The sequence below is a fragment of the Flagellimonas olearia genome (assembly GCF_009184425.1).
Taxonomy (GTDB): domain Bacteria; phylum Bacteroidota; class Bacteroidia; order Flavobacteriales; family Flavobacteriaceae; genus Flagellimonas; species Flagellimonas olearia.
Map to the genome: position 1 here is coordinate 461,372 of NZ_WELG01000001.1, position 57,671 is coordinate 519,042.

58 protein-coding genes (2 of these 58 running past the window's edge) are annotated in these 57,671 nt (G+C 42.8%); 24 read left to right on the forward strand and 34 right to left on the reverse strand.

The features are described from left to right. From F8C76_RS01825 to F8C76_RS01865, 10 genes are all read right to left on the reverse strand, one after another. Nucleotides 1-270 carry the 5' portion of an SRPBCC family protein gene (locus tag F8C76_RS01825; protein ID WP_152130203.1) on the reverse strand. 159 nt of this gene lie to the left of the window's left edge, so 270 of the gene's 429 nt are visible here — the first part of the coding sequence; its start codon is at nucleotides 268-270; its stop codon lies beyond the left edge, outside the window. A 55-nt stretch (nucleotides 271-325) separates the two neighbouring features. After that, a complete protein-coding gene (locus F8C76_RS01830; RefSeq protein ID WP_152130204.1) occupies nucleotides 326-646 on the reverse strand; it encodes an ArsR/SmtB family transcription factor in 321 nt (106 codons plus the stop codon). Further along, nucleotides 639-1,061: an SRPBCC family protein gene (locus F8C76_RS01835; RefSeq protein WP_152130205.1), complete on the reverse strand. Its 423-nt coding sequence runs from the start codon at nucleotides 1,059-1,061 to the stop codon at nucleotides 639-641. Before F8C76_RS01835 ends, F8C76_RS01830 begins: the two co-directional genes overlap by 8 nt. Nucleotides 1,062-1,063: 2 nt before the next feature. Further along, nucleotides 1,064-1,627, reverse strand: coding sequence for a DUF5655 domain-containing protein (locus tag F8C76_RS01840; RefSeq protein WP_152130206.1), 564 nt, complete (start codon nucleotides 1,625-1,627; stop codon nucleotides 1,064-1,066). Between the two features lie 639 nt (nucleotides 1,628-2,266). Then, complete coding sequence (locus F8C76_RS01845; protein WP_152130207.1) at nucleotides 2,267-2,518, reverse strand: hypothetical protein; 252 nt, start codon at nucleotides 2,516-2,518, stop codon at nucleotides 2,267-2,269. 52 nt (nucleotides 2,519-2,570) lie between these two features. Next, complete coding sequence (locus F8C76_RS01850) at nucleotides 2,571-2,996, reverse strand: VOC family protein (RefSeq protein WP_152130208.1); 426 nt, start codon at nucleotides 2,994-2,996, stop codon at nucleotides 2,571-2,573. Nucleotides 2,997-3,031: 35 nt separating this feature from the next. Then, the gene (locus F8C76_RS18640; protein ID WP_170283943.1) at nucleotides 3,032-3,169 is read right to left on the reverse strand and encodes a hypothetical protein; all 138 of its coding nucleotides are present in this window, start codon (nucleotides 3,167-3,169) and stop codon (nucleotides 3,032-3,034) included. Nucleotides 3,170-3,339: 170 nt separating this feature from the next. After that, the gene (locus F8C76_RS01855) at nucleotides 3,340-3,750 is read right to left on the reverse strand and encodes a VOC family protein (protein WP_152130209.1); all 411 of its coding nucleotides are present in this window, start codon (nucleotides 3,748-3,750) and stop codon (nucleotides 3,340-3,342) included. A 45-nt stretch (nucleotides 3,751-3,795) separates the two neighbouring features. After that, the gene (locus F8C76_RS01860; protein ID WP_152130210.1) at nucleotides 3,796-4,212 is read right to left on the reverse strand and encodes a VOC family protein; all 417 of its coding nucleotides are present in this window, start codon (nucleotides 4,210-4,212) and stop codon (nucleotides 3,796-3,798) included. Then, nucleotides 4,209-4,712: a DinB family protein gene (locus F8C76_RS01865; protein ID WP_152130211.1), complete on the reverse strand. Its 504-nt coding sequence runs from the start codon at nucleotides 4,710-4,712 to the stop codon at nucleotides 4,209-4,211. The genes F8C76_RS01860 and F8C76_RS01865 overlap by 4 nt, the downstream gene beginning before the upstream one ends. 148 nt (nucleotides 4,713-4,860) lie before the next feature. Here F8C76_RS01865 and F8C76_RS01870 point away from each other — a divergent pair, with 148 nt between their 5' ends. Both F8C76_RS01870 and F8C76_RS01875 read left to right on the forward strand, forming a co-directional pair. After that, nucleotides 4,861-6,051: a GlxA family transcriptional regulator gene (locus F8C76_RS01870; protein ID WP_249042335.1), complete on the forward strand. Its 1,191-nt coding sequence runs from the start codon at nucleotides 4,861-4,863 to the stop codon at nucleotides 6,049-6,051. Between the two features lie 464 nt (nucleotides 6,052-6,515). After that, nucleotides 6,516-6,902, forward strand: coding sequence for a DUF6223 family protein (locus F8C76_RS01875; protein WP_152130212.1), 387 nt, complete (start codon nucleotides 6,516-6,518; stop codon nucleotides 6,900-6,902). A 67-nt stretch (nucleotides 6,903-6,969) separates the two neighbouring features. On the opposite strand, the gene F8C76_RS01880 is transcribed toward F8C76_RS01875, so the two are convergent. The 12 genes from F8C76_RS01880 to F8C76_RS01930 all read right to left on the reverse strand — a co-directional run bounded on the left by F8C76_RS01880 (nucleotide 6,970) and on the right by F8C76_RS01930 (nucleotide 15,999). Further along, nucleotides 6,970-7,467 carry a hypothetical protein gene (locus tag F8C76_RS01880; RefSeq protein WP_152130213.1) on the reverse strand — a complete coding sequence of 166 codons (498 nt, stop codon included), beginning with the start codon at nucleotides 7,465-7,467 and terminating at the stop codon, nucleotides 6,970-6,972. Between the two features lie 102 nt (nucleotides 7,468-7,569). Beyond that, nucleotides 7,570-7,941, reverse strand: a complete 372-nt coding sequence (locus tag F8C76_RS18830; RefSeq protein WP_152130214.1) for a hypothetical protein — start codon at nucleotides 7,939-7,941, stop codon at nucleotides 7,570-7,572. A gap of 328 nt (nucleotides 7,942-8,269) precedes the next feature. Further along, the gene (locus tag F8C76_RS01890; RefSeq protein ID WP_152130215.1) at nucleotides 8,270-9,094 is read right to left on the reverse strand and encodes an AraC family transcriptional regulator; all 825 of its coding nucleotides are present in this window, start codon (nucleotides 9,092-9,094) and stop codon (nucleotides 8,270-8,272) included. Between the two features lie 68 nt (nucleotides 9,095-9,162). After that, nucleotides 9,163-9,585 carry a cupin domain-containing protein gene (locus tag F8C76_RS01895; RefSeq protein ID WP_152130216.1) on the reverse strand — a complete coding sequence of 141 codons (423 nt, stop codon included), beginning with the start codon at nucleotides 9,583-9,585 and terminating at the stop codon, nucleotides 9,163-9,165. Between the two features lie 9 nt (nucleotides 9,586-9,594). Continuing rightward, nucleotides 9,595-10,038: a DUF3237 family protein gene (locus F8C76_RS01900; RefSeq protein WP_152130217.1), complete on the reverse strand. Its 444-nt coding sequence runs from the start codon at nucleotides 10,036-10,038 to the stop codon at nucleotides 9,595-9,597. Nucleotides 10,039-10,122: 84 nt separating this feature from the next. Continuing rightward, entirely contained in the window at nucleotides 10,123-11,520 is a 1,398-nt protein-coding gene (locus F8C76_RS01905; RefSeq protein WP_152130218.1) for a pyridoxal phosphate-dependent decarboxylase family protein, read from the reverse strand. 27 nt (nucleotides 11,521-11,547) lie between these two features. Then, nucleotides 11,548-12,420, reverse strand: a complete 873-nt coding sequence (locus F8C76_RS01910; RefSeq protein ID WP_152130219.1) for a PhzF family phenazine biosynthesis protein — start codon at nucleotides 12,418-12,420, stop codon at nucleotides 11,548-11,550. Between the two features lie 8 nt (nucleotides 12,421-12,428). Continuing rightward, complete coding sequence (locus F8C76_RS01915) at nucleotides 12,429-13,556, reverse strand: acyltransferase family protein (protein WP_152130220.1); 1,128 nt, start codon at nucleotides 13,554-13,556, stop codon at nucleotides 12,429-12,431. Between the two features lie 6 nt (nucleotides 13,557-13,562). Then, entirely contained in the window at nucleotides 13,563-13,937 is a 375-nt protein-coding gene (locus F8C76_RS01920; protein WP_170283944.1) for a Dabb family protein, read from the reverse strand. A 174-nt stretch (nucleotides 13,938-14,111) separates the two neighbouring features. Then, the gene (locus F8C76_RS01925) at nucleotides 14,112-14,744 is read right to left on the reverse strand and encodes a LysE family translocator (RefSeq protein WP_152130222.1); all 633 of its coding nucleotides are present in this window, start codon (nucleotides 14,742-14,744) and stop codon (nucleotides 14,112-14,114) included. 16 nt (nucleotides 14,745-14,760) lie between these two features. After that, the gene (locus F8C76_RS18645) at nucleotides 14,761-14,925 is read right to left on the reverse strand and encodes a hypothetical protein (RefSeq protein WP_170283945.1); all 165 of its coding nucleotides are present in this window, start codon (nucleotides 14,923-14,925) and stop codon (nucleotides 14,761-14,763) included. 18 nt (nucleotides 14,926-14,943) lie between these two features. Further along, a complete protein-coding gene (locus tag F8C76_RS01930) occupies nucleotides 14,944-15,999 on the reverse strand; it encodes a class I SAM-dependent methyltransferase (protein ID WP_211372101.1) in 1,056 nt (351 codons plus the stop codon). A 686-nt stretch (nucleotides 16,000-16,685) separates the two neighbouring features. Here F8C76_RS01930 and F8C76_RS01935 point away from each other — a divergent pair. From F8C76_RS01935 to F8C76_RS01955, 6 genes are all read left to right on the forward strand, one after another. Then, entirely contained in the window at nucleotides 16,686-17,039 is a 354-nt protein-coding gene (locus F8C76_RS01935) for a single-stranded DNA-binding protein (protein ID WP_152130224.1), read from the forward strand. A gap of 65 nt (nucleotides 17,040-17,104) precedes the next feature. Further along, nucleotides 17,105-17,554, forward strand: coding sequence for a JAB domain-containing protein (locus F8C76_RS01940; RefSeq protein WP_152130225.1), 450 nt, complete (start codon nucleotides 17,105-17,107; stop codon nucleotides 17,552-17,554). A 61-nt stretch (nucleotides 17,555-17,615) separates the two neighbouring features. Further along, nucleotides 17,616-17,771, forward strand: a complete 156-nt coding sequence (locus F8C76_RS18650) for a hypothetical protein (RefSeq protein WP_170283946.1) — start codon at nucleotides 17,616-17,618, stop codon at nucleotides 17,769-17,771. A 486-nt stretch (nucleotides 17,772-18,257) separates the two neighbouring features. Beyond that, the gene (locus tag F8C76_RS01945) at nucleotides 18,258-18,845 is read left to right on the forward strand and encodes a BfmA/BtgA family mobilization protein (RefSeq protein WP_152130226.1); all 588 of its coding nucleotides are present in this window, start codon (nucleotides 18,258-18,260) and stop codon (nucleotides 18,843-18,845) included. Nucleotides 18,846-18,847: 2 nt separating this feature from the next. Then, complete coding sequence (gene mobB / locus F8C76_RS01950; protein ID WP_152130227.1) at nucleotides 18,848-19,867, forward strand: MobB family relaxase; 1,020 nt, start codon at nucleotides 18,848-18,850, stop codon at nucleotides 19,865-19,867. A gap of 11 nt (nucleotides 19,868-19,878) precedes the next feature. Continuing rightward, complete coding sequence (locus F8C76_RS01955) at nucleotides 19,879-21,465, forward strand: type IV secretory system conjugative DNA transfer family protein (RefSeq protein ID WP_211372102.1); 1,587 nt, start codon at nucleotides 19,879-19,881, stop codon at nucleotides 21,463-21,465. A 20-nt stretch (nucleotides 21,466-21,485) separates the two neighbouring features. Here F8C76_RS01955 and F8C76_RS01960 read toward each other — a convergent pair whose 3' ends face one another. Then, a complete protein-coding gene (locus tag F8C76_RS01960) occupies nucleotides 21,486-22,052 on the reverse strand; it encodes an AAA family ATPase (RefSeq protein WP_152130228.1) in 567 nt (188 codons plus the stop codon). A 560-nt stretch (nucleotides 22,053-22,612) separates the two neighbouring features. Here F8C76_RS01960 and F8C76_RS01965 point away from each other — a divergent pair. Continuing rightward, complete coding sequence (locus tag F8C76_RS01965; RefSeq protein WP_211372103.1) at nucleotides 22,613-25,078, forward strand: hypothetical protein; 2,466 nt, start codon at nucleotides 22,613-22,615, stop codon at nucleotides 25,076-25,078. 8 nt (nucleotides 25,079-25,086) lie between these two features. Next, complete coding sequence (locus tag F8C76_RS01970) at nucleotides 25,087-28,014, forward strand: tetratricopeptide repeat protein (RefSeq protein WP_152130229.1); 2,928 nt, start codon at nucleotides 25,087-25,089, stop codon at nucleotides 28,012-28,014. 85 nt (nucleotides 28,015-28,099) lie between these two features. Here F8C76_RS01970 and F8C76_RS01975 read toward each other — a convergent pair whose 3' ends face one another. The 6 genes from F8C76_RS01975 to F8C76_RS02000 all read right to left on the reverse strand — a co-directional run bounded on the left by F8C76_RS01975 (nucleotide 28,100) and on the right by F8C76_RS02000 (nucleotide 37,340). After that, complete coding sequence (locus tag F8C76_RS01975; protein WP_152130230.1) at nucleotides 28,100-29,263, reverse strand: hypothetical protein; 1,164 nt, start codon at nucleotides 29,261-29,263, stop codon at nucleotides 28,100-28,102. A gap of 1 nt (nucleotide 29,264) precedes the next feature. Continuing rightward, nucleotides 29,265-31,562, reverse strand: a complete 2,298-nt coding sequence (locus F8C76_RS01980; RefSeq protein WP_152130231.1) for an ATP-binding protein — start codon at nucleotides 31,560-31,562, stop codon at nucleotides 29,265-29,267. 39 nt (nucleotides 31,563-31,601) lie between these two features. Then, the gene (locus F8C76_RS01985; RefSeq protein WP_152130232.1) at nucleotides 31,602-32,741 is read right to left on the reverse strand and encodes a phosphoadenosine phosphosulfate reductase domain-containing protein; all 1,140 of its coding nucleotides are present in this window, start codon (nucleotides 32,739-32,741) and stop codon (nucleotides 31,602-31,604) included. After that, nucleotides 32,734-35,916: a hypothetical protein gene (locus F8C76_RS01990; RefSeq protein WP_152130233.1), complete on the reverse strand. Its 3,183-nt coding sequence runs from the start codon at nucleotides 35,914-35,916 to the stop codon at nucleotides 32,734-32,736. The genes F8C76_RS01985 and F8C76_RS01990 overlap by 8 nt, the downstream gene beginning before the upstream one ends. After that, nucleotides 35,906-36,742, reverse strand: a complete 837-nt coding sequence (locus tag F8C76_RS01995) for a DUF4007 family protein (protein WP_152130234.1) — start codon at nucleotides 36,740-36,742, stop codon at nucleotides 35,906-35,908. Before F8C76_RS01995 ends, F8C76_RS01990 begins: the two co-directional genes overlap by 11 nt. A gap of 289 nt (nucleotides 36,743-37,031) precedes the next feature. Continuing rightward, a complete protein-coding gene (locus tag F8C76_RS02000; RefSeq protein WP_152130235.1) occupies nucleotides 37,032-37,340 on the reverse strand; it encodes a helix-turn-helix domain-containing protein in 309 nt (102 codons plus the stop codon). 783 nt (nucleotides 37,341-38,123) lie between these two features. On the opposite strand from F8C76_RS02000, the gene F8C76_RS02005 reads away from it, so the two are divergent. Genes F8C76_RS02005 through F8C76_RS02015 form a run of 3 tightly spaced genes read left to right on the forward strand, consistent with a single transcriptional unit; the run spans nucleotide 38,124 to nucleotide 44,826 of the window. Then, on the forward strand, nucleotides 38,124-41,150 hold the full coding sequence (locus F8C76_RS02005; protein ID WP_152130236.1) for a SusC/RagA family TonB-linked outer membrane protein: 3,027 nt from the start codon (nucleotides 38,124-38,126) through the stop codon (nucleotides 41,148-41,150). Nucleotides 41,151-41,156: 6 nt separating this feature from the next. Next, a complete protein-coding gene (locus F8C76_RS02010; protein WP_152130237.1) occupies nucleotides 41,157-42,548 on the forward strand; it encodes a RagB/SusD family nutrient uptake outer membrane protein in 1,392 nt (463 codons plus the stop codon). 28 nt (nucleotides 42,549-42,576) lie between these two features. Continuing rightward, complete coding sequence (locus F8C76_RS02015) at nucleotides 42,577-44,826, forward strand: zinc-dependent metalloprotease (protein WP_211372104.1); 2,250 nt, start codon at nucleotides 42,577-42,579, stop codon at nucleotides 44,824-44,826. Nucleotides 44,827-44,866: 40 nt separating this feature from the next. Here F8C76_RS02015 and F8C76_RS02020 read toward each other — a convergent pair whose 3' ends face one another. The 5 genes from F8C76_RS02020 to F8C76_RS02040 all read right to left on the reverse strand — a co-directional run bounded on the left by F8C76_RS02020 (nucleotide 44,867) and on the right by F8C76_RS02040 (nucleotide 48,210). Further along, nucleotides 44,867-45,142: a DUF6520 family protein gene (locus F8C76_RS02020; protein ID WP_152130239.1), complete on the reverse strand. Its 276-nt coding sequence runs from the start codon at nucleotides 45,140-45,142 to the stop codon at nucleotides 44,867-44,869. A gap of 59 nt (nucleotides 45,143-45,201) precedes the next feature. Continuing rightward, a complete protein-coding gene (locus tag F8C76_RS02025; RefSeq protein WP_152130240.1) occupies nucleotides 45,202-46,305 on the reverse strand; it encodes a hypothetical protein in 1,104 nt (367 codons plus the stop codon). Continuing rightward, on the reverse strand, nucleotides 46,302-46,748 hold the full coding sequence (locus F8C76_RS02030) for a MauE/DoxX family redox-associated membrane protein (protein ID WP_152130241.1): 447 nt from the start codon (nucleotides 46,746-46,748) through the stop codon (nucleotides 46,302-46,304). The genes F8C76_RS02025 and F8C76_RS02030 overlap by 4 nt, the downstream gene beginning before the upstream one ends. 96 nt (nucleotides 46,749-46,844) lie before the next feature. Then, entirely contained in the window at nucleotides 46,845-47,771 is a 927-nt protein-coding gene (locus F8C76_RS02035; RefSeq protein ID WP_152130242.1) for a helix-turn-helix transcriptional regulator, read from the reverse strand. Between the two features lie 67 nt (nucleotides 47,772-47,838). Then, nucleotides 47,839-48,210 carry a DUF7793 family protein gene (locus F8C76_RS02040; RefSeq protein ID WP_152130243.1) on the reverse strand — a complete coding sequence of 124 codons (372 nt, stop codon included), beginning with the start codon at nucleotides 48,208-48,210 and terminating at the stop codon, nucleotides 47,839-47,841. Between the two features lie 198 nt (nucleotides 48,211-48,408). Here F8C76_RS02040 and F8C76_RS02045 point away from each other — a divergent pair, with 198 nt between their 5' ends. The 11 genes from F8C76_RS02045 to F8C76_RS02095 form a co-directional block, all read left to right on the forward strand. Continuing rightward, nucleotides 48,409-50,814 carry an aminotransferase class I/II-fold pyridoxal phosphate-dependent enzyme gene (locus F8C76_RS02045; RefSeq protein WP_152130244.1) on the forward strand — a complete coding sequence of 802 codons (2,406 nt, stop codon included), beginning with the start codon at nucleotides 48,409-48,411 and terminating at the stop codon, nucleotides 50,812-50,814. Nucleotides 50,815-50,826: 12 nt separating this feature from the next. Continuing rightward, a complete protein-coding gene (locus F8C76_RS02050; protein ID WP_152130245.1) occupies nucleotides 50,827-51,666 on the forward strand; it encodes an RteC domain-containing protein in 840 nt (279 codons plus the stop codon). Nucleotides 51,667-51,944: 278 nt separating this feature from the next. Next, nucleotides 51,945-52,223 (forward strand): helix-turn-helix domain-containing protein, encoded by a 279-nt coding sequence (locus F8C76_RS02055; RefSeq protein WP_152130246.1) that lies wholly within the window; start codon nucleotides 51,945-51,947, stop codon nucleotides 52,221-52,223. A 2-nt stretch (nucleotides 52,224-52,225) separates the two neighbouring features. After that, entirely contained in the window at nucleotides 52,226-52,765 is a 540-nt protein-coding gene (locus F8C76_RS02060) for a hypothetical protein (RefSeq protein ID WP_152130247.1), read from the forward strand. After that, on the forward strand, nucleotides 52,762-53,424 hold the full coding sequence (locus F8C76_RS02065) for a P-loop NTPase family protein (protein WP_152130248.1): 663 nt from the start codon (nucleotides 52,762-52,764) through the stop codon (nucleotides 53,422-53,424). Before F8C76_RS02060 ends, F8C76_RS02065 begins: the two co-directional genes overlap by 4 nt. 235 nt (nucleotides 53,425-53,659) lie before the next feature. Continuing rightward, nucleotides 53,660-53,980 (forward strand): helix-turn-helix domain-containing protein, encoded by a 321-nt coding sequence (locus F8C76_RS02070; protein ID WP_249042336.1) that lies wholly within the window; start codon nucleotides 53,660-53,662, stop codon nucleotides 53,978-53,980. Next, nucleotides 53,974-55,275 (forward strand): type II toxin-antitoxin system HipA family toxin, encoded by a 1,302-nt coding sequence (locus F8C76_RS02075; RefSeq protein WP_152130250.1) that lies wholly within the window; start codon nucleotides 53,974-53,976, stop codon nucleotides 55,273-55,275. Before F8C76_RS02070 ends, F8C76_RS02075 begins: the two co-directional genes overlap by 7 nt. A gap of 22 nt (nucleotides 55,276-55,297) precedes the next feature. Beyond that, complete coding sequence (locus F8C76_RS02080) at nucleotides 55,298-55,507, forward strand: hypothetical protein (protein WP_152130251.1); 210 nt, start codon at nucleotides 55,298-55,300, stop codon at nucleotides 55,505-55,507. 278 nt (nucleotides 55,508-55,785) lie between these two features. Then, entirely contained in the window at nucleotides 55,786-56,073 is a 288-nt protein-coding gene (locus F8C76_RS02085; RefSeq protein WP_152130252.1) for a hypothetical protein, read from the forward strand. Next, nucleotides 56,073-56,357: a hypothetical protein gene (locus F8C76_RS02090; RefSeq protein WP_152130253.1), complete on the forward strand. Its 285-nt coding sequence runs from the start codon at nucleotides 56,073-56,075 to the stop codon at nucleotides 56,355-56,357. Before F8C76_RS02085 ends, F8C76_RS02090 begins: the two co-directional genes overlap by 1 nt. Continuing rightward, on the forward strand, nucleotides 56,344-57,671 hold the 5' portion of the coding sequence (locus F8C76_RS02095; protein ID WP_152130254.1) for a TraG family conjugative transposon ATPase. Its footprint extends 1,081 nt past the window's final position; the window shows 1,328 of its 2,409 coding nt (coding positions 1-1,328); its start codon is at nucleotides 56,344-56,346; its stop codon lies off the right edge, out of view. The genes F8C76_RS02090 and F8C76_RS02095 overlap by 14 nt, the downstream gene beginning before the upstream one ends.

The window sequence follows — 57,671 nt, forward strand, 5'->3', positions numbered from 1 at the left end:
TTCGGACAGTTCAAAAGAGATATGCGTGCCCACCCATTCCTTGTCGGAAGCGATGCACTCCCATACGATTCTCTCGTCTTCCTTCAATTCGATTATCTTCATCTTGGTCATATAACCGTCATCAAAATCAAACTCATTGACAAAACCAAGTTCCGGCCTTACTCTTAGTTTTCTGGTCCAGACTTCTCCTAAGCCCTTTTCTGAGCTCAGGGCTTTGTATAGGCTTGAAATGGGCGCTTTTATGTAATTGATCTGTTCGATACTTTCCATATTCTGTTGTTTTATTTTTGAATTGTACTTGGGGATTGTCTTCCTTTTGGATATTTCAATGGTCTTCACCTTTGGCCAAATAATCATTGAGTCCATCAAGTTTGGAGTTCCAAAAGCCTTCTAATCTGATGATATAATCATTTACTTCGGCCAAAGCTTCCAACCGGGCATGGCAGTACCGTTCCCTACCATCCTCTTTTCCTGATTGTAAGGTTACCAAATTGTTGTCAACCAGTATTTTTATGTGTTTGGAAACCGCTGTTCTCGACATTTGAAATTTTTTCGATATCATGCAAATGTTTTCCGATCGTTGTGCAAGCATCAATAGGATTTCCCTTCTTGTGGGGTCCGCAATGGCTTTGAATACATCACTCATTTTCAAGGTATTTTTGAAGTTGTACGGTAAGGATCTTTTCTTTCCATCCAATGGATAATATTTTTCGTGTCAAGAAAGTGTTCATTAGACCTTTAAATCCACTGTGCTCAAATTCCAAGCGGGTCTTTTTACCGTCCAGATCGGTCAACCGAAACGTCACCACCGAGTCGGAAAGGGAACCTCCGCTCCAACTGAACGATAACAGTTCCTTTTCCTTTAGCTCAAGAACCTTACAATCAACGATTCCATTGAACCCCGGATATGATTTTGTCCTAAAGGTGAATCTGTGTCCAACTTCTGGGAGAAAGTCACAAGGCATCAACCATTCACTGAGCGCCTGTTGATCGGTCAAGGCATTCCACATTTTCTCCACTGGAAAATCGTATATCTTTGTAAACTGTATTGATTTGGGCATGGTTAATTGTTGTTATAAGAGATTGTGATCAGGTCCATGAGCATTGCGTTGAGATCATTCTTCCCTTTAATGGTTGTTTTCGCATTGATCCGCTCGCTGCCGCCCAGTTTTGAAGTGGGTTCAAGTAAGCCATTACCAGTATGGTTTTCTGGAAGGTTGAGTCCCAAGATGATTTTGTCCCCTTTGGTTTTGGTCAGGACCGCAAATTGCCTATTCCGGTAAAACGGAATATAGATCAAACACGGACGTAACGTTATGTCATCACCAATTTCAAATACTTTTGACCTTACATGATCAAACAATGTTCTGGTTCTTTCCGAATCAAAGAATTGGTCAATGAGTTTATCCGGATCTTTATAAATGTCCTTTCCACTGTGGTGCTCAAAGATTTTCAGGGCCTGAAAATGTCCTAACCGGTTGTCGCTTTTTAGAAAGTCCATGATTTCTTTTTTGTCCGTAAGTTCATGGATAAGGATGAGTTGAACCCACTCCTCTAGGGATTTCCCTGTCTTCTCTTTTAGATTTTTGATGATGGCCTCTCCCATCTGTTTCGGTCCTAGTGTCACAATTACTTTAATTTTAAATATGAAACCATTTGGTTTCTCAAAAATATGAAACTTTTTGGTTACATAAAAATAAATCAAATAAAAGATGGATTACCTTGGTTATTGCATGTGTGTACAGTGGATTGATGTGTACTTTCCGTGTAGCAGTGGCTGTTTATTATTGTGAGGGATTTCATAATGACGGAAGTTTCTTTTAAACTCCTCAGGTGTAATTGCGTTATCAAGAAAACCTCGTAAAGTATCCATTGGTCTGAAACATATGGATAAGGACCAACAAATGGGAGACCTTAAAATGATCTGGATCACTGAATTCCAGTGCCAAGCAGCGGTGATATTTTCTTTACCACTGTTCCAATTTTATTTTAGTGGCAAATTCTCTCCTTTCTATGAGTGGTTATGGTACACAAGTGTTTTCTACAATGTATGGATTGTTTCTACCGGTCTCCCTATCCACTTGGAGTCATTGCACCAAAGTAATTTCCCGTTGACAAGGAACTGTGGTTTGGACACGGTCGGAAGCGGACCAGAAATGGTGATACCGTGTTTGAAAAGATTTGGTATGATAGGTTCATTTTCATTTGATTTTGAAACAAGTCTATCCAAGACCCGATGTTCATTGTAGATATTGAATTTGGGAAGTTATGTTCCTGGTTTGTTTTCTTTTTGGGGAACCTCATCGACCAATGCCTGTATGTCCACATTGCATTCTTCTACCAATCGTATGATGGGCATGGGATCCAAGCTATTGCTCATGGTTGCCACTCTCAGGATATTATCGCAATCCTCCAAATCGAAATTTATTTCACAACAGGGGAACTCCCTTTGGAGCTTTTCCAAAAGGAATTCCGCTATTTCAATTGTGGCTACAGAGGTTCGAAATACCTCCACCATTCTTGATTTTTGTCCGTTCAAACCGTTGTGCATACTGGAACTTAAAAAAGCATTATTGGGCCTGTGGATTATAGTTGATCATCCAGAAAATCCCGAATCGATCCACGAAACTCCCGAAATAATCTCCCCAAAATTGATCGGCCATTGGCATTTCTATATCCCCGTTTTCGGATAATCCATGGAACAAACGATCGGCTTCTTCCTTGCTGTCGGGATGTAGGGAAATATAGTGGCTGTTCCCATTTTTCAAAGAATGTCCCATGGAGGGCACTATATCGGAAGCCATTAAAATGGTGTCCTTTGAAATGGGCAAGGAAATATGCATCGTGCGGTTTTTTTCCTCAACAGAGAGTTTATGGGCATCTGGTGCATCCCCCATTTTTATATTGGCGATAAAATCGCCCCCAAATACACTTTTGTAAAAGTTGAACGCTTCCTCGGCGTTTCCATCAAAATTTAAATAGGTGTTTACTTTCATTTTTTTGTTTTTTTATGATTGTTTTCTACGAACTCTTATGCATTTTCCAAGGCTTGGTTCCAAGTGTTCACAAGGTAGTTGTGGTACTCTCCAATAGCATCCATTTTAACAGGCAATCCCAAATGTCCAATGGACATGGACTTACCATGGACCTTGCGTTGTTTGTGTATCATCTCGTTTCTATTGGGAGATCAATAAGAGGATCTTGCTTCCTCCTGAGAACCCTTTGCAAAAACTGAGGTCATTCTCGATAAATTTCGTTGCCCCATAAGATGTGTCAAACATAATCGGTCGGGGCATCCATGGCTATGCTGAATTTTTGTTGCATCCTATCCATAGGACCTTATCGGGGCATTTTCCCCTGGTCCATATAAAGCATGCTCCATCGGTGACCGTCCAAATCCTCAAAGCCAAAAGCATACATCCATCCATCGGATTCACCTGGGTCGGAAAAAATCTTACCCCCGGCACTTTTGACGGTTTTTGCCATTTCATCCACTTCCAACTTGCTTTGGGCATCAATGTTGATCAATACCTCCGTTCCTTTTTGTGTATCATGGATGTCATTTCTTGTAAATTGTTTGAATGTGTCCTCGGGAAACAGCATCAATACAAAATCGTTTTCCCCAATGAGGAAGCTTCCCAAGTGTTCGGCCTTTTCATGCATTGGATTTTCATGAAATCCGATGGCATTGAAGAATTCCTTGGATTTGCTGAGATTCTTTACGGGTAAATTCAACCAAATAGTTTTCATGATTATGGTTTTTAGGGTTTTAGTTGTGCTCTTATTTTTATGGATCTATCTGTTCAAATTACAGAACAGGTTGAACAAATGGCCATCGGGGTCTGCAAAAACGCTGACATAATAACCATTGTCATCATAGAATTTTTTTCGATTTTTTCGCGGGTCAAACCTGATGGTCCCCCCTGCTTTTTTAATGGTATCCATCCACTGGTGCATTTCTTCCTTGCTTTCAGCTGATAGGGTGAACATGATCTCATTGCCCTGTTGTAGATCGGCCACCTCACCCTCCAAACTTGTTTTCAGTCTTTGCTTTTCAAAGAAATGGATGACGAATTTTTCCTTGCCGAACAAAAAACTTACCAAATCGGTTGAGGGATTCCCATTTGGTTCGAACCCTAGGGCCAGATAGAATTCTTGGGTTCTTTTAACATCTTCAACACCCAGGTTTGCCCAAATTTTTCCAAGAGTCATTGGGATATGTTTTTGATGATTTGCTCCAATTGATGGATATGGCGTTGGGTATGCACAGTATTGAACCCAATCCACTCAAGGCGGGTAAATGGGCCATATTCCGGAATGGCAAAATCCAGACAGGTTTTTGATAGATCCATTCTTTTGCCATGTTCATTGACCCATTGGATCTTTTCTTTCAAACTGCCAAGTAGACGGCTCTTATCAATGGGGTCATTTGTGGGGACAATGGCTTTTGGTGAATCCATTTTGATGTCAAAATTTAAGAATAATGCACGGATTTCGGGCAGTTTCTGATCCGGTGGACGGTGGGTATCCTCTACCTGTCCCATCAAAACATGGGAAATATCGTATGATCTGTCCAAATGGTCACCAACCTGTCCAGCGGTCCAACCGGTTTTGAAGGGTCTCCTATTGATCTGTTCGTTTGTCAATGAAGAGAACAATTCCATAAGCTTTGCAGTCACCGTGTCATAGTCTCTTAAAATAACCTTTTCCATAATATAAGGGTTTATGTATGTTGTAGTACATTGCCACACCCAAAGGGCTTGGTAGCCGTCATATTGGGCGGTTGAAACTTTTTGTTTTTATTGTGGCTTCACGGGCACACAAGGTTCATCATTAGGCTTGCATTTCAACATTCCAAGGATGTCAGTTATAGTGTCCATCCCATCTTTAAAACCTTCGATGGATTCGGATATGGATGGAACAACCTGTTTGTTCGATTTCTTTAGTTTTAAGCCTCAAGACGATACCAAAGATAAACCTACCTATGGGGACACGGAGTGTGTCATTACGTCAATATTACGGGTTGATTGCGACAGTGCATTCTTGTACCTTTGGGTGTATATCCACCAATTGATTTTTCAGAAAATGAAGCATATTTCAATACTTGTTCCCGATGGTGATTCCAGTCTGAGCAACTTGGAAGCGACCTTTAAAATGTTCAATATGACCAATAAAGCATTGGAAAGGGCTGGTAAACTCCCTTTGTTCTCCACCCATCTTGTGGGAACCCATAAGAAAGCGAGATCAAGCAATGGGTTGTTCAGTATCATACCCAATACTACCATAGAGGAGATAGACAAAACGGATTTGATCATTATTCCGGCAATTCATGGGGATTATAAGGAAGTGGTCGCAAAGAACGGTGCGTTCATTCCTTGGATCAGGGAACAATATAACAAGGGTGCCGAGGTGGCGAGTCTGTGTATCGGTGCATTCATATTGGCCGGGACAGGTCTGCTCGATGGAAAGGAGTGTGCTACACACTGGTTGGCGGCAAGGGAGTTTAGGGAGATGTACCCCAAGGTAAACTTGATCGATGATAGGATCATTACCGATGAGAACGGCTTGTATACCAGCGGGGGTGCCTACTCCTCTTTGAACCTAAACCTGTATTTGGTTGAAAAGTTTGCAGGACGGGAAATGGCAATTCTCTCTTCAAAGATTTTCGAAATAGATATCAGTCGTATCAGTCAATCGCCTTTTATCATTTTCAAGGGACAAAAATCACATAGTGATGAAGAGATTTTGAAGGCCCAGGAATATATTGAGCAAAATTATCAGGATAGGATTACCATAGATGGGCTTTCCCAAAAAATGGCCCTGAGCCGGCGAACCTTTGAAAGACGTTTCAAAAAGGCCACCTCAAATACCGTTATTGAATACCTACAGCGCGTTAAGGTGGAGGCGGCCAAGAAAGAATTGGAGAAAGGAAGAAAAACCGTCAATGAAATTATGTACGATGTGGGTTACAATGATCCCAAGGCATTTAGGGTCACATTCAAGAAAATAACCTGTATGACACCAGTGGAGTATTTAAATAAGTACAACTAGGAGTTTGTCCAAGGAAATGGTTGGGCCACATATCCATTTTATTGCAACGCTTGACCTGTCAGTGCAAGCTGTTCAACTCCTGATCTTCCCGGACTATGCCGATACATGATGTTGCTTCCTTACTTAAAGATATTGTCGGACTGGATCCGGGTATGGGACCAAACATTCCGGATTATTGAATTCCAGTGGAAACCATTGTGTTTGTAGTGACATGTCTACGTAATGTCAATAATTAAAATATATCTGGTTGTGGGGAACAACCATCAAAAAGTATGTCATGACCATCTTGGAAAACAACCTTTTATACCTTGATACCAGATTGATGGACGGGTGGAAGTGGGATAGTGTCAATTGTAGTCTTTGTTCTCCGTGGTATCGTAGGTATAATAACTATCTTTATAAGAAAAGATGACCCTATGAATTATTTTTTTAGGATACTGTTTACTTACTTAGCCTTTACTGTGATGTTCTTGGCGATAGGAAGTTTTGTTTTCCAATCATCACAAGCCGAATTAGGTGTGGCGGGCCTTGGAAGGGCAATCACCGTCACAGGTGACGGTGATATCAAGGGAATTGCACTCCAACGTACCCTTGTCATGACAGAAGCAGCAATGGGACTTACCAGTGTTGTCATAGGCTTAAGGGCAAAGACGAGATCGGAAAAATCTTTGGCTCGCATAGCTATGGGTATAGGATTGATCACCATGGTGTTTGCCGCAGTACACCTGATAATGACTTGGGGTGTGGTATTCGGTTCAGGCAATGACCGGATGGGATCACTAATCGCTATCGTCTTGGCACTGGTGGGATGTACCCTCAGTTGGTTGGTTCTTCGTTCACATTCCAACTGACCCCTTGTTTTGATTTTTCATGGGAAAGGTCCCAGTATTGGGACCTTTCCTTTTGCTAAGACAGGTTTTAGGTTGGATAGAACCTTCTAGCTTCCTTAATGGTCAATTCCCACATCTCGATTAGTGGGAGTTCTCCAGAGGGTTGGTAATGCTGCTCCGAATCATAGAAAGGTAAACTACAAGTAGAAGGTTCGCTTCCATGCAGATTGAAGACCAGTTCAAGTCTTTGGAGGACTTCCTCTGTACCTTTTTTTGTTTTCACTCGCCGTTTGACTTTGTGAATCATACAACTTTGAATCAAGTTGATCGGAATACATTCCGTAATGGTCTTGCCCTTTTTCTGTTCTTTATAGAAAAAGAGATGGTTTTTGGCACTTGAAAGTCCAATGGCAAAATCCACTCCGAAATCATGGATCCCGACATCACTATGATGTGATTTCGCTATGGTGTTCAATCCGTCCAACAATACTTTTTCTTCCTTCTTTCTGATTCTTACCGTTGCTATGAACGGCACGGCGCATAGAGCTATGATAACCGCTCCTATGGCCATTATTTCTAATTCCATGGTTCTATTTTAAATAAATTGATAAATCCCGGCGTATACTAGCCGGATGGCTAAATGAAGTGCAAAGACGCATAGACGTCTAGGCAAAGTGGAAAAGAAGCTTCAAAAGAAAAAATGGAAGGGATATAGCAGGTCCGCCTTATGTTGTTCGATCCAACTATGGACATGATCTGTAAGCGGGTAAAGTTTAGGGGTTTTTGATTGAAGAGAATTTTCAACCAGCCAAGGAAAGGAAAGGTGGTGATGGGGGTAAGGATCTGTCGGTGTCAATCTGGACTCCAGCGTCCCTTCATCGTATTGGTTGGGAACCAAGTGTATGGAGCCATCGGTTCGACCATCCAATTGAAACCAAGTGGACCCTTTTCCTGTCTGTACCTCTGTTGGCAGTTGGGGGGACCAATAGCCCAGAGCCATGATCCATATGTAAAGGGCCAATAAGCGAATGAGGCTGGTCGTGTTTCTAATGTTTCGCAATCAATCTTTTATGAAAATGAGAGATAAAAGTACACTTTTCGGATAGTATGATGCCAAAATTAAGGGAATCAATTACCAAAAGCAGATTTGAATCTTCCTTTCAGAAGGGACAGTATAGGGTGCTTTTTTGGGTTGACAAATCTTTGCGGAAGGATAGTGGGACATTGTTCGGAGGGTTCGATAAGGGTCACTCCACACTTGCTCAGTTCTGTAATCAATACCATTTTTGGTTGGCTTTGTGTTGTAATTTGCGCTTCAGCACATGAAGATGCCGCTACTCTATATGGTTTCTAATGGAATTTGGCCCCAAAGTTAAATCGTTCTTGGTTTATTCCAGATGCACTGGGAGACTCAGGAAGTTTTCCCGTTGTTTCAAAAAGCTCCTGGGGTTGGTGCCTGCCAATAGTCTGAATTCACGTATAAAATGGGATTGGTCGGCAAACCCGGCATCATAGGAAAGCTCCGTAAGATTGATTGCTTCGGATCCTTGCATATATTGCTGGATGGCATTGAGGCGTGAAAGCCGCATGTATTCCTTGGCCGTGATCCCAAATCTTCTTTTGAATTCCCTTTGGAGTTGTCTCGGGCTGATGGGTACCTTTTGGATCAATTCCTCCAAGGTCAACATACCGTGGTGTTTCCTGATGGTCTCAGAGGCCAAACGGACATAATCGAAACCTTGGGAATTTCCAGACATGTTCTTCAAAAGAAAATCTTCGGTCAACCGGATTTTTTGTTGGATGCTCTTGGCTTCCCGTAACCAGGAACAATAATCTTTGAAGGCAATCCCAAGGACATCGGAACTGTCCTCAAAGGTTGCGGTGAACAGGGCAGGGGGTACCCCAAAAATAGTATAGATACCCTCAGGATTGAATCGGATTCCGAAAATCTGTACCAAATCGTGGAACTTGACCTCATACGGTTTGGTCTGTAGACCTATCAGCGTAAATTCAGGGGATTTGCCCCAAGTTTCACTTTTCACAAGTTCACAGTGGTCATGGGTCAGGTGGATGATCAGCTCGATACACCCATTGGGCACCACCGATTGTACAAAATTGTCTTCAGAATACAGGTTGAAATCACCTGTATAGTAAGCCTGTACAAAAGGGCTTAAGGCAAAAGATGGCCTGTATTCTGAAAACCTGACATTCATCGCTTGGAATCTCTTTTGGGCTGTTTTTTTAATGGACCGCTGCTAAATTAATTATAAACATCTAATTATCAGCTAAAAAGAAGGGAGGTGTCCACGATATTGGACTCTGTCGGCAACATGGCCTTGTCAAAGGTGGCCACAATATTGTTGGCTCCCCCAAAGACTCCCAAGACCTTGGCCGTGGTCGTCCCTGTATTTTTGAGGTCATGGGGCACCATTTCCGGGACAAGGACCAATCCACCCCTTTTGGCCGTTTTGGTCTCCGACCCTACGGTAGCTTCGACCGTTCCTTTCAAAACGATCAATAGTTCCTCGGAACTATCGGTATGCCTGCCCAAATTGTCTCCAGGCTCCAACTCGAAATATACGGTCGCCAATTGCTTGGATCCGTGTGCTCCGATCAGGGGAAAGGTGGCCTTACAGTGTTGTTTTTTATCATCCTTTCCGATGAATTCATTGAGTTCGATTTCGTTTACATTTACTGTTGTCATGATTCTTTTTTATAGTGAATAGCCTTTTACAAGAGCCTTGCCGGTATTGAAATCCACGGTTCCCAACCCCAATACCTGGGCCCGGTTCAACCAAGAGTACCGTTCATCATTGGTGTGGAATTCCATGTTCAGCTTCAAGTTGCCATGGTCATTGATTCCCGTTTCGGTAACTTGGATCTGTGCCCCATCATCGGTCAAGATCTTGGCATGTAGGTCGAGGAAGAACCGGCCATCTGCCCGCACCTCCAAATAATCGACCCCACTGATCTTTCCATTGATCTTTTCCCCGATGAGGTCCCCTTCAAAATAGATATCGAAACGGGCCCCTTCTGTGGGGATAGGCTCCCCATTGACCAGGTCCTGCATACTGAAACCGTATTCCACAAAATCGGAAAGCACTACCTGTTCCTCGAACAATAGGGCCAAATCTGTTTTTTCCAAGGTATTTTCCATTATTGATTGTTTTTAAATTACAGATCAAATCTAGGGCCGTGGTGTTCCGTACAATTGTAAAAAAACGACTTTGGAACGCATATTCTATTCCTTTAGGGCATCTGTTGCATTGGCAATGATCTGGTATAGTTCATTGATTTCCTTTTGACCGGTACGCCAATTGGAAACTGCTACCCGAATGGCAAAACGCTCCTTGTATACCGTAGGGGTCAAAAAGACCTTGTTGGTTGCATTGATTTTTTCCAATAAGACCTTAGTGTCGATTCCAGAATCGATTTTTGCGGCAAAACAGACGATGTTCAGTCTTACTTTCCCAAGAAGATCCAACTGTCCATGGCCCTTGATCCCATCTCCAAGTTCCTTGGCCAAACGGCAGTTCCGACCAACAATCTCGGCATAACCTTCCTTCCCGTATGCCAGCAGTGTAAACCAAGCTGGAAGGGACCTCCAACGCCTACTGTTCTCAGGGACATAGTTCATGAAATCCTGGGTGGTCCCATCGCCTTCCAGATAAGGGACATTTCCATTTTGGAAGACCTGTCTCTGTAATCCTGGGTGTTTGGTGAACTGGAAGGCCGCATCATAGGGAACGTTGAGCCATTTATGGGCATCGATGGCGATGGAATCAGCAGATTCCCAACCACCGACAAGGTGTTGGTGTGCTTCATTTACTGCTGCAAAACCTCCGAAAGCCCCATCGATATGCAACCAGAAATTGTACTTTTCCTTAAGGGCACCCAAGGCATGGAAATCATCAAAATCCCCGGTATTGACCGTGCCTGCACTGGCCACTACGATACAAGGTCCCTTTGGGTGGACGGATAGGCGTTTTTCCAGATCGGCAACGTCCATGGCCTCCCGTTCGGGAAGACGCTGGACCAGTTCCAGATTGTCCCTACCCATGCCCAAAATGGAAAGGGATTTGTAGGTACTGGAATGGGGGGTCGCTGCAAATACCTTCAAGGTCCCTGAACTGGTGTCCAATCCATTTTTGGACCCATCCTGGCCCATTTGTTGGTTGGCCCATTGTCTTGCCCCGGCCAAGTTTACCATGTTCGATGTGGTACCCCCTGTGACAAAACTCCCAAAAAAGTCCGATGGCAAACCAAAAAGTTCCCGATAGAGGGCAATGGTGTCCGACTCGTGCTTGGCCGTGATAGGGGTCACGGAACTCACCTGGTCATATACAGAGGTCAACCAATCCCCAAGCAAGGCCGCCGGGGTGGACCCACCCGTTACGTAGCCATAAAAGTTTGGGCCTGCTGTGGCGGAAATGTAGGGTGCATAATGGGATTTGAACAGGTCAAGGGCTTTTTGGGCCCCAATCCCTTCGCCAATGTCCCATGCCTTCTTGGGCATGTTGGATACTCCAATGTTCGGGGCGGCTTCGCCCAGATGATGCAAGTAGGATTTGGAAACGGCGATGGCCCCTTCCAAGATTTCGTCGATCTGCTCCAGATCTTTTTTTAATAGGGTTTTCATGTTGCGTTGTTTGATTTTTTTTTTGAATTAAGGTTTTGAAAACCATTCCAATTGTTTTGAGGTATAGGCGGTTCCCCCGGCAAAAAGGTTTTTAATGGCACCATTCCCCAATGTTAAATGTACATGGATCTGACTGGGTGAGGGTTCCTTCATGAATTCCCCTTGCTTGATCACAAAATTATCCTTTGATTGGACTTGGCTATACAGGTAACAGGCCAATGGACCTGCTGCCATGCCCGTGGCCGCCTCTTCAGGGATTCCGTAATAAGGTGCGAACATTCTAGATCGGGCATCCGCATTCCCGTCATGGGGCAGGACAAAGGGATAGAGACCGATCAGACCAAGGTGTTTGGAGAGCTCAATGATGGCATTGGAATCGGGGGTAAGGTTGGCCAATTGGTCAACCGACTTTAAGGGCACCACTACAAAGGCATTACCGGTATCCACCTTCATGGGTACCAGGCCATCGGCCAATTCATGTCGAGTGATCCCCAAGGCTTCGAATACCTTGTCCTCTAGGGTCCCCAACCGGGTGAACTCAGGTGGGGCCTGTTCCATGAATACCTTCTCGCCTTCAAAAATAATGTCCCGGTTACCCTCAATGGTTTCCTTTGACGATCGATCACCTTGGACGAGTCCCTTTTTCCGTAACAGGGAAAACGAAGCGATAGTGGCATGTCCGCAATGTGCAATTTGTTTGGTAGGGGTAAAGAATTCCAATCTAAAGTCCGCCACGGAGGATTTGGAGATGAATGCAGTTTCCGATAGTCCTATATTTTTGGCTATTTCCTGTTTTTTCCCGGGAGTCAATCCATTGGCATCCAAGATGACCGCGGCGGGATTACCTCCTGTTCCGTGGATATCGAAGGCGTGTACAATATGTGCTGTAATTGGTTCCATTGATCGGTTCATTGAAAGTTTATGAGTCGTTTGAATTTGATTTTTCTTAGTTTTTGTTGAAATGGGATCTCAACATTGTGATAGGACCAGGCCGCTGAAACGATGTTTACGAACAGTAGGGACATCACCAAGGAAAAAAGGGTCAAAGTGTCCGGGACAGTCCCCGGCCTATCCACCAACCAGCTGTCCAATCCCATCCAATACAGGCTCAACCATAGACCCTGCATCATGTAGATGGAATAGGATATCTCACCAAGATATTGGGCCAAGGGCCATTTCATTGTTTTTTGGACCTTACCCTGGTTATGGGCGGCTGTCAAAATGATCAGGATGAAACAGGGGATGATCCAAACATCATGTATTTTGATATGAAGCCCAAAAAGTGTGATAAGGACCATCGCCATGAAGGAGAGATCCTTGGACAACCATTTTTTAAGGGAGCCCTCTTGGTAGAGATTGTACACCAGAATGCCCAAGGTGAATTCCGCAAGACACCTGAAAATACCCCAATCGAATGTGGCATCCAGGGAATGTTTTACATTAAAATGGACTATTGTTCCAAGTAATGTAAAGGAAAACAAGGCCATGATCCATGGCCACCATCCCCTTTTTTGGAAAAGGAATAAAAACAATAGGGGTGAAACCATATAAATGGCCCATTCCGCACTGATGGACCAAGATGGGACGTTCCAAGTAAGCCAATGATCGGAGCCCCATGCCTGGGTCAGGAACAAATGCACAGGAATGCCTTTCAAGGCATACATATGGCTGAATTTTCCCCAGACGTTCGGAAAACCGAAGATCAGAAAGCAGGCTACCCATATATGGGTCAACAAACAGAATAGATGCAAGGGGTACAATCGGCTGAACCGGGCCCAGAGATAGTTCCATGAACTTTTGATGTTGATGCCCTGTTGAAATCGGTTCCCATAAACATGGGTCAGGATAAAGCCACTCAAAAGGAAAAAGAAATCCACAAAAAGGTATCCTTTGGCCAAGAGCATCGTAGTGTCTCGGGACACCAAATAATCCAATCCCGTGAAGGAGGTCAATTGATCATAATGGTATAGGACCACCCAAATGGCGGCTATACCCCTTAAAGGGGTCAAGGTATCGATGTAGTTGGTGTGCTTCATGATGGGTCAGTATTTAACTTCCTGGAAATCCTTGACCAACAATGGACCCAACTGGCCCAGTTGCTGGTGCTTTGGATGTTCCCGATATGTTTTTTCCGCTGCCCCTGAACTGAATTTAAGGACAAAGGCCGTTTCAAATCTGTGGGAATGGGTAAGCTCCATGATCTCGAAGGAGTCGAAACCTTGCACTTCTTTTACAAGATCTTCGAACAAATCCGTCATATGATCTTTTTGTTCCGGGGTGACCTGTTCGTTCCATTTGAACAGTAGCATTTTGGTGAAGGGGCCATCAGGATGGATTACGGTTTGTTGTTGCGAATGGCCTTGATGGACGCCCAAAAGACTTAGGGAGAACCATAGGATGGTTGCGATTGTTTTCATGTGTTTGATATATTTCATTTTAGCTTCAAAAGTAGTAGGGATGCAAGGGGCCGAATTGTGAAAAAACGACATCATGGTCTTTGATTCCTATCATGATACTGAAGGGGGTGGTCCATAGGGATACAATGGATCAAAAGAGGGACCATTTCAGCGTTGGGATGAAAAGGAACAGTGTTATTTGGCCTGTTGGTCCATGGCCAATTTGATTCCCAAGGACAGTAAAAGTGCTCCCGAAATCTTGGATACCCAAGTCATGGCCCGTTTCTTCCTTGCCAAATAATGTCCCAAGGACCCGGAGAAATACCCGAGGGTCATTAGGAATACCATAGAGGACAGGGCGAACAATAGGCCCAATACCAAAAAGGGCCATGGAGAACCAAGAGGCTTTCCGGAGATGATGAATTGCGGAAGGAAAGCTAGATAAAATAAGGCCACTTTGGGGTTCAACGTATTGGAGAGGAACCCCTGTAAAACCATTTTCCCATAGGAAATGGAAGTTTCTTCTTTAAAAAGGACACCCTTCTTGGAGATCATGGACCTAATGCCCAGGAATATAAGATAGGTGGCACCCAAGGTTTTGACCATGGAAAATGCGACTGCTGATGTCCTTAGGATTTCAGAAAGCCCCAATGCGGCCAAAAGGGTATGGAACAAAATGCCCAGGGTAATCCCCAAGGCGGAAAGCAAGCCTGCTTTTTTGCCTTGGGAGGCTCCTTTTGAAAGCACAAAAATCAAATCTGGCCCAGGGGTGATGATCAATACCCAGATGGTTGCCAGGAATAGGGTGAAGTGTTGGATCTGTGACATATGGATATGTTTTGGGTTACCTTCTTTTCAAGGAAATGCCCCTGAATATTTGGGTTGGTTCGGCTCTGGGAATTCTTTTGGAAGATGATGGAATCATTTTATGCGGGACGGACCTTCCCAGTCCAAAGAGGATAGGGTTTCCAGAATGGCTTCCCAATAGCGGTGCACTCTCGTTTTCCATTGCTTCATGGTTTTTTTGTTATTTTTTGATTTCAAAGATGAGATTGACCGGAGTCCTTTGTGCAATCCTGAATTGGGAGAACCCGGCTTCTTTAACGATTTGTCGTACCCGCTCAGGACCGGCTTGGGCGCCGAGGCAGTATCCTCCCTCCTGTGAATGCGAATGGGGTACACAAAGGGTAGTGGATGCAGCGTAAAACATTCGTCCTATGGGATTGAAATTCTTTTCCAGTTCATCAAAGGAGGCCGGTTCGACCAACATGATACTACCACCGTCGTTCAACTGGGCCTTTGCATGTTGAATCGCCTCAAGGGGATTTCCGAAATCATGGAAGGCATCCATATAACAGATCAGGTCGAATTGGGATTCCTCGAAATCCTTGGCAGCTGCCACTTTGAACACAACATTGGCAAGCCCTGCCTCATGTGCCCTTGACTTTGCCATTTCAATGGATTCTGGATGGTAGTCAAATCCATAAAAGATGGAATTGGGATATCTGGTGGCCATCAGGATGGTGGATGCTCCATGGCCGCATCCAATATCGGCCACTTTACCACCTGCAAGCAGTTTCTCCCCGATTCCTTCCAAGGCAGGAATCCACTCGTTGACCAAATTGGCCCGGTATCCAGATCGAAAAAAAGCCTCGGTCCCAAAAAATAGATTGTGATGGTGTTGGTGCCAACCAATCCCTTTCCCTTCCCTGAAATCCTGTACCGTTTTATCCTTGTCGTACCAAAGGCTGGACACCACTTGGAACCCTGGGGCCATAAAGAAGGGACTGTTGCTGTCGGCCAAGATAAGAGCATGCTCTTCGGGTAAATAGTAGGTCTTTTGTTCAGGGTCATAACTGATATACCCTCCAGCCGCTTGGTTGTTGAGCCATTCCTGGACATAGCGTTCAAAAGTCCCTGTTTTTTTGGACAGGGCCCTGGCATTGGTGGGGCCGAGTTCCCTTAATGCCCGATAAAGGCCGAGCTCTTCACCAATCTGGACCAATACCCCGGACATTCCTGCGGACAGGTCGTTGATGACCTGCCCTGCAAAGGCCTGTACCTTCCCATAATCCAGTTTCATTTCTGTACTATTTATGCTTCCCATTGTTTTCAATTATGGATTAGGGGAGCAAAGCTAAAGGCGTGGGGAAACAACAAATTGTAGAAAAACGACAAACATGGTCCAAGGAAGTGTTGAAGGCCTCAGTTCATTTATGGGATTCATCGGTATATGACAAGGAAGTCGCCCAATCGGATTTTTATACGTCCTTCCTTCGCAAACCCTTCTTGGGGCTTTGCCGTGCAAGGCCGCAAACCCGTCCGTCCGCCCATCAAATTTTAAGGGGGCGGTAATAAAAGAAGCCCTGGTTGTTTTTCGGGGCATCGAAAAACAGGGCAGTGCCCAAGGACTTCCCATCAGGACACCATGGCCTACCCTCGCTTTACTTTCCGTACGCTCCCTTGTCCATGGGTCGGATGGAATTCCTAAGGCCCTTATCGAACCTGTCAAGGCCAGGCCCTGTTTTATCCATAAATAGGGTTTCCACTTCCTTGAAAACCTAATGGTTTTACTACGTCGCGGAACCTCCCGATTTCCGTCCAAAAGCCTTGACAGAACCCCCTTCTTTTATTGTGCTGCGCACCTAAGAAGCAAACAAAGGCCCCTTAAAATTTGGGAAACAAAAACCAAAAAATAAAGGGGAAATTTTTAAACAGTCTGCCGATCTATCCAGTTTAGGTGGAAGGCGGGCACTAAAGCTTTTTATCATGAGTAGATTGAGAAACAAAGTGCAACTTATCGGAAATGTGGGACAAGACCCCACCATCACAGACCTTGACAAAGGGAAACGTGTGGCACGCTTTACCATGGCCACCAACGAGCACTACAAGAACTCCGAAGGGGAACGTATCACCAACACCGAATGGCATACCGTGATCGGGTGGGGAAAATTGGCTGACATCATCGAAGGCTTCGTGACCAAGGGCAAGGAGGTTGCCATCGAAGGGAAATTGACCTCCCGTTCCTATGAGGACAAAGAGGGCAACAAACGCTATGTCACCGAGATCGTGGCCAGTGAGATCTTGCTATTGGGTGGTGGTGATAACAATACCTCCGAGTAGACAGGACAAGGGTGCCCCAAAGGTCTGGGGCATCCTTTTCTTATCCATCCCAAAAAGGAAATGATATGGAACATAGCGTAAACGAAATACAGATCAGTTATAGGGAAAAGCTCAGTACCCTGAAATCCCAAGCCGTTACCAACTCCAATGATGTGGCGAACCTGTTGTTCAAGAATTGGGACAACAAGACCATAGGTCTCCATGAGACCTTCAAAATAGTACTGCTCAACCAGTCCAACAAGGTCAAGGGGATTTATCCCCTGTCCCATGGGGGCATCACGGAAACCTTGGTGGATGTGCGCATCCTTTTTGCCATTATCCTAAAGACCCTTTCCGTTGGGATCATCCTCGCCCATAACCATCCCTCTGGGCAGCTCAAGGCCAGCGGGGCGGACAAACAATTGACCCAAAAAATCAAACGGGCGGCACAACTTTTTGATGTCAAGGTGTTGGACCATATCATCCTGGCACCCGATGGCCGCTATTACAGCTTTGCCGATAATGGGATTTTATAGGCAGTCCGCTTTGGATGGAGGTTTGAAATAAAGAATCACGAAACCCAAAAAATCAAGAACCATGGAAACACGAATCAGAAAGTCATTGGAGATTCCGGCCCGGAGGCACCAAAGGCCTCAAACCCAAAAGGAAACCAATGCGGAACGGACCTTTCTGTTGGTCATCAACCTGTGGATATTCCGATTTGAATATGCCAAGGAGGACTATAAGCCTTAAAGAATGCTTTTTGCAAGGGTATGGGAGACTCTCGAAAGAGGGTCTTTTTTTTGCCTGATGACCTCAAAATTGACGTTCCTGTTTTCCCAAAGGGACAAATCCATGTTATTCCATCACAATTGCCCACAATCAACCAGGTTTCCTATTTTTAGTTGACGCTTATTGTGGGTATATTTAAACAAGGGCATTGCCCATAAGCCCGGTACGGCAACTTTTCGGTTTGACTTTCCTTATCCCGTACCCTTCGATTTGACTTTTAAAGAAAGAACAAGGGGGATTGAACTCCCTTGTGCGATGCTTTTTTGGCCCTGCGGGACAAAAAGGAAGAGCAAGAGGATAGCGTGCTCGCGCAACGCTACTGATGATGTTTGCTCCGCAAGGCCCCTGTTTATGGGGTTGTGGGAGGTTTTGAAAGATAAGGCCCTGGCCGTTTTTATGCTAAAAATGCGCTGGGGCCAGTAAAACCAAGAAAATTTTACGCTAAAAATGGATAAAGGATACGAGAAGGAAGCGTTTCGCACCGTGTGTATCAAAATATCGGTGCTCAAAAAGTTCAAGGGCTTTTCCAAACGACACGGGAAATCCCATTCCATGACCCTTTTGGCCATGGTGGAATTCTTTGACCATAATGGCATATCGCCCGATGAACGTATGCATGAGACCATTGCAAGCCTCAAATATTTGATCAAACGACGCTTCAATGCCATGGTTGCCATCATGCGCAGTATCGAAAAGGAACAGACCCTGCCCACAGTCAGTATGATACAGGCCCTCTTTGAGCAGGAACTGGAGCCTGATGGGGAAGAAGAGTGGGAAGGGGACTTTGAATTTTTTGAGAAACAATTGACGGAAATGAACACGCCGATCCAATCCGAGCTCTTGGATAAGGAGACCACGGTTCCCAAGATTGTCCATCAAAGGCTGAAGGAACGGATGGAAGAACTGAAACAGGATTTTGGCCATGTCCTGGACCATGTGTCCGTTGCCAAGAACCGGTTCGGAAAAGACCATCTGAAGTTGGACCTCAAACCAGGGGCCTTGGAAAAATACCGCTCAAAACTCAAAAATATGTAACCATGTACATCGCCATCACCCGCCAGCAATTGGGGGACAACTATAGGGGAAGTGTCCGGGATTTTGTCAAGTATCTCGAAAAGGAGAATCAGGCCAGGGCACCGGAAGATCAAGAAATGTTCTTCAACCAGACGGAAAACCATATTGATGCCGATCGGGTCATCGCCGAGATCGATGCCAATACCTCCAAACTCAGCAAGAAAGATCCCAAGTTCTATTCCATCATGGTCAGCCCCTCACACAGGGAACTGATGCATATCGGGAACGACCCGGAAAAGCTCAAGCAATATACCCGGGGACTGATGAAGACCTATGCGGCCTCCTTTTATCGGGACAGGGAAGTAACGGTTAAGGAGATACTGTATTTCGCGAAGCTGGAACGGGAACGTACCTATTCCGAAAGGGATAAGGCCGTCAAGGAGAACCAACCCATAGCCAGTGAAATTCTGGAATTGCAACACAGGATCAGGGCCATCAAGGAAGGTAGGGAAGAAGGTGATAGGGTCAAACTTCAGGAAAGGATCGATGTCCTTGAAAGAGAGGCACCCCACAAACAGGATGGCAAACGCATTGTGCCCGGTATGGCCAAAAAAGGGCACCAGAGCCATATCCATATCATTGTCAGTCGCAAGGATGTGACCAATTCCCATAGCCTCTCCCCAGGATCCAAGTTCCGGACCTCGAAAACCACCCTCAATGGGGAGAAAGTGAAGCAGGGCTTTGACCGGGACAAGTTCTATAGGGCAGCGGAGAAGACCTTTGATACCCAGTATGGCTATCGCAGGAACTTTGTGGAGACCTACCATGCCCGAAACCTTTTGGACAAGGATCCCAAACGGTTCTTTACAGTCCTTTTGGGACTGCCCACCCATGAGAAACAGGCCGCCAAACAATGGTTGTTCAAGGCAGGGGTGAAGGTGCCGAGTATCCCCGTCAATAAGGTACAATTGGCCCATAAGGCCATGATGCAACTCAAGAAAGGAATCGGAAGGGCCATGGAATCAGGATCCATTGGGATTTAAAGAATAATGATATGGAAGATTTCGGGTGGATTGGAATGGTATCAGGTGTGGTAATCGGTGGGAGTATCTCCTTTGTGGCCAATCGGTACCTTAAATATGGGTTTGTGATATGGGCTTTGGTGATGATGGTTTTGGTCATGGTCACAGCTTGGACATGGGGCCGGGATGATTTTTTAAAAGGGGCGTTGACCCTATGGTTACCCATGGTATTTATACATGTGATCATTTATGGGCTAGTGGACTACCACAAGACCGAAAGGAAACCTTCCAAGGTCTTTGAGGTGAAAATGAAGGTGCTGGGAAGACCTTTGGTGTTGGGGAACATCCGGCGAGGGGTATCCGTGATGGCCTCTGCAGGGAGCGGAAAGACCGAAAGTGTGATCTATAATTTTTTAAGGCATTTTCGAAAGGAGAATTTTTCGGGGATCATCCACGATTACAAGGATTTTGAGATCACGGAAATGGCATGCCCCTTATGGGACGGGGAGCAGATTCCTTTTCGAATCGTGTCCTTTGGCCCCATATATAATAGGGTCAATCCTATCGACCCCCGATACCTGCCCGATGAGGAAAGCGTGCATGAGGTGTCCCGGGTGCTCTTGGAGAACTTGATGGAGCATCGCGATTCGGATGAGAACAGTACTTCCCGATTTTTTAAGGATGCGGCCGAGGGGCTGGTCAGTGGATTGATTTGGCGGTTAAAGACGGATTACCCACACTACTGCACCCTGCCGCATTTGATGGCGCTGTTCCAACAATTGGCCACCAAAAGCCTGGTCAAGTTTTTACGGGGAAACATTACCTCCCGTGCCATGGCGGATGCCTTTATCAGTGGTATTGGGTCCGAACGACAGACGGCTGGGGTCCTCAGTACCCTGGCCAATGGCTTTAAAAAGATCTGTACCCGGAAGATTTTCATGGTGCTCTCTACCGATGAAATTCCCTTGGATATCAATAATGAAGACAATCCTTCCATTATAGCTTTGGTGAACAATCCCCAAAAGGATGCATCGCTATCGCCAGTGATCGCCACGATCATCCATACCATCTCAAAGCAAATGAGCCAACGCAATCGGAAACCCTCCTTTATGTTGTTGGAAGAGGCCTCCACCCTGCGCCTCTTAAATATGCACCGGATACCGGCCACCTTGCGTAGCTACGATATTGTAAGTGTATATGTCCTACAGGACAAGATCCAGAACGATATGATGTACGGGGAGAAGGCGAGCAAGGCGATACTTTCCAATCTGTCCTATCAGTTCTTTGGGAAGGTGAATGACCCGGACACCGCAAGGTATTATGAACGGTTTTTTGAATTGGTCAAGATACCGACCCGAAGTGTGAGCAAGAGTTCAGGATTGAACCTGGAGCGGCGTATCACGGAAGGGGAGAAGGAGGTGTCCAAACGAAGGGCCGAGGTTTTCTTTCGGTTGAAACAGGGAGAGTTTGTGGTATTTGCGGATGGAAAAGATCGGAAGGTTCGGTTCCGGAAACCTTTGATTGAAAGGGGATTACCCAAGCCTTTGGAGGTTTCAGAACAGGAGCTGGAACAGCATTATTTAAAAGTACACCATGACATTGGGACCATTTTTAAGTAGATGTAAATCATCCAATCGATCTAGTGTTTTTTGATGAAGTCCAAGACAAAGTCGACTCTTTCCCCAACCGGTGCTTTGGGGACCTCCACAAGGTCATATTGGTACCCTCGATAGGTCTGGATCATTTTATTGTACGTGAACACGGCCTCGTTCCAATCCTGTTTCCGTTGTTCATCGGTTTGGTATATTTCTTGCCAAGGTGACAAAATGAAGACATGGGTATTATACCTCATTATTTCAGCTGTGGTCCTCATTTCCTGGACTATTGGGATACCTTCCAAGGAAGCATAACAGAGGGCGTCCAAAAAGCCGCGATCGAAGAATATCGGATCGGTTCCATTGCTACTGTGGTTTATTTGCTTAAAGCTTTCAACGGAATGTTGGAACATCAACTCCATGTATAATTTCTTGTCTTTCCAAGGAAGGGCATCGCCATTATTATCTTGTTGCTCCTTGATCAGTTCACGGGCGATCTCGGGAACTGTGGCATGGCCTCTATTTTGGAGTTCGTTCAATAGGGTGGTCTTACCGACACCGGGGCCACCGGTGATGACATAAAAGGGTATATGTTCCTTTCGGTTTTTCAAAAGAGGTTGGGTTGGTTTAAAAGCTAATTATTTTTTAGCTTTTTAGTTTCAATAAATAGTCGGCAATAATACGAACTTCTGAGGAATCTAATGTGGACAGTATGGTCAAGGTAGTGATTGAGTTCATGGGGTCACTTGACAGTACATTTTTAAGGTTTCTATATTTTTTGGACGGAACTAGAACCTTTTCCCGGAACCCCCTGTTTATAAGGCCTCCCAGAGGGCCCCTTTTTAGCGGAACCGTATCACTCACCTTTTAACAAAGTTTAACTTTTGGACGCTTCCCAAAACTCCAAATTCCATCATTTTGATTCAAACGGAAACAAATTATAACAAAACACCATATTTAATATGATTGTGTAAAAACCATACAAAAACTATGGTTTCTCCATAAATTTAAATAAGAAGTCGAAAATTTAATCAAACAGCATCCATCGGCTAATCCAAATGCATTATTTTAGAGTCTCCCCTTATAATATTTGTTGAATCGGGTTTTGATTTCAAATTATAACCTACCTCCGATTTGGAATTGATTTCCATGTATTAAATACTGATTTTAAGTGCACAAGGATTTATTTTTTTCCATTTACAAAGCCAAGGACGAAGAAGAACTTCTCGATGTAATTTCAAGTAGCCCAAAGGTGTTTGACGACTCCAATTGGAAACCTTTGGGAAACAATGACAGCAATTATGGTGTGGTGAAAAACCAGCAATCCAATCCTATTGCGGCATTGATTGAAAAGATTACCAATGCCATAGATGCTATCTTGACCAAAGAGTGCTATGTTGGCGGTGCTGAGCCAAAATCCAAGGAGGCTCCAAGGTCTATGGAAGAAGCCATTGAACGGTTTTTCCCCAAGAACAATTGGGATCTCCCATCTTTCAGAAAAAAGCAATCTGAGGAAATACAAATCATAGCGGATGGTAAAGGCCCAAGAAATCAGAGAAACCAGTATCCAACGTCGGTCATTATCTATGATAATGGAGAAGGGCAACATCCTGAAGAATTTGAAAATACATTTTTATCCCTTTTAAGAGGAAACAAAAATGATATCCATTTTGTGCAAGGGAAATATAATATGGGCGGTAGTGGAGCCATAGTATTTTGTGGAAAGAAAAGATACCAGCTTATTGCCTCAAAAAGATTCACGAACGACGGAGCATTTGGTTTTACCCTGGTAAGGGAACACCCCAAAAAGGAATCTGATAATGCAAAGGAAACCTGGTATGAATACCTTTTAATTGACGGTCAAATTCCGTCTTTCCCTATTGAGAATCTTGATCTTGGTTTGTCCAATAGGAATTTTGAAACAGGAACAATTGTCAAATTATACTCGTATCAATTTCCCAAAGGGTATTCTGGTTTTGCGCAGGATTTGAACCAAAGTATAAATGAGTTCCTTTTTGATCCAGCTTTACCGATTTTAACAGTCGATACTGCCGAAAGATATCCAAACAACAAGGTTCTTGAGAATGACTTGTTTGGATTAAAACGGCGACTGAACAATGAAGAATCAGAATATCTGGACGATAAGTTTTCAGAGACATTTGATGAGGAAAACACCTTTGGAAAAATGAAGGTGTCCTGTTTTGTTTTTAAGCCTAGGGTAAAGGATTATGATTTAAAAAGAACCAAAGCCATCATCCAAGATCGATATTTTAAAAATTCGATGGCGGTCATGTTCTCTCTAAATGGCCAAACACATGGAAGCTATACGTCCGAATTTATAACACGATCCTTAAAGCTCAATCTGTTAAAGCACCATTTGTTGATACACGTGGATTGTACCGAAATGAAATACAATTTCAGGAAGGAACTGTTCATGGCTTCTAGGGACAGGTTAAAAGACGGGGAAGAAACCCAATATCTAAGAAGTTATTTGGCTGCTCAATTGAGTCGAAAGGATGGAAGGTTGGCGGATATTGAAAAGATTAGGAAACAGGCCATCGATATAGATACTACTTCCAATACCAATGAATTGCTCAAGAACTTTACCAAAAACCTGCCCTTGGATTCAGAACTGGCCAAATTGTTGAGCCAAACGTTTAAACTTGATACGAAATCGAATAAGAAAAAGGAAGGAGAGAGAAAACCTTCTCCCCAGAAAAAGGAGGATATCCCTTTCTTACCACGGAGATTTCCTTCTTTTTTTAAGATAAACGGGATTAATGAAGGTGAATCAGAGGTGGCTAAAATTCCTTTGAACGGAGAAAAGACCATAAGATTCTCAACTGATGTTGAGAACGATTACTTCGACCGGACAGAGGAACCTGGTGATCTGAAAATAACGGTATTGAATATCAAACCCAACGAAAGTGAAGGTGGCACAGGTCCCGGACAGCCAAAGGGAATAACTGAAATTTTCAATGTGGTTAAAAGTAGTCCAAACAAGGGTGCTATTAAAATATCGTTGAACCCTAAAGATGATTTAAAGGTTGGGGACAGTGTTCAGATAAAAGCAGATCTGTCATCCCCAAACGGGGATTTGTCCGAACTGTTTTGGGTCAAGATTGTCGACAAAGAGGAGTCTAAGGACAAGAAACCAAAAAAGGAGGAAGATAATGAACCTTTGGGGCTCCCACAATTGGTGTTTGCCTATAAAGAACCTAATGAAAACCTGAAGGATAGGGTTTCATGGGAGGATGTAGGAACTGCTACGGCTTTGGATATGGATTATAATACGGTAATGGTGCCTGAGGCAGAAGGGGATACCCTTAAAAAGATTTTTGTGAACATGGATAGTTCAGTCTTAAAGAACTTCATTGCGAAGTATAAACATCCCAATCAAGAGCAATTGGAAATTGCCAACAGAAAGTATTATTCCTCAGTGTATTTCCATACGTTGTTCTTGTATACCATTAGCAAGAATAGGGGGTATGAGATAAAGCAAAGAATAGAGGGTAAGGAAGAGTTGGAACACGTGGACCTTGGTCAGTATTTAAAGGATCTGTTTGATCATTATTACTCGACCTTTATCCTCAATTTTGGGGGAATGGAGGAGATGATGCAGGGGGTTGGGGATTAAAATAGAATATGAGAAATAAACTTTTAACTGATACTGAAGCCTGTATTTATCTTGGTATTACTAAAGAGTTACTATACGCCTATGTTCGCAATGCTCCTAAAAAACACTTGAATCATGAAAGAAAGCTTATTTCGGAATTTGTTGAAGGGAAGAACGTATTCGACCTAAATGAATTAGATTCTTTCGATAAATACCTGAAAGAACCTTGGTCTGATCCCGGAGAAAAGCGTCCAGCAATTCCAAAGTATATAAAAGAATACTTAAAAACAGAAATTGGCGGTAAATGTCCCATTACACAAAAAGGATATCCATTAGAAGATGCACACATTGAAGACTACAGTATTTCAAGAAACCACCACCATCATAACATAATCCGAATAGCTAAAGATGAGCACACAAAGTTTGACAATGGCATATTGCCAAAGGAAATACTTCTTCAAGCAAAAGAACGCCTCATCATTACTTTACGAAATCGGTTAAAAACGGAATTCGGTACTTCAAGTAATTCATCAGTTCCACCTAATCCTCATTATTTATTCCTTGGCCGGGAAAAGGAACTGAAAGACCTACTTCACTCTATGGAAACTGAACGTCTTGTTGTAATTGAAGGTATAGGTGGAGTTGGTAAAACACAGTTACTTTTAAATGCACTTGCGAATGTTGTTTACCATAACCCGGTAATATGGATAAATATTGAATCAATCAATACGCTCCAAGATTTGTATATCCTTATTTCTAGGGAAGTGTCAAAGATTCTCGGCAGTCCGATCACAAATAATTTAATTGAGTCGCTTAAACCAATACAGGCAACATTTGTTTTTGATGGATTAGAAAATTTCTTAATTCAATTTCGTGATGATATTGAAGATTGGATTTATGAATTGATGACAAATACTTCTGGGATTCAATTATTAATTACCAGTCAAATTGACCTCACCATTTTTGATCAGCAAAAAACTGTCATACAAATGCTCGGTCTTGATTATGAATCTAGTATTTTGCTTCTTAAGTCCATAGTTCAAAGGAACCTTTTTCCACAGAAACCCGAACTTGAATGGATTTTGGGATTTTGTAACGGGCATCCCCTCTCTTTAAAATTGTCGGCATCTATTATCAATTTCTATAAACGATCTGACAAAGCTATCGAACATTTACAAAAGGAAGATTCTTTGAAACAACCATTACGAATGGTTTACAATAAATCCAATTCACTTTCAGCATGTTTGAACACTGTTTATGGCGTTTTAAATGAGAGTCAATTAAAAATTCTTCATTTGGCTAAATTCTATCCTGCAGGAATAAAGCAGGAATGGGCAAAATCGATGCTTAAATTAGATAGTTACAATTATGAAATTGCTGTGCTGCAACAATTCTTCTTGTTGGATATTGAAATGGACTTACTCCTAATGGAACGAATTTTTATTCAAAACCCTTTAAGGAAATTTTTATATGATCAGTCAAAGAAAGAATCACCTTCTCAGCATTACGAATATGAAAAAGGACTTTTTCTTGGAATATCAATAGAAGCCATGCTTGTAGACCATAAATACATTGAGACAAGTTCAGAGGGATCGGCAGAATACGGAATATTGAGAATGGAGTCTGAACTTCCTAATATTATGGAAGCTTTCCACTGCAGCAAACGAAGATTGAAGCAGCAGGATTTAGAATTGTCCGAAAAAGCGATTGAAGATTATAGATTGATTATTGGAAATATTTCATCTGCACTAGGCAAATATTTTTTCGTTAGGGGCCTTTATGAACAAGGCGTAATGATGGCCAAAGAAGGTATTAGTATAAGCTTGAAGCTAGAAATGTACGAGTCGGCTGCCGTACAGTATGTTTACCTCTGTCAACTTCAATCAAGACAGTATGATTTGACTGGAGTTGGGCAGACTATTAGAGAAATGGATAAGTTATTGGATGTCACTAAAGATCCATACGTAGTTATAGGCAGTCTTTGGGTGAAAGGACGATATTCTATGGATAAAGGAGAATACAAAAAGGCGCTGGATTATCTAATACAAGTTGAGAAACTTATGAAAATTCGAATGACTCAACATTATGATGATATAGATAACTTGGGTAACCCGGATATAATTGATCAGGTAAAACTGAATGAAATCGGGAACCTTGGGTTAGTTTATCATGAAATAGGACGAATTCTTGAAAGTCAGGGCAAAACTAAAAAAGCATTTAGTTATTATGAAAAGGGATTAAAAATTAATCTAAACTTGAAAGATGAAGTGAATGCCCTTAGCGCCTACTATAATCTAGCTAACTGCTATGTACAGTTTGGGAAACTAGATAAAGCAATTGAATATTATTTCATTTGTGTTGAAGGATTTCTGCGTCACGGTAATTTTGAGTATTTGGCAAATACTATGGCAGAATTAGGGAGGAATGTTGAATTTGATTTAAGTATAGTAAATAGCAAATTACTTTCCGAAGAAGTTTATGAAGTAGTATTAAACAACCTTACTTTCAGGTTGCAAAATGTAATATCAGTTCTTCGAAAAGAGAATGGCAAGCAGATGATGAATACTGAACCTGTTCCCTATGAATTAATAGGTCAAATGATTCTGCTTGTCCAGTTAACGGCTTTTTCAAAATACTTTTCTTTACTCTACGAATGGGTTTTAGAAATTAACCAAGAAATCGATTTCAAATCGGGTGGAGTTAATCTTTTTACTGCAGTATTGAATTTAGCCCATGTAATTGGCTCCTTTGATTATTGGAAAGGATTGTCAATGGATGGACAAGGAGCACCGTTAAAAACAATTTTTATCAATTGTTTAATTATCAATGGTGGTCCGGATCTTAAAAGTAAAACAAGGATATTCTTTTGGTTGGCACAATGGTTTAAGCATGTTCATCTTGATGAAGAAGCGACAGCGGAAAAATTGTGGGACAGAGCACAAGATTACCTTAAATAACAAACATATTGACACTTTTGCTCCACTATATTCTAATTTTAAGCATCAGTGAGGAAATGATGCAAGGTTAGTAGAGCGTAACTGATTAATTATCTCCAACTAATTTTTTTACATAGTGATGCGCCTCACCAAACTCGGTCTCAGAGATTCCGCCTCGAAGCGTATAAGCAGCAAATTTTCTTACTACATCATTTGTGAGCTCGTCGCTCAAAGTGATTTCTAAATCACAATTTTCTTTTATGAATTTTTGGGGTCTTGTAAAAACACTTTTGAAATCAACCAATCCACCAGAAAACTGTGGGGTAGGAGGTAGAAACCGATATCTTTCTCCAACAATTTGATGGTCTGTTATATTTTTTCTAAGTTGTTCTGGACCCTTTTTTCCGGTTAGAGCTTTCAGTTTTTCCTCGGTAATTTTTTCAATTTTGCAGAATAGAAGTTCATCAAAGTTATTGTGTCCTACGTTACATCTTGGCGTTAAAACAACACATTTGACTGTTGGATCTTGTTTCCATAAAAATATATCTCCTGTCCAAAAATCGAAATCGCTTGTCCTCCTATAGTAGTGTTCTATCGAATTTAGCTGTACTTCTTTGATGCTCCCATCTCCCATCATAGAAGCACTATTCCAATTTTCAAAAACAGTTCTTAGTGCTATTCTTTCAAATACTTCTTTTGTCCTAACGGTTATGTTTTGTGGTTCAGCAGCTTCACTAATGGAGTCAATAATTCCTTCAATTTCGCTTCCTTTAAACTGCTCGACGAATGCTTTGTGGACTTCGAGCATTATCTTGTTTTCTAATTCACCGCCCAAACAAAATATATCAAGAAACCCGCAATCACTCATTTTCTTTAGGCTTTGACATATACTGCTAATTGAATTACTCCCTTTTGGAATCTTGAAGACAGTTCCTTTATCATTCAATTCTTTATAGTGTTCTAAATTTCCACTATGAATAAATATCGGGATTCTATTAAAGTCAAACTCTTCCTGTATATAATCAGCTGCTTTGTATGATTTTGTGTCTTCCTCTTGATCAGTATTGGACAGATCCATTATTAGCCCACGAAGATTATTTTCTTTTTTGGACTGAGATAATGCTTTTTCATACTCTGTCGGGGATGAGCATAAAACTAATTCCAAATCAATTCCTAAATCTTCAAAAAGACTTTGGAAGCTATTCCTGATAGTTGATTCATTTTCAAGGAGTATAATAACGCCTTTCACAGTTTGAGTTGACTTTTCCATACTAAGAAGCTATTTTTTTAATATGAAACGCAGGGCCATAGACTCTGTTTTCAGCCCAAATTTGCCAACCATTGGGAGCCAACATGTTTCGAGTGAAGGAAAGCCCTAAGCCTGTTGCATTTTTTTCTTTTTTTGAGGTTACACCGTATTCAAAAATTATGTCTAAATCGTCTTCTGGTATTTTTGGCCCTGTATTACTAATAATGATTTCATCTGAATCTATTTCAAAAATTATTACCCTTCTTTCCTTTTCGGAAAATTGAAGCCAATACACAGCGTTGTTTAGAATATTCAAAAAAGAAACCCAAAATAGGTATTCATAATTTTTAATTTCAAAATTTAAGCTACTGTTCTTAATTTCAAGTATAATACTTGATTCTTCAAATACTTTCTCAAATAAGTGACAAACTTTTTTAAACGTTTCAGCTGGTTTAAATATTTTTGGAATTGATTTTCCGATAGCTGGCTGGAGTGATTTCTTAAGCTCTTCTAATAGGTCGATTGCACCACCCATATTTTGAGTTCTTTTTAATAGAGTCGATTTGAGAATATTGTCTTCTACCTTATTGATGTTAATTTCTAAAGAGGATTTAACACCACCTAAAACAGAAAGAGGTTGGGACAATTCATGATACACCAACTCTAACCCTGTACCTAAAGAAGCCAAACGTTGAGAAAAAGATAGAGAACCTTCCATGTTATCAAGAGCATCATTAGTTTCAATAACAAATTGTTTGGTTTTTGATATAAGTTCTTCATCTTTAGAATGACCAAGAATGTATTGGATAAATTTTTCGGTGTCAGGCCTATCCAAAGTATTTTTAGTTTTCCTACCTAAATTATGTTTAAGTCTATATTTGGCTCTTTCTCGTCCTGTTTCTTCTAAAATCCCCGCAATGATTTTTTTGAAGTTGATGAATTCTTTACTTTCATAAAAGCCTTCACGGTTTGTTTTCTCCTTTAATCCATCATTTTGCGGAGAATATAGAAAAATGTTCCCTATAATCTGATTTGGACCTATTGTGACAATATGTTTTTGAACCCTTTTGGCTCCCAATCCCATCCAATCATGTTCCTCTTCGCCATATGGCTTTACTCCAAAACCATTCTTCGAGATTTTTAATCCTAAATATTTGGAGAAAGTTGTTGTTGCTTCTCTTCTGCCGTTCGCTTTCAAAATTTCAACCATTTTATCCTTAGCATCTGAATCTAAGTCATATATCCTTATGTCAAAATAGAACTCTCCAACCCCAGTGTCAGAATCAATTTCAAGATCACTTAACCCTTCAATTTCCCTTACGGCTGATTCTTCATTTGATAGGTTAAATTCAGAGCTGATATTGAATAATTTCTCATATTCATCTTTAGAAAATCTCCTGCATAAATATTTGGCATTGACGCTTCCATCTTCAAAAGCTTTGCCAAAAACTCTATAGTCAAAATGATCTAAAATGCTAGAAGGTTCAATGGGAAGAAAATCTACCTCTCCTTTAATTTGATTTTTTATAAAATTTATACCGTAGAATAGTTCAAAAGTGCCTGTGCCATTATCTATTTTTAATTCTTCCTCAATGATTTTACTTTTTAAAAGGTCTTCCTGTATTTTACTGTTTAACTGTAGAGGTGTTATTAAATCTCTTAGGGATTTAAATATAGCGGTCTGCTCTATATCTTTTACATTGAACTCTTCTTCAATCAAACTTCTAATCGAATTATCCAAATCTTGGATAATGATAGTAGTCCCTTCTTTGAAACTTGAAAATGGTTTATTGCTCAAAAGATTAATCAAATTTCCATTTGCTTTGAGATTACTCGCATCCAATATTTCTTCATCGTTGAAGAGTTCCAAATAATTCTTAATCTTGCCACCGGGAAAATCTATAGTATCTAGTAGTGATTCTACTCTAAAATCTTCTCTGTCTATACGAATCCAATTGTATGAATTCTCCTTGCTTTGCTTGGAAATTACGGTAAGATACCGTCCTAAAGCCATTGCCGCCAATCTTCCAATGCCTTTTGACCCTAAGTACCTTCGATTATAAATTATGCTCTTTCTTTTCTCTTGGTTTTCGTCCCTCTTACTGCTTCTTGAAGGTCTAAGCCAGTCACCGAATAATATTTCGGCATTCATTCCAAGTCCATTGTCTTTAATGATTAGAAAATTCCTGTTTGGATCTTTGTCATATTGAGTGTAAACCCAACATTGATCTGCATCGGCATCATACGCATTCTTGACCAGTTCATTTATGGCTGTAGATGGATGTCCAATTAATTCTTCACCCATTTGGATGATGGACATTGCCCCGGGCTCAAATTTATATTTCTCGAATTTATTCAACTATAAAAAGCATGTGTTACAGCCATCCCTTTCAGCTCCTTCTAAAATGTCAAGAAGATAAGGGGAAGACTTTGATTTTTCCTTATTGGTTCTATTTAGATGGTACAATTTTATCTCCTTAATCCGCTCAGGATGAATCAATTCCTCCAATGTTTCTTCTTGTGTCCAGGTAAAACCTTCCTCAGAACTCTCATACTCCATGGCCTTTTTATATAGGTCAGGATGTTGTTCATATAGCCAAATCCATTCTATTTTCTGTTGAAAAAAGCAGAAATAGCATCCTGAGCGACTTCGGGCATATTCACCTTTTTGCCCATCTACTTCAAAAGGTATTTTGTTATAGTATGCGGGAATACCCACATTGGATTCCCTAAGTATCCTAAATATATCCTCTCGAACCAAAATATCCACGTTGTCCAATAAAGGAAAGTCGTCTTCAAAGGACAAAGGATATTCGGTACTTTTTAAAAATTGGAAGACAGCTCGATTAAATTCAGGAATACCAAAGTCTAATAGACGATCTGTTTTATGTTTTAGTATCTTCTCAGTTTCCTTTCGTTCATTTCTATCCATACTTATGGGCTCCTGGACTAAGGATTTTATCCGATCCATTTTTTGACCTTTGTGGAAATTAGAGAGTATTTCAAGGATATCATCGTTCCCATTTGGGTGGAAGAACTTGGTGATGATATCATTGCTCCAAATGTTCTTCCTAAAAGGAAAAATGGATTGAATGTTTTCTTTACGAGAAATATAACCTTCCCTATCCTCGTCCCCTCGTATACCTACATACGATATGGTGGGATCGTCTTTAATGAAATCTTCGAAAGGCTTCAATTTCATCATGGCCGTGCACCATCTGGCTTGGGGAGAGGGCAGATACCCCCTGAAAGACTTGAAGTAAAAATCAAAGGGGTTGTCACCGGTACTGGAAGTTTCAATATTTTCCAATCTTTTGATTTTCTTTCCTAAATACCCATCTAATCGTTCAATTAATCTGTAGGTTTCGTCCAACTCTTTCCCCGTATCACAGAAATAGTATTCAAAATTCATTTGGGGATATTTATCATTCAAGTAAAGAGCCAATGCGGCACTGTCTTTACCTCCTGATATTCCCAATATATGTCGTATTTTACTCATTTTTTGATATTTCTCGGTTGATTAATGATGCCAAAACGGACAACCGTAATTTTTCATTTCCTTTGAAGACCTTTTCAATTTCTGAAGAAATATTTTCAATGGCAACTTTTTGGTTTTCGGAAATCCTGATCATAGTTTCGGAATCTCCATTGTCTATTGTGGACAATCTTATTTTGATTAGATTCTCACCTTCATTTGCTTCTGCTTTGTTCAAATCAACCAAATTATCCAATTCCTTGGTAATTTTCTTCAACTCGATTTTCAAAGTTCCTTCATCGGGGTCATTCATTCGATCCAAGGGCTTATTTAGAATGGAATGGCTCAAAGCCATTAAGTATGAATCCCTGTCATTAAAATTGGAAGTAATTCTCCAATAGAAAGATTTTTGATGAGCCTTTAGATGATGCTCTTTTATTTGAGCATATCGCTTTCTTATTATTTCTGAATACTCTTCAAAACCCACCTTTTTCCCTACAATCTCTTCACAAATGAACGACTCTATTCTTAATAGTAGATTGGGGAATGAATTTTTAATCTCTTCAATATGATTTTGAAAATCAATAATATAATCTTCAAATAATTGATTGTCGGTCGAGAGCTCATTAAGGTTATACCCTAAGGCTATGGGCATCTTTTCAAAGAAAGTTTCTTCAGGATCGATGGCTTTGGCAATTGTTTCTCTTAATCTTATGGCCCGACCTGAAATCGTTTTTGTGGTCTTGGCGTACTGGTTTAAATTTTTGTAGAAAACCAATAGAGGTCTAATACTTTCGATAAAAGAATTATTGTCCAGGACTTTTAGATCATCTTGTTTAAGTAAGTACCTATACTTGTTAAATAGTTTAAGTCTTAAATCATTTAGAACAAAGCTCTTTACAAAGTATTCCTTTGGATTTCGAGTAATCATGTAAAGGATGTGCTCATCCACATAGGGTACAAAACCATTGTTATTGTAAAGAGCAAAATCTCCTCTCTTAATAAATAGGAATGTCGGAATCCAAAAATCAATCACACCCTGTTTTAGCTTCATTGGGGCAGTGCTCAAAAGATCTTGAAATTCGGTAATGCACTTTCTTGTGCTGCGCGAAGAATCCAAAAACCGCAGTCCCATTCGCCACAAAGAATCAAAATTTCCCTTATCGGGTTCTCCCAACTGCCATTGCCCACTATCTTCTCTATGAATTCCCGTATTTTTTAAAAGAGTATAATAGATAGTCTTTTCGGCCGGCCATTTATCCTTCGGAAACCCCAAGTCTTTTTCATGATACCTAGTTACCAAACCGTTCCAAAAATTCTTTCTGGCAGAGGATATCGAACCTGAAACCTTATGCCTATTAATCAATTCACTATGTAGGGTAGGTGTGTCCGGATATACTCTATGGGCAATATTTGAAAGTGCTTGGTTAAATTGTTGGCTAGAATTTATTTGGACGGCCTCACCATTATCAAACCAAGACACCTTAGTTGAGTATAGGCTATCCATCACATAGTGATGCAATAGATTTTTATTGCTCCTGATAATGGTATTGAGTTCCCTTTTTGCCACACGGTCATTTTCATCTTCCATATTGCGAAGTACCTCCTCGGTTTTCTCAATTTCTTTTAGGGTGGTCGAAATTTCAGAGGTATTAGTAAAGTATCCATAGAGGATTGGGAGGTTCTTCTGTGTTGAGTTTGCCATTTCATCTCCCGAAAGCCTTTTTTCTGAGAAAATCAAATTGATAAACCCATCGATTTCATCTTTCGGTATATTGACTGCAGGTGTATTGGTTAGTTGAAACTTGAAGAGTCTTGGAGTGCCTTTACGATAGGTTTCAGCCTTTGCAATTTGTATTGAGAATTCAAAATGGGAATTCAGTTTTTTGAGGACATCGATTTCATCTATTCTGTTTTCGGCCTCCAGTATGGCACGTTCAATATCCAAGTCAGTGCCCTCGAACAATTTAAAGGATTGATCAAACTTACTGAACCGGACCACCTTGTTTTTTTCTAATGATCCTAATGTATTCTTAATGGTTGTTTTGGAAAAGTTTGGACTAAGATACTCGATAAAAAAAGCTTCATCCAGCCTTGACCCCGCTTTGGAAAATATGGACAGCAGTCCCAATGATTTAATTAAAACTTCAGAAATTTTATGATCAATATCAACAATGCTTTCCGAGCGCTCTAAAGCTATTCTGATGGCAGACCATCTATTGAAATCAGGATTGGTCTTGTCAATAATAAATGTGTAGAAATCATGATAGAGATAATCATATAAATCCGGTAGTTCAAATGCTTTTCCTTCCGTTTTAAATTGGGAGAAGAAAATGGAGTTAAGAAACGTAAAAAGCGACCGTTCATTTTGTCCATAACGTTGCAGGGAGGCGGCCAATACATACCCACTTACTATACTTAGCGGATATAAAGAACTTTCAAGTTCTTTTAAGCTGTCTTGGGTAAGGGAAAAAAGGTTATGTCCTTTGATTAGGTCTAGGAAGCTATTTTTTGGTTCGGTTCCAGAATTTGATACCTTACCGGCCAAGAACAACAATTGTTCGATGGGTTCATTGAAGGGCAGGGTAAAAAAACGTCCTTGCACCTTTTTCCATTCATCTCTCTGTTCTTTGGAAAGCCCATTGGAATAAGAAAGGATATTTTGGTGGATAGAAGTAATCAAAACAATATCCCTGTCTTGCGCATTTACAAATTCGGCCAGTTTCTGAAGAAAATAAACTTCTTGGGATGTGTTGTTTTGGACGGCGTACTCCAAATATTTGCCAAACTCATCAAGGATGATGAACAGGGCTCCATTCTTCTTCTTGACTTTATCATATTCCCCATAGATGGCATCAAACAATTTTTGGTTTCCCACAAAATCATGGGATACTGAAAATTCATCGTTCAAGGCATCGATAAGTGAACGATATTCCCCAATCAGTTTGATGACTCTAGATGTGCCATTAAAACTGCTTCCAAAGTATTTTTTATTGCCGGAAATGGACTTTTCAAGGGCCAATAAAAAAGAAGATTTCCCCGTTCCGAATGAGCCTACAAGGTTAAATGCCTTTTGGCCACGTTTTGCATTGTCGATTATCGAATCAAAGGTTTTTTCAGCATTCGGTGTAACGACGTAATCGAACTTTGAATCACTGTCCCTGATGATATTGGTAGAGGTATTGATGCTATACTCCATAATATTGTTCCAAAACTTTATTGGGTTCGATATCCTTTTTGACCTGTAGTTCTTTCACACCTGCTTCACTGCTATATATGATATCAGGAAATTTTTGTGCTATGGCCTGTAGTTTTTCTTCAAGTATATCCCTATTTAGACAAAAGGTATTACCAATTCCAAAATCATCACTGTAAAAGCTTGAGAAACTAATGGTAGAGGTGTAATTTGGGTGGGTGAGAATGCAATAAAGTAATATTTCTTCAGGTAGGTTTTTCTGGTCATTGTTCTCGATGCGATATAGCGTTTTTGAGTTCCTGTTCTTGCCAACCTCCCTGAGAAGGCCCAATTCTGTCAATAACCCGCTGTAACCATCATCTATGTCATCGTTGGTGAATTGTCCGTACATTCTTTTGAATACTGAAAAATCCTTGGCCAGTATTTTTTCGTTTTGACCAGAGTGTAGGTCCTTAATATAGTCAATAAGGTTTTCTTGGGTGAATTCTGGCTTGACCTTTCTGAAATTATTGAATATTATATAGTAAATCGATGAATGCCGTGTCATGCATAGTTTATAATGCAACAGATATAGTGTACCCTGATTCTCCAAGTATGGGTCCCATCCACCATCAAGAAACAATTCCTTGTACGGTTGTTTCAGTTCCATGGAATCATCATAGGCATCGAAGGATTTAAGCCAGAAGCGCATGGAGTTGACCATGTTCTTTCCTACACCAAGATCAACACCGGAATCCATTCGGAATGATTCCCCAGAGTTTAGATAATCTATTCCCTTTTTGAGCCAAAATAAACGGCAATGGAATGTGTCATGACCTGAAAATATCATATAGAATTATTTTTTTTCAAAAATACAATGTTTAAGCTCCCATATTTTTAATACAGAATTGGTTTAATCACAAGATTAATTAACATATATAAAACCAATATTTCAAGATTCTTTTTGCAAAGACCTAACCATCTTTATCGGCCTACATTTGGGCTATCTAATATCCAATAAATTTTAGGGGGAGTTTAAGAACTAAATGTAAGAAATTTCGAGAAAAGCCGAATACTAAAATCTGTAAGGAAACAAAAAAGAGAAGAAAAAGTATTTCTTAGAATGAGAATCGGATGTTTTAAGGTCGAATATTTGTACCATACTCTTTTTCAAATTCAGTAAAAAAATCTTCTAGGGAATATTTTTCAAAGCGACATATGCTATAAACAGTAGTCATAGGGATATTATAACCATCTGGGCTTTTCATCTTAGTTAGAGTTGATGAAGCTATACCACATTTTTCTGAATACTCATTTTGAGATGTTTCTTCACCGTTTTCGTCACAATATGGGCTAAAGAATTTTTTGGCAATGAAGTTGCAGATATACTTGTTTACTAAAGCATTGATTTTCTTTAATTCTTCTTTATTGGAACTACTATTTGGCAATGTCTAAATGTTTTTTCAAAAAAAGTCGTTACCTAAAAAAAAACTGTTCGCGATAGCGAATGATTCTATTTTTTGTTATATTGCCACAGTTAATAAATACATTTGCGATTCTTCGTTTAGACAATATTTGAAGCTATCGCTTTGAATCTCGCTTTTGAAAACTGGTAATTTTTAAGTACATGAGAGGATAAGTAGATTGGCTCACGACCCGGGCGTGGGCTCTCTTATTCGTGTACGGGTATACCAGTACCTCAAAGGCGGTAAGTTGAGTTCCGCGCCCAACTTTTTCTTAGCGTTTAGTTACTTGTTTCTCTTTTCTGATTTATCGCTAACCTTTATGGTTATGGGAAACACTTGGCAGCTTTTTTATATAGGGTTCACTCCATGTGCTTGTCCTGTTTTTGGGACATCGCATTCGGTGTTCGATATCCTGTTTAAAAAGAAGCCCAAGAATCCCATTTGATTCAATCTTTGACTATAGTTGTGGGATATTCACTATACCTTTTCCGGTAATCCATATCCCTTTGTCCCACAACTGACGTAAACACTTTTGGGGTATCCGGCCCTAGTACATTTCTGTAGTCATTTTCCATTTAGGAACCCTATTTCCAGGTATGTTTTTGTCTGGCGGGGTGGTCTATGTCTGAACCTAAATGCCTTAGGGAAGTTACGGTTTTGCGGTGACTTTTTAGGCAGTGTGGATAAAAACCTATGGGCAAAGAAGTGATGGTCCTGTAGGGAATGAAACAATAACTAATGCTTTAATCAAACGAACTCAACATTATGAAGATAGTATCGATTACCTTGGATAGGACATACTTGCTCCTGTCCTTTTACCTTTTTTTATCATTCCTGCTTTCCGAGCAAGTCGTGGCGGGCAAACTTTTACCGCCCCAGACCATGGTTTCAGGTGTGGTGATGGATACGGGAGGAATTCCCCTGGCCGGGGTCAATATTGTGGTGGAGTCAACCCAACAGGGTGCCATTTCAGATTTCGATGGCTCCTTCGAAATAGTGGCCGGGCCCGATGATGTCTTATTCTTTTCCATGGTAGGCTTTAAATCCCTTTCTGTTCCTATATTGGGCAAGGAAGTGGTGATGGTCCAAATGGAAGAGGATGTGACCGTCCTTGGCGAAGTGGTGCTCAATGCGGGCTACTATACGGTCTCTGAGCGCGAACGTACCGGAAGTATTGAAAAGGTGTCCACTATGGATATCGAAAAACAACCCATATCCAATCCACTGGCCGCCTTACAGGGACGGATGGCAGGGGTGGAGATCCAACAGACCTCGGGATTTTCAGGCTCTAATTTCAATATCAGGATTAGAGGGCGGAACAGTATCCGTTCCCAAGGCAATGATCCCTTATATATCGTGGATGGGGTGCCCTTCTCCTCATCCAGTTTAGGAGACCCGAGTGCCTCCATAACCCTCCCTGGGTCAGGAATGAGCCCATTGAACGACCTCAATCCAAATGACATCGAATCCATTGAGATACTAAAGGATGCGGATGCCACGGCAATTTATGGGTCTCGTGGGGCCAATGGGGTGGTCTTGATCACCACCAAAAAGGGAAACCATGGGAAAACCGAATTGGAGCTTAATATGCTCTCCGGCTTGGGAAAGGTGTCCAATACCATGGATCTTATGGGGACTTCCGATTACTTGGCCATGCGAAGGGAGGCCTATGCCAATGATGGTATACTGGAATACCCGTCCAATGCCTTTGAGGTAAACGGAACATGGAACCAGGATCGCTATACGGATTGGCAAAAGGAACTCTTTGGCAGGACCGCCTATCTGAACACGGTGCAAGGTTCCCTTTCAGGAGGGAACCAACGTACCGGGTTTTTGATCAGTGGTACCTACTATGGGCAAACCAGTGTATTGCCAAAGGATTATAAAAATGATAAGATATCCGGACTGGCCAATCTCAACCATACATCAAAGGATGGACGATTGGAACTACAGCTTTCCACCCAGTATGTCTCCAATGCAAACAACCTTCCTGGTGATGCCTCCCTTATCGCAAAGGCTTATAGCCTCGCACCGAATGCACCCTCTTTGTACAATGCGGACGGTTCGCTGAATTGGGAAAACTCGACCTGGTCCAATCCCTTGGCCCGACTGGAACGGAAATATTTGGCCAACTCCTCTACCTTGGTTTCCAATTTCCATTGGAAATACCAGCCCTTACGGTTTTTGGGCTTTAGTGCCAATATGGGTTACACGGAGAACCATTTAAAGGAATTCAATAGCACCCCGTCCACCCTCTATGATCCAACCTTTGGTATTGGACCGGAATTCTCCATTGCCCTGCACAATACAGGGAAAAGCTCTTCATGGATCATGGAACCCCAAGTCCACTTTGATGTTGACATGGGTGAAATACGGTTAAGTGCCTTGGCCGGACTCTCCTTCCAAGAACGTAAAAGCGGGCGTAAGGCCCTTATGGGATTCGGGTTCAGCAATAATGCACTGATCGAAAATTTGGCAGCGGCATCCGATGTCACCGTAAGGACAGATCGGTCAGAACAGTATCGGTACCAAGCCGTTTTCGGGCGGGTCAATCTCAACCATAAAGGGAAATATATCCTGAACCTCACTGGAAGAAGAGACGGGTCCAGTCGGTTCGGTCCTGAAAAGCGCTTTGCCAATTTTGGAGCCATAGGGACAGCTTGGATCTTTTCCGAAGAAGGGTTTGTCGCACAGTGGGTGCCTTGGTTGAGCTATGGTAAACTTAGGGCCAGTTATGGGACATCCGGGAGCGACCAAATCGGGGATTACCAATATTTGGATACCTATTCCTTTGGTTCACAACAGTATCAGGGGATGACCGCATTGTATCCGACAAGACTGTTCAATCCTGACTTTGGCTGGGAAGAAAACCGAAAACTGGACATTGCCCTTGAACTTGGTTTTTTTAACGATAGGCTGTTGCTGAACGGGAACTATTATCGGAACCGATCATCGAACCAATTAGTGGGGATACCACTACCGGCCACAACTGGTTTTGGTACATTACAAGGGAATTTGGATGCTACCGTGGAGAACAGGGGATGGGAACTGGAACTCCACTCCATAAATGTAAGGACCAAGAATTTTGAGTGGTCCACCGATTTTAATTTGACCCTTCCCAAGACCCGGTTGATAGCGTTTGATGATTTGGAAGGCTCTACTTACGCCAACCAATTGGTCATTGGGGAACCCTTGAACATTGCCAAAGTATATGGATTTGATGGGGTGAACTCCCAGACAGGGCTGTTCGAAGTGATAGATCATAATGGGGATGGAACCATAACGGCCATTGAGGACAGACAAACGGTGAAGAGTTTGGATCCCGAATATTATGGGGGGCTGGACAACCATATCGTTTATAAAAGGTTTTCATTGGATTTTTTGTTCCAGTTCACGAAACAATTGGGCTATAACTTTTGGTCCTCTGCACCCATAGTTGGTGGAGGTTCAAACCAGCCCATCCCTGTGCTTGATCGATGGCGTGGGGTCGGGGACAGCGCGAAGTTCCAAAAGTTTTCTTCCGGGGGCGATCCCGAAGCGACACAGGCCTTTCGAAACTTTACCCGAAGTGAAGCTGTTATCGGTGACGCTTCTTTTATCCGGTTGCAGAATGTCTCGATTTCCTACCGATTTGCCGAAGGAACACCCAAGGGGATCGGTTGCGAACTCTTCCTTCGTGGCCAAAATCTTTGGACCATCACTGACTATTTCGGGCCCGATCCCGAAACACGTAATAGACAGACTTTGCCAACCCTGAGATTCCTCTCCTTGGGAACACGTTTAACCTTTTAATGCCATATGATGTCAAATTTTAATTCCAAATTAAGCTTAGGAGCCATTATGCTTACAGTCTCCTTGATATTGATTTCCTGCGAATCATACCTGGATATTGATCCGCCAACCAACCAAATTGTAGGTGAAGTGGTTTTTAGTGACCAAGCAACGATCGAAGCCGGTTTTGCCCATATATATTCCCAGTTCAGGGAAAGTGCCTTTCCAGCAGGAAACCCGACAGGTATGACATACTTGATGGGGATGTATGCAGATGAAATGGAATATGCCGCCACCAATGACCTAGAGGCCAAAAGTTTTTATGACAACAGTTTGTTGCCATCGAACAATTCGGTCCAAAACCTTTGGAACACAGGTTATTCTTTGATCTATGCCGCCAATAGGATATTGGAGGGCGTCGAAAATTCTCCATCACTTACAGAAATGGACAAAGACCGTTTTATAGGGGAGGCTCTTTTTGTGCGGGCCTATATCCATTTTAACCTGACCAATCTCTTTGGTGCCATTCCCTATATAACTACTACCGATTATAGAATAAATATGAAGGTGTCAAAAATGGAGACAGCAATCATCAATGAAAGTATCGTTAAGGATCTGATGAGGTCAAAGGAACTCATTGGCATATCCGAAACGGGTATATCACACTTCCGGCCAAATCGTTGGGTGGTCTCTGCCTTCTTGTCGCGGGTCTACCTTTATCAAGGGGATTGGCAATCTGCACTTGATGAGGCGCAAAATGTGGTCTTGGATAGTGGGTCGGATTTGGAACCCAATCTGGATGATGTTTTCTTGGGAAACAGCCAGGAGACCCTATGGCAACTGGATACCCGGTCTCCAGGAACCAATACCAATGAGGCCTATCATTTTGTGGTGTTGAGTGGTCCTCCCAATAAGGCTACCCTCAGCCAATCCCTGCTGGAAAGTTTTGAGGAGGGAGATAAGCGTTCGGTGTCTTGGGTCGGTGCCTTTTCGAATGAGTCGGGGACGTGGTATTTTCCCAATAAATATAAACTGTACTTGGTAACTGAGACCACTGAGGAATACTCCATATTATTTCGATTATCGGAGCAATACCTGATCGTGGCAGAGGCAAGTGCACAATTGGGCCAGATTGACCAAGCCTTGGGATACCTAAATGAAATAAGGGGCAGGGCTGGATTGCAGCCACTGGAGGGATTGGAACAAGAGGCGGTCATGGAGGCCATTCTAAAGGAAAGGCGCGCCGAGTTGTTTATGGAACAGGCCCATCGTTTTTTTGACCTTAAGCGTACCGGTCTGGCAGATGCGGTTCTATCCTCTGAAAAACCGTTTTGGGAGGAAACAGATATCCATTTGCCCATTCCGGAGTCCGAATTGTTGATCAACCCTAATCTATTACCACAAAATGAAGGGTATTGATATGTATTTAGTTCCCCTTTTAAAGCACATGACATGCCAATTTTTGCTCTCATGTATTATTGGATTAGTTGCCTGTCCCCTTTGGGGGCAGGCTAATTTTGGGATTCGGGGGAAGTTGGAGCGGGAAAGAGTGATCCTTGAACTGCAAGAACATATACTCGATGTCCCCTTGTTGTTTGTACGGCACGGAGATGGTCAATTGCAGGTGAAATGGTCCAGACAAAGGGGTATGGTCCAATTGGACATCTCTTGGGTGGATTCCAAAGCGGGTGTTCAAATTCCCATGTACCATGATAGTAGAATCCGTTCGCATATCCTGGGAAGGTTCCCGATACTCGGTGATAAGAAGGCCCTGTATACCATAGATGCCACCGATCTATTCCTAAATGCCGATATCTCTTGGGGATCAATGGTCCCCGAAACGATAGATCCAAAAAGGTCTTATATCGATACCATTGTGCATTTGGACAATGAGCTTGTGATAAGGACCAAAAGGACCACGACCTATGCTGGAAAGGGTAGGACCGTAGCTGTTGACTTTAGCTTCTATGCGTTACCGGAACCTATGATGCCGCGTCTTTTCGACCATCGAATGGCCTATAGCTATGAGGATCGATATAGTCCATTTCGCACGGAGCCCAAAACAGAAAAAGGCAGTATCATGCGATGGCGCTTGGAGAAAAAATATCCGGAAAAGCCCATCGGTGAACCTGTCCGTCCCATCACCCTCTACTTGGATCCCAATATTCCCGAAAAATGGAAACCCTACGTCAAAGCGGGTATTTTGGAATGGTTGCCAGCATTTGAACAGGCTGGGTTCAAAAATGCCATTGTGATACGGGAAATGCCAAAGGACAGTATGGCCATTGTGGGGCAATCCATCAATCGATCTATGGTGCGTTGGAAAGCTCTTGAGGAGGTACGGGGACATAAAGGTGGAGCCTCCACTGCTTATCAGATCACCGATTTTCGAAGCGGTGAAATCTTAAAGGCCGATATCAATCTGGGGACTGATGTCAATACATTGTCGGATGCGTACTTTATACGATGTGCACCTGTGGATGTACGGGCTCAGAAGTATCCCTTTCCCGATGCATTGGTGGGTTCCTTGATCCAAGCCGTTGCCGCCCACGAGATGGGCCATGTCATTGGTATAAATGATGCACATTTTGGGGAATTTGCCTATCCCTTTGAAAAGATAAGGGATACGGATTGGCTAAGGGCTATGGGACATACTCCCAGTATAATGAACTATTCCCGGCACCACCATATTGCACAGCCAGAGGATGGAATCCCAACGGACCTATTGCTTCAACGGGTGGGGCCCTTGGACAAATTTCACATCAAATGGGGGTATGCCCCAGTATCGGGAACCGAGCGGCCCGAGGACGAATTGCCATTTCTGGATGCCATGATCCTGAAATACCAGACAATGCCATGGTTTCGGTTCAATTATACGTTATTCGAAGTAATGGGCCCGGGAAGTACCGATGAAGTGCCGGACAATGACAACCCTATTCAGAGCACCGTCCTAGGGCTGCGAAACCTTGAGCGGGTCATGGAACTGATACCCCAAGTGAACCAAGGGAAAAGGGACCATGAGCTTATGGAACGCTTGCATAGTAAAACCTTGGATTTTTGGTATGCACAGATGTACAGGGTGGTTTCCATGGTCGGGGGCTATTCCGTGCATAACCTATCGGGAAAGCAAGAAGGGACCATGTATGAACCAATCCCTTGGGAAGATCAAATGAAAGCATTGGAATTCCTTTTGGAGAACGCTTTTGAAGTCCCTGAGTGGCTGGCCCGACCAAGTTTTCAAGCCAAGACCCGGTATACCACGAATATTGATTATTTACTACAGCATCAACTGAAGCTATTGGAGGAAATCTTGGATCCACTTCGATTACAGCGATTGGAATATGCGGAGGAAGCCTATTTCAAAAGCAAGGCTTTGGAAATCTATTTTAGGGTTCTGCAGAAGAGTCTCTTCAAGGAATTGGCAGAGAAAGAACCCATTGTCGGAAGAAGAAGGCAAAGCATTCAAAAGGCATATTTGTCCATATTGACCAAGGGAGTGCAACAAGAGGTCGACCGTGATAGGGTAGGATTGGGGTTCACCCTTGGTCAGTTCTCTGAAAACTCAAAGGTTGTCATGCAGGTTGAACTTGGGCTGCTCCAAAGAAAAATGAAGAGGTCCTTGGGAAGAACCAAGAATTTAAGGAGTGTTGGGCATTTGGAACGATGCCTTTTTGATATGGAAAAAGTATGGGATTAGTACCAATTGAAAAGGAGCTTCATTGAAGCTCCTTTTTTGATTAAGGATTATTTTTCCTCAATTCTGTGTGGCATATTGTCCCATTATATTTTTCATAATAGGTCACCTCATCGATGGTACATACATAGTCACCGTTAGTATTGCAGTCCACTTGTTGTGAATTACATGGCTGTTGTGAATTTCCGGTGGGGTAATACCCTTGTATTAGGGTATTGTCATCGGCCATTGGTTCATCAATGGCCGTAAAGGCGCTGGCGGCAATGGCAAAAATAACTGCCAAAGCGGGTAATAAAAACTTGAATGCTCTTGTTTTCATGGTGCATTTAAATTAAAGTTACGATCTACTCTTTTCTTGGGTTTTCGATCTTCCCCCAGCTACGGGCCCGTAGTGTATTGTGTGCCGTTATTTTCTATGTTTTGTGGAAAATGTGGTGTTTGGGTACGGTAAATGGAAACATGGTCATCGACCAGTGCAATTAAAAAGTTCCCCTGTATGGCAAATTCCCGTACTCTTTTCTTTTTGACATGGTATAGGTAAAAACTGAATTCATAAGTGCCCTTCACCACATTGTAAACATCAATGATGGAGGCCTGATCGAGCATATGACGGCTTTCATTCTTCCCCAGTCTATCCGATTGGATAAGAACCATCCCATGGTGTATACTCGCTGTTTTATTGACCAATAATGGTGGTTTGGCCATTTGGATATTACCGTGACGGTCTGGAGCCGTTAATTGGATCTGGGCAACTTTAATGGTGTCTATGGTTCGGTACCTTTTTGCATTTCCAAAGACGGGGTCCATGGCCATAAATTCATTCCTGTAGTAATAAACATAGGCCAACCGGCCCGATGGCAGGTCGGTGAGCATGACTCCGTCAACATCGAAGCGGCCATCGATCTGGGTTTCCAATAGGGTGGTATCTAGCTCAAGGGTCATTTTTTTTGCTTGCCTAAGGATGCCCAAGGCATATTTCTTGGTCATGGAACTGGTGGTCCGGACATAAAGGGCATTACTGTCAATAGGAATTGCCGCATTGAAATAAGCTCCTGCCTCGATCCAGGTCTTTGCTTTCCAATCGCCTAATTTCCCTCTGAGAATGAACGGGACCGTTCCGTCCATGATAAAAAAATATGGTGGCAATATGGATACGCTCAGCGATCGATATTTGAGTTCGGTATCCGAAGGTTTCAACTCGATGTGGAGCGTATCCCTGTTCTTAACGTTTATTTGCAGCAAGTGCCAGGGAGCCGTGCTATTGCCCAAATACAGTAGGTCATTGTCGAACCCGGCAATGTAATAGGAATTGTAGCCAATGTCCAAATCGTATTGTTTGATGATGGGGTGGGGAGGATATCTTCGTGTAAAAGCGTTGTTACGGTGCAATTGATCCTCGGAGAAGAGGAAAAGGATGACCACTAATCCAACACTTGGAACAATGGTTCCCAGAAGTTTTATGAGAACATGGTTGAAAATCATAATAGTGTTGCTTTTAGGGTCTTATTTGGGGCTGATTGCAAAATGGCCATGATGGATAAGCCGATAAAGAATAGATTGAATATGATATGTTCTGTCCAACCCAAGTCCTCCAACACCCCACCACAAGAGCAAGGGACATAAGCACTGAAATTCAGCACCAGTAGGATATAGGTGGTGAACATGGCCATCAGGCCGAGGGTTGCGTAGTGTGCCCGATAGCGGGTGGAATCCATCAACAATAGGAAGGCCAGGGCATATTCAGTTATGGGAACCAGCCATGCTATCCAAGCTGCATAGGCCGTCAATACCGGGGACTGTCCCAATTGTATCTTGAATTGTTGGAAATCCCACAGCTTGCTTGTGGCCGCGTAGATAAAAAGGATGGCATACAGCATACTGATTGCATAGGGGAACCAAACCTTTACTTTTTTTGAACCTTTCATATCCTTTGGATCGATATGGCAAAGTTCGGGAGTCCGATTTATTTGAAACGGAGCATTTCTTGCCCCAAACGGAGGAATTGAACTGTATCTAGACGGTCACTCCCTTAAATCACTTGGGGATTGGCCATACTTTTCCCGAAACGCCCTGGAGAAATGTGCAGCACTTTTGAAACCGGTCATATGGGCAATCTCCTTCAAGGAATGCCCACTGTGCTCGATCAAGGTCCTGGCCTTGCGAAGTCGTTCTTGGGTCTGGAACCGGAAGATGGTGGTACCGTATAGTTGTTTGAAGCCATATTTCAACTTGTACTCGTTGGTACCCATTTGCAGGGCAAGATCTTTCAAAGTGGGAAGGTCCCTTTCCAGATGGTTGATGATCATATCATGGACATCTCGGATCATTTGGATGTCCTGAGGTCTCAACATGACCTTGGGTTCCTTGATGCCTTTGGTGACTTTGAGGTTTTTTTTGGGGAGTCCTGTCCCAAAGGGCGCTCCTTTGGAAAAGAAGACGGTATCCAAAAGGATTTTTTGACCTGACCCATCAAAGGCTTGGAAGACGGAGATGTTGAAATCTTTCTTGATCAATAGTCCCTCAAAGGTGTGGAGTTCAAGTTGGAGAATGGTTTCAGTCCGTTCTTTTTTGAGGAGTTTAGGGAACTTCTTTACCCATCTTTTTTGGGAAACTTCGGTCATGAATTGGATGATCGGTCTTCCAATGAGATCATGGGGTAGGCAGGAGAGCAGGGAACAGGTGCTGTTGGCCACCATCTCAACAATACCTTTGGAATCCAAGAGCAGTGATAATTGGATAATACATTGGGGCGTATTACGGGTATTGGCAAAGCCTTGGTGGATAAATGAGGCCCTGATTTCTTCATTGACCATATTGAGCATTACCGCCAAGGAGGCCATATTGTCGTTTCGGTCAGAAGGTTCCAATCGATAAAAGAAATTCCCGCGGGCCATTTCCAGAAGCATTTTCTGGATGCGCTTGACCCTAAAATCATCATTGTTCGGCATTGTCTTGGACTTGTGGTCAAGGATGTAGACCCGGTGTGAATGGACACTATAGTGTTGGGGCGTTAACTTATAAAGACCTCAAAAAATCCAATGCATCGGATTCTTTGGTAAAGGATCGGGTAGGGACATTCTGGGCTTGGGTGCCCAAATAAAGAGCGCTGATGACATCAGTTACAGGGGGATCGATCAAAAAAGCCAATGCCTTTATCCATTGTGAACCTTCAAAGGCCAGATAATCCCTTGCTGGTTTGTTGACCTGGACCAGGTTTCGGATGTCGCAGAGTATTGGCATTTTCCGTCCTTGCTGCAATTGCATCCGATCCTTGACAATGAGTTGTGCGGCCGGTAGGTCGATACAATGTCCTTTCTTATAAATGATATGTAAAAGATCATCGGTCAACAGATAAATCGCATAGGTATTCTCATGTGATTTTTTCATGCTGTGAAAACTGGTATGAATCCTGAATTTACAAAAATATTATAATTGGGTTCCTTGCTTTGGTTCCTTGCCCCTAATTAAAAGCATTTTACTTGCCTGAAACGGAATAATGCTTGTCTGAAACGGAGTATAGTAAATTGCTGTGCGCTATAATCTTACAAAAGCCAGTACTTTTTAGTACAATTTAAACCAAAGGTTATGGCAAAGATCAAACACCACAATTTTCTGAACACCGTACACGAAGTGTTCTCAGATGCCAAAAGGGCTGGCGTACTTCACCTCTATGCAGGGGGTAAATCCTTTTCGGGGAGGACCATAGAGGTCAAGGGTAGGGAACTGTTCCATTTTGGGACTACCGGCTATTTGGGACTGGAACAGGATACCAGATTAAAAAGGGCCGCCATGGAGGCCATTGATAAATATGGGACCCAGTTTCCCCTTTCAAAGTCCTATATCTCCAATCCCCTTTATGAAGAGTTGGAGGACCACATCAAGGAAATGTATGGATATCCCATCATCATTACCAAGAACAGTACCCTGGGCCATTTGGGTGTCATTCCGAGCGCTGTGGACGATGGGGATGTGATTATCCTAGATCACCAAGTCCATTGGAGTGTTCAGAATGCGGCCAAGATGCTCAAGAACAGAAGTGTTCCCATTGAGATGATCCGGCATAACCATTTGGACATGTTGGAGGACAAAATCAAGAAATACCAATACAAAAAACAGCACATTTGGTATATGGCCGATGGGATCTATTCCATGTATGGGGATTACGCCCCTGTAAAGGAATTGCTGTCACTTGCAGAAAAGTATCCGCAGTTGCGGCTGTACTTTGATGATGTACACGGAATGAGCTGGGTAGGAAGGAACGGGACTGGATATGTCTTGGATCAATTGAGGGAATTACCGGAAAATGTGCTGTTATTTGGTACCTTGAGCAAAACCTTTGGGGCCAGTGGAGCTGTATTGGCCTGCTCCAATCCACAGCTATATGACAAGATCAAGACCTTTGGTGGGCCATTGACCTTTTCCGCCCAATTGGAACCTGCCTCCGTGGCCGCTGCAATAGCATCTGCAAAGATCCACTTATCTCCCGGGATTTATCGGCTTCAGGATGAACTTCGGGAACGGATCGATTATTTCAATGACTGTCTCAGGCTTACCGGATTGCCCTTGATCGATCAGAATACGTCACCGGTCTTCTATATCGGAACTGGAATGCCCAAGACCGGGTACAATTTTGTCAATAGATTGATGCATGAGGGCTTTTATGTAAACCTTGGGATTTTTCCGGCCGTTCCCGTCAAGAATACCGGGGTACGGATCACGATATCCAGGCATAACCAAAAAGAGGAGATCAAAGCATTGGTGGAAGCCATGGAGCATCATTTTCCCATAGCCTTGGAAGATACCCATACCTCTATAGATAGGGTCTTCCATGCTTTTAAGCTAAAGCCTGGCACTATGGGTGAATCCAGGGCAATGCCAAAACTGAAAGTTGAGGTACATGAATCCATCGAACAGATGGATGGGGAACTTTGGGATCGATACTTGGGAGGGCAGGGGGTATATGATGGGGAAGGCCTACAGTTTTTGGAAAGGGCCTTCAAGGACAATGACCGTAAGGAACATAATTGGTCGTTCCGGTATGTAACCATAAAGGATGAAAAGGGCCATCCAATTTTGATGACCTTCTTGTCCCTTGGCCTATGGAAGGATGACATGTTGGCCCCTGCCCAAGTATCCGAAGCCATCGAGGAAGAACGGAAGAGGGACATCTATCATCTTTCCTCCAAGGTGCTTTCCATGGGCTGTCTGTTCTCTGAAGGGAGCCATATGTTTTTGGACGCTTCCCACTCCTTGGTGGACAAGGCCTTGGCGTTGCTTTTGGAAACCATGGAAAAATTGGAACGACAAATGGGGGGCAAGATGACCGTTTTGCGGGATTTTGATGGGAATACTCCTTGGCACAACGAATTGTATGGCCAGGGATTTTTAAGGGTTCAAATGCCCAATAGCTGTACGGTCGATCTTCAGGGAAAGCAAACCATGGAAAACTATATGGGGCAATTGTCCCCCAAGAACCGACGACATTTCCGAAAGGATATCCAACCTTATTTGGGATTGGTACAATCCAAGGTCATCGCTACAGGATCCAGTTCGGAATTGTTGGATTTTAAACGGTTGTTTGAAGAAGTGCGGTCCAGGAACCTAGGACTGAACACCTATTCATTTCCGGACAGGCTCTTTGAGGAAATGAACCAAAATCCTTTATGGGAGTTTATTGTATTGACACCTTTTAAAGACCCTGGTCCCATTGTTGGGGTGATGTTCTGTTATATCAATTTGAACAGGGTCTATGTGCCCGCCTTTGTGGGCATGGATTATGACCGTCTGGAGACCTATGCTACCTATCGGCAATTGCTCTATCGGACCATTGAACGGGCGATTGGATTAGGTATCCCCAAGATCGATTTTGGGATGACCGCTACCTTTGAGAAAAGGAAGCTCGGTGCCGTGGTGAATGAAAAATATGCCTATCTCCAGACCCATGACAATTTCATTTTGGAAATGCTTGGGGTCATGGAAGGCCAGGAGTAATGTTGATTTGCCATGAAATACCAAAAGCTCCTATCGGAATTTGAGGGCCAATTGGATGCATTGGAAAGCGGGAACGGGGATGTCCTTTTCAAGGCAGAGAAAGGGATAGTCCTTGTGGAGAAGAGCATCCGAGAATTGCAAAAGCAGATTACGGGAAGACCTTTTGCTACCCAGGCCGATGAGATCTATTTCTTCAAACATGTCAAGCCCCAGATTTTTAGCAAGCTGATCTATTATGTCAAACTGTTCAATATCGAAAGCAAACGTCCAAGGGGGAACAATGCCGCCCAAGTCAAATACCTCCAGCACCAAATCGATAAGTTCCAGACTTTTTTCAATGATAATCTGGAGTTTTATAATTATTACAGAAGAGGGGCGATGTCCCTGGACGAACAGTATTTTGTCCGGGGTAACAGAGATCTTCGGCTGCCCTTGGAATCCTTCCATTTTTTGATCGATGACCAGTTCTCCACTTGTCAGGATGGGACGGTTGCCACTATCATGGCCTACGATATGTTGATTGTCTACCTCAGAAAGGAGGTGGACGATCTGGATAAAACTTTGGAACCTCCTAAAAGCATAGCTATGGAAAAACCATCAAAATTATTTTGGACCGGAAGTAAAATCGATTTGATCGAACTTTTATATGCCCTCCATTCCAGTAAATGTATCAATAGCGGTACGGTCGATATCAAGGAACTGGCTTCCCATTTTGAGCACTGTTACAATGTGGACCTAGGCAATTATTACCATACGTTCATAGATATCCGGTCGCGAAAGAGCAGTAGGACCCGCTTTTTGGACCGGCTTATCGAAATGCTCAACCAGCGGATGGAATCCCTCGAAGAATAGTTTTTTACCAAGTAGGTACCAACTTGGTAATTTTGGGATTCAGTTGACCTTGGGTCTCATTATGCTGATTTTTAAGAGATTTTACAGGTTCCAAAAAGTCTAAAGGGCACCACGTCGCCCTAAATTTTATGAAAAAAAATCGTTCCCAAGTCGGTACCAACTTGGGAAACTTTTCCAAAAACCTTTTTGAGTTTTGTCCCTGAAAGTCAAATCAGTGGATGGGCCGCCAAATGATATAAACTTCATGAAGCGGCCTTTCCCTTAAAAAAAGCACACACATGGGAGCGACCATCATCACCACCGAAGACCTTAGGGAGTTCAAGATCGAACTCTTGGAGGACATCAAGGACCTTTTACAGAATGAAAACGGACAGCACAACAAGAAATGGCTCAAATCCAACGAGGTCAGGGACCTCTTGGGCATATCCCCGGGGACCCTTCAAAACCTTAGGGTCAACGGAACCCTGCCCTTTACCAAGATAGGAGGGGTGCTCTACTATGAATACCATGAGATCATGGAAGTACTGGAAAAGAACAAGGTCCATAACCGGATTTAGGGATGGAGGGCATCAATTATATCAAGCACCTGAACGGGGTGTTGGCCCAGTTTGCCAAGGACAACCGCTTGAACCCTACCCATATCAGCCTGTACATCGGTCTGTTCCAATTGTGGAACCATAATTATTTTGTCACGGAGTTCCATATTTGTAGGGAAGAGGCCATGGCCTACGCAAAGATTGGTTCCAAATCCACCTATCACCGGTGTATCCGGGAACTCAGTCATTGGAACTATATCCTGTATACCCCATCCCATAACCCCTATAAGGGCAGTCGGATCAAGATGTTCGATTTTGGGACAAGTACCGGACAAGCAGTGGACCGGAACCATACCATAATCGGGACAAGCAATGGACAAGCATTGGTACCTATAAACAAACCTATACAAACATTTAAAAACAATACAAACGGGAGCAAACGAAGAAAAATAAAAAAGAAGATCTTTCAAATTGTAGAAACAAAGGGGCAACAGGTCCCTACCGTTCCGTATCGGGACAACTTGCGGACCACCGAGGATAAGGATTACAATGAACCCCTGTGAAATATAGCGCCCCTCATATCATCACTGAAGGCGCCATAAGCTATGAACTGGGGGTCTTGAAGGGCCGGGAGATCCAATACGATTTTGATAAGATCTTGGTCTATCTCGATGCCAAGGGGAAACTCCTGTTCGGTAAAAAGTTCAGGGTCTACAGGGAAGACCGGGAAATTCTCTATAAACTCAGCCTTTATTTTATTCGGGACCGGGACCGCTGTAAACAGTTTGGCATGGACCTGGACAAAGGACTTCTCCTCTCTGGGCCGGTAGGCTGTGGTAAGACCAGCCTGATGAAACTGTTCAAGTGCATCGTGCCCCATCAAAGACCCTATTCGGTCATTCCTTCCCGAAACATTGTCTTTGGGTTCAACCATTTGGGCTATAAGATCATTGGGGATTATGGAAACACCCAATCCTTTTGTTTTGATGATCTGGGAGTGGAACCCGAAGGGGTCCACTTTGGAAAGGAGTGCAATGTCATGGGAGAGATTCTGTTGTCCCGGTATGAACTCTTCCTGGATCATAAGATCAGGACCCATGCCACTACCAATCTCAATGCCCAGGAACTGGAGAGCCGTTATGGGAGCCGGGTTCGTTCCAGGATGCGGGAACTTTTTAATTTGGTGGGTTTTAAGGCTGGAAGTAAGGACAAGAGGTGTTGAAGGATGTAATTCCGTTTAAGGGATGTTGGGTTGAACATGGATTAATCGGAGTATATTATATTCATTTTTGTTGGTAAATACCAACGTTATATGTGTTTTTTTTATTTAGTGATGGTAAATACCAACTAAACATTAATTGAGAAACTATTTTATTTGTATATTTGTTGGTAAATACCATCGTTAAGTGGTATTAAATGTTTTAGTGATGGGAAATACCAACAAAAATTGGGTTCAAATGTCAGATACTGCCATAATGGAACAGATTGGTGGCTATATCAGGCATGAACGCCAACAACAGCAAAGGACACAGGCCCAGTTGTCCGAAATGGCAGGATTGAACCGATGGACGATCAGTCAGGTTGAAAACGGGGAATCCATATCCCTGACAAGCCTGCTACAGATCCTAAGGGCCTTGGATAGACTCCACGTTCTAGATCCTTTTGAATATTCGGATGAGATCAGTCCTTTGGCCTATGCCAAACTCAAAAAGCAAAAAAGACAACGGATCAGGAACAACCCGACAAAGGCTTCGGATAAAGAGGATTCGGGATGGTAGATGTAGCGGAAGTACTGATATGGGGGGAATTGGTCGGTGCCGTCCGCTGGGACGAGTCGGAACAGCTGGGCTATTTCGAGTATGACCCCAAGTTTCTACAGAAGAAGTGGGACCTGTCCCCAATCAAAATGCCCATAGCCCAAGGGGCACGGATCTATAGTTTCCCGGAATTACGCAGGGGCCGCCACCAAACCGAGGATGCCTTTAAGGGATTGCCCGGACTATTGTCAGATGCCCTTCCTGACAAGTATGGGAACAAGCTGATCAATATTTGGTTGGCCCAGCAGGGAAGGCCGGAAAATAGTATGAACCCTGTGGAAAAACTCTGTTTTATAGGGAAAAGGGGCATGGGGGCATTGGAGTTCGACCCAGCACAGATCAAAACCGGAACAAGGAGCTTTTCTTTGGAGCTTGACGGCTTGGTCGAGGTCGCCAAGAAGATGCTCAATGAACGGGAAGGTTTTTTGACCAACTTGAAAAAGGATGAGGAGAAGGCCATGATGGAGATTTTGAAAATAGGGACCTCTGCCGGTGGGGCACGGCCCAAAGCGGTCATTGCCTATGACCCCAAGACCAAGGAGGTCAGATCTGGACAGGGCAATATCCCCAAGGGATTTGAACACTGCCTATTGAAACTCGACGGAGTGAGTGGGGAGCAATTTGGGGAAAGTTCAGGGTGGGGACGCGTGGAATATGCCTACTATCTGATGGCCAGGGATTGTGGTATTGAGATAAGTGATAGCCAATTGTTGGAAGAAAATGGCCGTGCCCATTTCATGACCAAACGTTTTGACAGGGAGGGTAATGAAAAGTACCATGTCCAATCCCTTTGTGGAATCCAGCATTATGATTTCAACGATATGCACGGCTATAGCTACGAGCAGGTATTCCAGACCATGCGATTATTGCGCTTGACCTATCCGGAGGCGGAGCAGATGTTCCGAAGGATGGTCTTCAATGTACTGGCCACCAATTATGATGACCATACCAAGAATTTTTCCTTTATCTTGAAAAAGAATGGGGATTGGAGACTGGCCCCTGCCTTTGACCTGTGTTTTTCCTATGACCCGACCAACCACTGGGTGAACCAACAGACCTTGAGTGTCCATGGGAAGAGAATGGATATTGGAAGGGAAGATCTCATGTCCATTGCCAAGGCCAATAATATCAAGAAAGGGGCACGGATCATTGAACAGGTCAATGACACGGTCAAATCCTGGGGAACCTACGCACAGCGTGCCATGGTCCGGGTGGATTTAAGGGACCGTATCCATAGGAATCTGAATACGCTATAAAACAGGACTACATCAAAACACTATGTTGGAAGATGGATTTAAATCCGTAAGGTACAGTGCTATCTTGGGGAACTTACGGGACAACGGACATTTGGAAGAGGCCGATATCAAAAGGTTGTTGCACAACTATATGACAACCCAACGGATAGATTTTGAGGGAATCCCCAATGAAAAGGCAAAGATTGTCACAGAGGCCCTTATTGACAATTACCATCGGATCATGGGCAGTTGATTCCTTGTCCTGGAATCTGATTGAGGGGACTGATAGAGTGAGTATATTGACCCATGTTACGCGGATTTGACGTTTTGGGTCCGGTTCTCCTTGCTTGTCTTTTTGGCTTATCCACATAGGTCTATCGTTTTCCATAGGATTTGATATGCATTCCTGGCAAAGGAACCTATTCTTCCTCATTTAAAATGATATTCACAATATATTGATAAACAGTAATTTAGGTGATATAAGTAGTACTTTTCGAATAGCTAAAAAAGCAGTTATCAAACGCTTGTACTATGAGAAAATCACTACTGACAACCTTTGTTGTCTTATTTGCTTTACATTCATTGTTTGCCCAGATTGGCGGTATTGAAGATTCGGTCAATGAGATTTCCGATACCATAAGGGCCATTTTTCCCATCATTCTAGGGGTCATCTTTTTGGTAGGGTTCCTTTTCAATGCCGGACACTTCTTTGGGGAAAATGCGGACTTGAAAAAAGGGATTACCCGGGTCTTGGTCTTTGTGTTGATCGCGGGGGCAGTAGTGGGCATCTTTACCTATCTCATCGGAATCGTGGTCTGATGAAAAGGTTCGAGGTCCATAGAAATATTCGAAAACGAGCCATGGTCATGGGACTCTCCATCCCGCTTTTTGCCCTGATGATGGTTTCGGTGGTCTGTACTCTTCTGATCATGATTTTTTCCTTCAATCTTGGTGTCATCGTTGCCCTGCTGTTTGCCAATGTCCTACTCTATGGGACATTGGTGCAGTGGGTGAGAAGACCGTTTTATTTGGGGACTTCCCGCAGGTTTCCAAAATCCTTGAGCCATAAAAACATAACCCCATTACCTTATGGAGCGGATTAACATCAAAGCGCAACATCCCATCCTGGATATTCAGAACCATATGGTGTTTGCCAATAATGGCAATGTGGTACTGTGTTATGAAGTGGGGCTCCCAGAAATTTATAGCCTATCCGAAAGGGATTTTGAGACCCTACACGATATCTGGTTCCAAGCCTTCAAGTCCTTACCTGTGGGAACGGTCATCCAAAAGCAGGATACCTATCAAAGGAAGAGCTATGACGCAAAGCCACTCCCCAAGGACTCCTTTTTGCAAAAGGCCACTTATTTGTACTTCCATGGGAGGGAACATTTGGTGCATCGGAGTTTGTTGTTTTTCACTTTGCCCTTGGACCGAAACCTCAATGCGACCAAATATGTCAATCCCTTTCGGAAAATGGATAAGGGACTCCATCGCAAAGTGGATGCACAGGTGGCCGAGTTCATCACTGCTGTCACCGATGCCGTTACCTTTCTCAATAATGGGCAGGGATTGGAAGTAAGACCTCTTGCGCCTGAGAAAATCATGGACATCAGTGATGCCCATTTCAACGGATTCAATGAGGGTTTTGATACGGATTTGTTATGGGGAAAGGGGGCTATCCAGATCGGGGACCATTATTTCGATGCCATGGCCATCAACAATGAAACCTGTTTCGGGGAAACTGTACAGAGCAGTAAGCCCAATGAACGCTTCAGCTCGGATGGGTTCAATTTTCATATGGGTTTCCTGGACGGTCTGGGATTGGAATTTGGGGAAAACCATATGGTCAACCATATCCTGTACCTCGATGACAAACACAAGTGGCGCAGAATTCTTGACAAAAAGATCGAAGAGCTTGGCAAGAGTTCCAATTTTGGTTCGCAGAACAGAGTGGTCCTTAGAAAAATAGAGCGCATTCTGGACCAGATCAATTCCGACGATGCCTCACGAATCATACGGGGACATCTCAATATCGTTTTTTGGCATCCGGAAACCGGACATCTTAAACGGATAGCTTCCAAGGTCAAGGCGCAGTTCAAGGAACTGGACATGGTGCCGTACCATCCCAATGGACAGGAACGGTTGCACTATTTCCTGAACACCCATTTTTGCCATGCTACCCATTTTTCCAACGAAGACCTCTATGTCACTGATCTTAAACATGCCCTATGTCTCTATATCAACAACACCAACTACCGTTCGGATGCCCAAGGGGTCATATTCAACGATAGACAGTACAATGTACCTGTGGTCAAGGATGTCTGGGATGAGGACAAAAAGCGCATCAAGGCCCGGAACTTTGCCATATTTGCCCCGACCGGGGAAGGAAAGTCCTTTCTGGCCAACAATATTCT

Coding starts and splice junctions, on each gene's coding strand:
- F8C76_RS01830 (WP_152130204.1), bottom strand. CDS start 646: ATGAGTGATGTATTCAAAGCCATTGCGGACCCCACAAGAAGGGAAATC.
- F8C76_RS01835 (WP_152130205.1), bottom strand. CDS start 1,061: ATGCCCAAATCAATACAGTTTACAAAGATATACGATTTTCCAGTGGAG.
- F8C76_RS01845 (WP_152130207.1), bottom strand. CDS start 2,518: ATGGTGGAGGTATTTCGAACCTCTGTAGCCACAATTGAAATAGCGGAA.
- F8C76_RS01850 (WP_152130208.1), bottom strand. CDS start 2,996: ATGAAAGTAAACACCTATTTAAATTTTGATGGAAACGCCGAGGAAGCG.
- F8C76_RS18640 (WP_170283943.1), bottom strand. CDS start 3,169: ATGATACACAAACAACGCAAGGTCCATGGTAAGTCCATGTCCATTGGA.
- F8C76_RS01855 (WP_152130209.1), bottom strand. CDS start 3,750: ATGAAAACTATTTGGTTGAATTTACCCGTAAAGAATCTCAGCAAATCC.
- F8C76_RS01860 (WP_152130210.1), bottom strand. CDS start 4,212: ATGACTCTTGGAAAAATTTGGGCAAACCTGGGTGTTGAAGATGTTAAA.
- F8C76_RS01865 (WP_152130211.1), bottom strand. CDS start 4,712: ATGGAAAAGGTTATTTTAAGAGACTATGACACGGTGACTGCAAAGCTT.
- F8C76_RS01870 (WP_249042335.1), top strand. CDS start 4,861: ATGTCAGTTATAGTGTCCATCCCATCTTTAAAACCTTCGATGGATTCG.
- F8C76_RS01875 (WP_152130212.1), top strand. CDS start 6,516: ATGTTCTTGGCGATAGGAAGTTTTGTTTTCCAATCATCACAAGCCGAA.
- F8C76_RS01880 (WP_152130213.1), bottom strand. CDS start 7,467: ATGGAATTAGAAATAATGGCCATAGGAGCGGTTATCATAGCTCTATGC.
- F8C76_RS01890 (WP_152130215.1), bottom strand. CDS start 9,094: ATGAATGTCAGGTTTTCAGAATACAGGCCATCTTTTGCCTTAAGCCCT.
- F8C76_RS01895 (WP_152130216.1), bottom strand. CDS start 9,585: ATGACAACAGTAAATGTAAACGAAATCGAACTCAATGAATTCATCGGA.
- F8C76_RS01900 (WP_152130217.1), bottom strand. CDS start 10,038: ATGGAAAATACCTTGGAAAAAACAGATTTGGCCCTATTGTTCGAGGAA.
- F8C76_RS01905 (WP_152130218.1), bottom strand. CDS start 11,520: ATGAAAACCCTATTAAAAAAAGATCTGGAGCAGATCGACGAAATCTTG.
- F8C76_RS01910 (WP_152130219.1), bottom strand. CDS start 12,420: ATGGAACCAATTACAGCACATATTGTACACGCCTTCGATATCCACGGA.
- F8C76_RS01915 (WP_152130220.1), bottom strand. CDS start 13,556: ATGAAGCACACCAACTACATCGATACCTTGACCCCTTTAAGGGGTATA.
- F8C76_RS01920 (WP_170283944.1), bottom strand. CDS start 13,937: ATGAAAACAATCGCAACCATCCTATGGTTCTCCCTAAGTCTTTTGGGC.
- F8C76_RS01925 (WP_152130222.1), bottom strand. CDS start 14,744: ATGTCACAGATCCAACACTTCACCCTATTCCTGGCAACCATCTGGGTA.
- F8C76_RS18645 (WP_170283945.1), bottom strand. CDS start 14,925: ATGGAAAACGAGAGTGCACCGCTATTGGGAAGCCATTCTGGAAACCCT.
- F8C76_RS01930 (WP_211372101.1), bottom strand. CDS start 15,999: ATGAAACTGGATTATGGGAAGGTACAGGCCTTTGCAGGGCAGGTCATC.
- F8C76_RS01935 (WP_152130224.1), top strand. CDS start 16,686: ATGAGTAGATTGAGAAACAAAGTGCAACTTATCGGAAATGTGGGACAA.
- F8C76_RS01940 (WP_152130225.1), top strand. CDS start 17,105: ATGGAACATAGCGTAAACGAAATACAGATCAGTTATAGGGAAAAGCTC.
- F8C76_RS18650 (WP_170283946.1), top strand. CDS start 17,616: ATGGAAACACGAATCAGAAAGTCATTGGAGATTCCGGCCCGGAGGCAC.
- F8C76_RS01945 (WP_152130226.1), top strand. CDS start 18,258: ATGGATAAAGGATACGAGAAGGAAGCGTTTCGCACCGTGTGTATCAAA.
- mobB (WP_152130227.1), top strand. CDS start 18,848: ATGTACATCGCCATCACCCGCCAGCAATTGGGGGACAACTATAGGGGA.
- F8C76_RS01955 (WP_211372102.1), top strand. CDS start 19,879: ATGGAAGATTTCGGGTGGATTGGAATGGTATCAGGTGTGGTAATCGGT.
- F8C76_RS01970 (WP_152130229.1), top strand. CDS start 25,087: ATGAGAAATAAACTTTTAACTGATACTGAAGCCTGTATTTATCTTGGT.
- F8C76_RS01975 (WP_152130230.1), bottom strand. CDS start 29,263: ATGGAAAAGTCAACTCAAACTGTGAAAGGCGTTATTATACTCCTTGAA.
- F8C76_RS01980 (WP_152130231.1), bottom strand. CDS start 31,562: ATGTCCATCATCCAAATGGGTGAAGAATTAATTGGACATCCATCTACA.
- F8C76_RS01985 (WP_152130232.1), bottom strand. CDS start 32,741: ATGAGTAAAATACGACATATATTGGGAATATCAGGAGGTAAAGACAGT.
- F8C76_RS01990 (WP_152130233.1), bottom strand. CDS start 35,916: ATGGAGTATAGCATCAATACCTCTACCAATATCATCAGGGACAGTGAT.
- F8C76_RS01995 (WP_152130234.1), bottom strand. CDS start 36,742: ATGATATTTTCAGGTCATGACACATTCCATTGCCGTTTATTTTGGCTC.
- F8C76_RS02005 (WP_152130236.1), top strand. CDS start 38,124: ATGAAGATAGTATCGATTACCTTGGATAGGACATACTTGCTCCTGTCC.
- F8C76_RS02010 (WP_152130237.1), top strand. CDS start 41,157: ATGATGTCAAATTTTAATTCCAAATTAAGCTTAGGAGCCATTATGCTT.
- F8C76_RS02015 (WP_211372104.1), top strand. CDS start 42,577: ATGACATGCCAATTTTTGCTCTCATGTATTATTGGATTAGTTGCCTGT.
- F8C76_RS02020 (WP_152130239.1), bottom strand. CDS start 45,142: ATGAAAACAAGAGCATTCAAGTTTTTATTACCCGCTTTGGCAGTTATT.
- F8C76_RS02025 (WP_152130240.1), bottom strand. CDS start 46,305: ATGATTTTCAACCATGTTCTCATAAAACTTCTGGGAACCATTGTTCCA.
- F8C76_RS02030 (WP_152130241.1), bottom strand. CDS start 46,748: ATGAAAGGTTCAAAAAAAGTAAAGGTTTGGTTCCCCTATGCAATCAGT.
- F8C76_RS02035 (WP_152130242.1), bottom strand. CDS start 47,771: ATGCCGAACAATGATGATTTTAGGGTCAAGCGCATCCAGAAAATGCTT.
- F8C76_RS02040 (WP_152130243.1), bottom strand. CDS start 48,210: ATGAAAAAATCACATGAGAATACCTATGCGATTTATCTGTTGACCGAT.
- F8C76_RS02045 (WP_152130244.1), top strand. CDS start 48,409: ATGGCAAAGATCAAACACCACAATTTTCTGAACACCGTACACGAAGTG.
- F8C76_RS02050 (WP_152130245.1), top strand. CDS start 50,827: ATGAAATACCAAAAGCTCCTATCGGAATTTGAGGGCCAATTGGATGCA.
- F8C76_RS02055 (WP_152130246.1), top strand. CDS start 51,945: ATGGGAGCGACCATCATCACCACCGAAGACCTTAGGGAGTTCAAGATC.
- F8C76_RS02060 (WP_152130247.1), top strand. CDS start 52,226: ATGGAGGGCATCAATTATATCAAGCACCTGAACGGGGTGTTGGCCCAG.
- F8C76_RS02070 (WP_249042336.1), top strand. CDS start 53,660: ATGTCAGATACTGCCATAATGGAACAGATTGGTGGCTATATCAGGCAT.
- F8C76_RS02075 (WP_152130250.1), top strand. CDS start 53,974: ATGGTAGATGTAGCGGAAGTACTGATATGGGGGGAATTGGTCGGTGCC.
- F8C76_RS02080 (WP_152130251.1), top strand. CDS start 55,298: ATGTTGGAAGATGGATTTAAATCCGTAAGGTACAGTGCTATCTTGGGG.
- F8C76_RS02085 (WP_152130252.1), top strand. CDS start 55,786: ATGAGAAAATCACTACTGACAACCTTTGTTGTCTTATTTGCTTTACAT.
- F8C76_RS02090 (WP_152130253.1), top strand. CDS start 56,073: ATGAAAAGGTTCGAGGTCCATAGAAATATTCGAAAACGAGCCATGGTC.